This window comes from Paenirhizobium cremeum (genome assembly GCF_022884085.1).
In the GTDB taxonomy this organism is placed as follows: domain Bacteria; phylum Pseudomonadota; class Alphaproteobacteria; order Rhizobiales; family Rhizobiaceae; genus Allorhizobium; species Allorhizobium cremeum.
This window is the reverse complement of sequence record NZ_JAGGCS010000007.1, coordinates 1-57,671: the sequence shown is the minus strand read 5'-3', so window position 1 is coordinate 57,671 and position 57,671 is coordinate 1. Positions and strand designations below refer to the sequence as shown.

44 protein-coding genes (1 of these 44 running past the window's edge) are annotated in these 57,671 nt (G+C 64.6%); 34 read left to right on the top strand and 10 right to left on the bottom strand.

Annotated features, from left to right (window positions below):
* Both J5N58_RS14080 and J5N58_RS14075 read right to left on the bottom strand, forming a co-directional pair.
* Window positions 1-642: the 5' portion of an ABC transporter substrate-binding protein gene (locus tag J5N58_RS14080; protein ID WP_244711294.1), read on the bottom strand. The gene continues 618 nt to the left of window position 1, outside the view; only the first 642 of its 1,260 coding nucleotides appear in the window; the start codon lies at window positions 640-642; the stop codon falls past the left edge of the window.
* Window positions 643-966: 324 nt separating this feature from the next.
* Entirely contained in the window at window positions 967-2,415 is a 1,449-nt protein-coding gene (locus tag J5N58_RS14075) for an aldehyde dehydrogenase family protein (RefSeq protein ID WP_113438741.1), read from the bottom strand.
* 219 nt (window positions 2,416-2,634) lie between these two features.
* Between J5N58_RS14075 and cydD the strand changes: the two genes are divergently transcribed.
* From cydD to cydX, 6 genes are all read left to right on the top strand, one after another.
* Window positions 2,635-4,305 carry a thiol reductant ABC exporter subunit CydD gene (gene cydD / locus J5N58_RS14070; RefSeq protein ID WP_244711292.1) on the top strand — a complete coding sequence of 557 codons (1,671 nt, stop codon included), beginning with the start codon at window positions 2,635-2,637 and terminating at the stop codon, window positions 4,303-4,305.
* Window positions 4,302-5,981, top strand: a complete 1,680-nt coding sequence (cydC, locus tag J5N58_RS14065) for a thiol reductant ABC exporter subunit CydC (protein ID WP_244711290.1) — start codon at window positions 4,302-4,304, stop codon at window positions 5,979-5,981. Before cydD ends, cydC begins: the two co-directional genes overlap by 4 nt.
* Window positions 5,982-6,065: 84 nt before the next feature.
* Window positions 6,066-6,443, top strand: a complete 378-nt coding sequence (locus J5N58_RS14060; RefSeq protein WP_112829603.1) for a hypothetical protein — start codon at window positions 6,066-6,068, stop codon at window positions 6,441-6,443.
* A 77-nt stretch (window positions 6,444-6,520) separates the two neighbouring features.
* On the top strand, window positions 6,521-8,110 hold the full coding sequence (locus J5N58_RS14055) for a cytochrome ubiquinol oxidase subunit I (RefSeq protein ID WP_244711287.1): 1,590 nt from the start codon (window positions 6,521-6,523) through the stop codon (window positions 8,108-8,110).
* Between the two features lie 4 nt (window positions 8,111-8,114).
* Window positions 8,115-9,269, top strand: a complete 1,155-nt coding sequence (cydB, locus tag J5N58_RS14050; protein WP_244711285.1) for a cytochrome d ubiquinol oxidase subunit II — start codon at window positions 8,115-8,117, stop codon at window positions 9,267-9,269.
* A gap of 15 nt (window positions 9,270-9,284) precedes the next feature.
* The gene (gene cydX / locus J5N58_RS14045; RefSeq protein WP_112829606.1) at window positions 9,285-9,404 is read left to right on the top strand and encodes a cytochrome bd-I oxidase subunit CydX; all 120 of its coding nucleotides are present in this window, start codon (window positions 9,285-9,287) and stop codon (window positions 9,402-9,404) included.
* A 24-nt stretch (window positions 9,405-9,428) separates the two neighbouring features.
* Here the strand turns inward: cydX and J5N58_RS14040 are convergent, their stop codons facing one another.
* Window positions 9,429-10,529 (bottom strand): Fic family protein, encoded by a 1,101-nt coding sequence (locus J5N58_RS14040; protein WP_244711283.1) that lies wholly within the window; start codon window positions 10,527-10,529, stop codon window positions 9,429-9,431.
* A 177-nt stretch (window positions 10,530-10,706) separates the two neighbouring features.
* Window positions 10,707-11,741 (bottom strand): LacI family DNA-binding transcriptional regulator, encoded by a 1,035-nt coding sequence (locus J5N58_RS14035; protein WP_112829608.1) that lies wholly within the window; start codon window positions 11,739-11,741, stop codon window positions 10,707-10,709.
* Window positions 11,742-11,878: 137 nt separating this feature from the next.
* Between J5N58_RS14035 and J5N58_RS14030 the strand changes: the two genes are divergently transcribed.
* From J5N58_RS14030 to J5N58_RS14005, 6 genes are all read left to right on the top strand, one after another.
* Window positions 11,879-12,913 (top strand): Gfo/Idh/MocA family protein, encoded by a 1,035-nt coding sequence (locus J5N58_RS14030; protein ID WP_244711281.1) that lies wholly within the window; start codon window positions 11,879-11,881, stop codon window positions 12,911-12,913.
* 10 nt (window positions 12,914-12,923) lie between these two features.
* Window positions 12,924-13,826: a sugar phosphate isomerase/epimerase family protein gene (locus tag J5N58_RS14025; protein ID WP_113339920.1), complete on the top strand. Its 903-nt coding sequence runs from the start codon at window positions 12,924-12,926 to the stop codon at window positions 13,824-13,826.
* Window positions 13,827-13,895: 69 nt separating this feature from the next.
* Window positions 13,896-15,128 carry an ABC transporter substrate-binding protein gene (locus J5N58_RS14020; protein ID WP_113442550.1) on the top strand — a complete coding sequence of 411 codons (1,233 nt, stop codon included), beginning with the start codon at window positions 13,896-13,898 and terminating at the stop codon, window positions 15,126-15,128.
* A gap of 177 nt (window positions 15,129-15,305) precedes the next feature.
* Window positions 15,306-16,208: a carbohydrate ABC transporter permease gene (locus J5N58_RS14015; protein WP_113426390.1), complete on the top strand. Its 903-nt coding sequence runs from the start codon at window positions 15,306-15,308 to the stop codon at window positions 16,206-16,208.
* Window positions 16,205-17,032: a carbohydrate ABC transporter permease gene (locus J5N58_RS14010; protein WP_112829613.1), complete on the top strand. Its 828-nt coding sequence runs from the start codon at window positions 16,205-16,207 to the stop codon at window positions 17,030-17,032. The genes J5N58_RS14015 and J5N58_RS14010 overlap by 4 nt, the downstream gene beginning before the upstream one ends.
* Window positions 17,029-18,096, top strand: coding sequence for an ABC transporter ATP-binding protein (locus J5N58_RS14005; protein WP_112829614.1), 1,068 nt, complete (start codon window positions 17,029-17,031; stop codon window positions 18,094-18,096). Before J5N58_RS14010 ends, J5N58_RS14005 begins: the two co-directional genes overlap by 4 nt.
* Window positions 18,097-18,139: 43 nt before the next feature.
* Here the strand turns inward: J5N58_RS14005 and J5N58_RS14000 are convergent, their stop codons facing one another.
* Genes J5N58_RS14000 through J5N58_RS13990 form a run of 3 tightly spaced genes read right to left on the bottom strand, consistent with a single transcriptional unit; the run spans window position 18,140 to window position 21,878 of the window.
* Window positions 18,140-19,621 (bottom strand): aldehyde dehydrogenase family protein, encoded by a 1,482-nt coding sequence (locus J5N58_RS14000; protein ID WP_244711278.1) that lies wholly within the window; start codon window positions 19,619-19,621, stop codon window positions 18,140-18,142.
* Window positions 19,622-19,634: 13 nt separating this feature from the next.
* Window positions 19,635-20,939, bottom strand: coding sequence for a glycosyltransferase (locus J5N58_RS13995; protein ID WP_244711276.1), 1,305 nt, complete (start codon window positions 20,937-20,939; stop codon window positions 19,635-19,637).
* Between the two features lie 6 nt (window positions 20,940-20,945).
* Window positions 20,946-21,878 (bottom strand): GntR family transcriptional regulator, encoded by a 933-nt coding sequence (locus J5N58_RS13990; RefSeq protein ID WP_244711274.1) that lies wholly within the window; start codon window positions 21,876-21,878, stop codon window positions 20,946-20,948.
* Between the two features lie 214 nt (window positions 21,879-22,092).
* Between J5N58_RS13990 and J5N58_RS13985 the strand changes: the two genes are divergently transcribed.
* The 9 genes from J5N58_RS13985 (at window position 22,093) to J5N58_RS13945 (ending at window position 30,823) form a co-directional block, all read left to right on the top strand.
* Window positions 22,093-23,151: a polyamine ABC transporter substrate-binding protein gene (locus J5N58_RS13985; protein ID WP_244711272.1), complete on the top strand. Its 1,059-nt coding sequence runs from the start codon at window positions 22,093-22,095 to the stop codon at window positions 23,149-23,151.
* 103 nt (window positions 23,152-23,254) lie between these two features.
* On the top strand, window positions 23,255-24,127 hold the full coding sequence (locus tag J5N58_RS13980) for an ABC transporter permease (RefSeq protein ID WP_112829636.1): 873 nt from the start codon (window positions 23,255-23,257) through the stop codon (window positions 24,125-24,127).
* Window positions 24,124-24,915 (top strand): ABC transporter permease, encoded by a 792-nt coding sequence (locus J5N58_RS13975; RefSeq protein ID WP_113438721.1) that lies wholly within the window; start codon window positions 24,124-24,126, stop codon window positions 24,913-24,915. The genes J5N58_RS13980 and J5N58_RS13975 overlap by 4 nt, the downstream gene beginning before the upstream one ends.
* On the top strand, window positions 24,885-25,955 hold the full coding sequence (locus tag J5N58_RS13970; protein ID WP_425314468.1) for an ABC transporter ATP-binding protein: 1,071 nt from the start codon (window positions 24,885-24,887) through the stop codon (window positions 25,953-25,955). The genes J5N58_RS13975 and J5N58_RS13970 overlap by 31 nt, the downstream gene beginning before the upstream one ends.
* 19 nt (window positions 25,956-25,974) lie before the next feature.
* Window positions 25,975-27,267, top strand: a complete 1,293-nt coding sequence (locus J5N58_RS13965; protein ID WP_112829620.1) for a nucleotide disphospho-sugar-binding domain-containing protein — start codon at window positions 25,975-25,977, stop codon at window positions 27,265-27,267.
* A complete protein-coding gene (locus tag J5N58_RS13960) occupies window positions 27,260-27,622 on the top strand; it encodes a cupin domain-containing protein (protein WP_112829621.1) in 363 nt (120 codons plus the stop codon). The genes J5N58_RS13965 and J5N58_RS13960 overlap by 8 nt, the downstream gene beginning before the upstream one ends.
* A 29-nt stretch (window positions 27,623-27,651) precedes the next feature.
* Window positions 27,652-27,999, top strand: coding sequence for a cupin domain-containing protein (locus J5N58_RS13955; RefSeq protein ID WP_112829622.1), 348 nt, complete (start codon window positions 27,652-27,654; stop codon window positions 27,997-27,999).
* Window positions 28,000-28,096: 97 nt separating this feature from the next.
* The gene (locus J5N58_RS13950; RefSeq protein WP_244711270.1) at window positions 28,097-29,611 is read left to right on the top strand and encodes an aldehyde dehydrogenase family protein; all 1,515 of its coding nucleotides are present in this window, start codon (window positions 28,097-28,099) and stop codon (window positions 29,609-29,611) included.
* A 24-nt stretch (window positions 29,612-29,635) separates the two neighbouring features.
* Window positions 29,636-30,823, top strand: coding sequence for a saccharopine dehydrogenase family protein (locus J5N58_RS13945; RefSeq protein ID WP_244711268.1), 1,188 nt, complete (start codon window positions 29,636-29,638; stop codon window positions 30,821-30,823).
* Between the two features lie 38 nt (window positions 30,824-30,861).
* On the opposite strand, the gene J5N58_RS13940 is transcribed toward J5N58_RS13945, so the two are convergent.
* Window positions 30,862-31,566, bottom strand: a complete 705-nt coding sequence (locus J5N58_RS13940) for a L,D-transpeptidase (RefSeq protein WP_113442572.1) — start codon at window positions 31,564-31,566, stop codon at window positions 30,862-30,864.
* A 264-nt stretch (window positions 31,567-31,830) separates the two neighbouring features.
* Between J5N58_RS13940 and bcsN the strand changes: the two genes are divergently transcribed.
* From bcsN to J5N58_RS13915, 5 genes are read left to right on the top strand one after another with little or no spacing between them, the layout of a single operon-like run.
* Window positions 31,831-32,826, top strand: a complete 996-nt coding sequence (gene bcsN, locus J5N58_RS13935) for a cellulose biosynthesis protein BcsN (RefSeq protein WP_244711266.1) — start codon at window positions 31,831-31,833, stop codon at window positions 32,824-32,826.
* 40 nt (window positions 32,827-32,866) lie between these two features.
* Window positions 32,867-35,026: a UDP-forming cellulose synthase catalytic subunit gene (gene bcsA / locus J5N58_RS13930; protein ID WP_113438718.1), complete on the top strand. Its 2,160-nt coding sequence runs from the start codon at window positions 32,867-32,869 to the stop codon at window positions 35,024-35,026.
* Window positions 35,023-37,395 carry a cellulose biosynthesis cyclic di-GMP-binding regulatory protein BcsB gene (locus J5N58_RS13925; protein ID WP_244711263.1) on the top strand — a complete coding sequence of 791 codons (2,373 nt, stop codon included), beginning with the start codon at window positions 35,023-35,025 and terminating at the stop codon, window positions 37,393-37,395. Before bcsA ends, J5N58_RS13925 begins: the two co-directional genes overlap by 4 nt.
* A complete protein-coding gene (locus J5N58_RS13920; RefSeq protein WP_244711261.1) occupies window positions 37,392-38,432 on the top strand; it encodes a family 8 glycosyl hydrolase in 1,041 nt (346 codons plus the stop codon). The genes J5N58_RS13925 and J5N58_RS13920 overlap by 4 nt, the downstream gene beginning before the upstream one ends.
* On the top strand, window positions 38,423-40,720 hold the full coding sequence (locus J5N58_RS13915; RefSeq protein WP_342345999.1) for a tetratricopeptide repeat protein: 2,298 nt from the start codon (window positions 38,423-38,425) through the stop codon (window positions 40,718-40,720). The genes J5N58_RS13920 and J5N58_RS13915 overlap by 10 nt, the downstream gene beginning before the upstream one ends.
* An 826-nt stretch (window positions 40,721-41,546) precedes the next feature.
* On the opposite strand, the gene J5N58_RS13910 is transcribed toward J5N58_RS13915, so the two are convergent.
* On the bottom strand, window positions 41,547-41,834 hold the full coding sequence (locus J5N58_RS13910) for a WGR domain-containing protein (protein WP_244711259.1): 288 nt from the start codon (window positions 41,832-41,834) through the stop codon (window positions 41,547-41,549).
* A 454-nt stretch (window positions 41,835-42,288) separates the two neighbouring features.
* On the opposite strand from J5N58_RS13910, the gene repA reads away from it, so the two are divergent.
* The 6 genes from repA to J5N58_RS13880 all read left to right on the top strand — a co-directional run bounded on the left by repA (window position 42,289) and on the right by J5N58_RS13880 (window position 55,526).
* Window positions 42,289-43,539 carry a plasmid partitioning protein RepA gene (gene repA / locus J5N58_RS13905; protein WP_113339777.1) on the top strand — a complete coding sequence of 417 codons (1,251 nt, stop codon included), beginning with the start codon at window positions 42,289-42,291 and terminating at the stop codon, window positions 43,537-43,539.
* A 2-nt stretch (window positions 43,540-43,541) separates the two neighbouring features.
* Entirely contained in the window at window positions 43,542-44,666 is a 1,125-nt protein-coding gene (repB, locus tag J5N58_RS13900; protein WP_113339778.1) for a plasmid partitioning protein RepB, read from the top strand.
* A gap of 261 nt (window positions 44,667-44,927) precedes the next feature.
* Window positions 44,928-46,142 (top strand): plasmid replication protein RepC, encoded by a 1,215-nt coding sequence (repC, locus tag J5N58_RS13895; RefSeq protein ID WP_244711257.1) that lies wholly within the window; start codon window positions 44,928-44,930, stop codon window positions 46,140-46,142.
* A gap of 241 nt (window positions 46,143-46,383) precedes the next feature.
* Window positions 46,384-53,166, top strand: coding sequence for a GLUG motif-containing protein (locus tag J5N58_RS13890; RefSeq protein WP_244711255.1), 6,783 nt, complete (start codon window positions 46,384-46,386; stop codon window positions 53,164-53,166).
* Window positions 53,166-54,950 carry a ShlB/FhaC/HecB family hemolysin secretion/activation protein gene (locus tag J5N58_RS13885; protein ID WP_244711252.1) on the top strand — a complete coding sequence of 595 codons (1,785 nt, stop codon included), beginning with the start codon at window positions 53,166-53,168 and terminating at the stop codon, window positions 54,948-54,950. Before J5N58_RS13890 ends, J5N58_RS13885 begins: the two co-directional genes overlap by 1 nt.
* Before the next feature lie 42 nt (window positions 54,951-54,992).
* On the top strand, window positions 54,993-55,526 hold the full coding sequence (locus J5N58_RS13880) for an invasion associated locus B family protein (RefSeq protein WP_112829634.1): 534 nt from the start codon (window positions 54,993-54,995) through the stop codon (window positions 55,524-55,526).
* Here the strand turns inward: J5N58_RS13880 and J5N58_RS13875 are convergent.
* Window positions 55,473-55,802 (bottom strand): hypothetical protein, encoded by a 330-nt coding sequence (locus tag J5N58_RS13875; RefSeq protein ID WP_244711250.1) that lies wholly within the window; start codon window positions 55,800-55,802, stop codon window positions 55,473-55,475. The two genes, J5N58_RS13880 and J5N58_RS13875, sit on opposite strands and share 54 nt — an antisense overlap.
* Here J5N58_RS13875 and J5N58_RS13870 point away from each other — a divergent pair.
* Both J5N58_RS13870 and scpB read left to right on the top strand, forming a co-directional pair.
* Window positions 55,789-56,742: a DUF1403 family protein gene (locus J5N58_RS13870; protein WP_113444429.1), complete on the top strand. Its 954-nt coding sequence runs from the start codon at window positions 55,789-55,791 to the stop codon at window positions 56,740-56,742. The two genes, J5N58_RS13875 and J5N58_RS13870, sit on opposite strands and share 14 nt — an antisense overlap.
* Window positions 56,743-56,771: 29 nt before the next feature.
* Window positions 56,772-57,482: an SMC-Scp complex subunit ScpB gene (gene scpB, locus J5N58_RS13865; RefSeq protein ID WP_244711248.1), complete on the top strand. Its 711-nt coding sequence runs from the start codon at window positions 56,772-56,774 to the stop codon at window positions 57,480-57,482.
* Window positions 57,483-57,671: the final 189 nt, after the last annotated feature.

Sequence of the window (57,671 nt, the reverse complement as noted above, 5' to 3'; positions counted from 1 at the left end):
CTCGTTGGTCTCGGGGTCCATCAGTTCGCTGTCATTGGCCATGACGAGGCCCCAGCGGGCGAACTGGCCCGGCGCGGCGATGCCGCTGATGCCTTCCGAACCGAGCTTTTCGGTGATCGTCTTCGACGCGGCCATGATGTCGTCGAAGGTCTTCAGCGCAGGCTCGCCCTCGATGCCGGCGCGCTTGAAGATATCGCTGTTGTAGTAAAGGACCGGGGTCGAGGAGTTGAAGGGCACGATATAGTTCTTGCCCTTGTAGACGCCGACTTCGCGCGCGTAGTCGTAAAGGTCGTCCTTCAGCGGATCGGCATCGAAATAGGGGGTGAGGTCGGTCAGCACGCCGCGGTCGGCGAAAAGGCCGTAGCGGGTCACCTCGAGAATGACCGCATCGGGCGCGCGCTTGGCCGGAATGGCGGCCTGCAGCTTGGCGACGATGTCGTTATAGTTGCCGATGAACTCGGCCTGAATGTCGATGTCCGGATTGGCCGCCTCGAAACCGGCGATGATCTTGTCCAGCGCTTCGCCATTGCCCTTGTTGAAGCTGTGCCAGAACTTCACCACCGTTGCGGCCTCAGCCGAGGCGACCGTGGCAAGAAGGGCGATCAGGCTGGCGCCGGCCAGTTTGTGCAATTTGTGTGACATGAATCTTTTCCTTTGCAAAAGAAATTGCATCCCGCTCGTCATCCTCTAGACCCGTTGCACGACAGTTTCGTGAAGCCGGAGCCAAGTTTTCGTGACGTGGAGAGGAAGGAAGGATGCCTTGGGGACGCGGCAATCGCATAAGGAAGGTGCTGCGGCGCGGTGTTCTTGATCCCCTCTGGGGGGAGGTGGCCGGCGGGCGGGAGGTGTTTTGCCGCAGGCGAAGAGCCCGGGTGTAAATTGCATTGAGCCACCGGCGCGGCCGCCGGTGGCGAAGGAACCGGCCTTCGGGCCGGTTCTTCGGGCCTATTTCTTCAGGCCGAACCTTCAGCCGGCGATCAGCTTGACTTCCATGAAGTCTTCCAGGCCCCACTTGCCGCCTTCGCGGCCGATGCCGGACTGCTTGTAGCCGCCGAAGGGCATGCCCGGCGCGCGGGAGGTGCCGTTGATCTGTACCATGCCGGCGCGCAGCCTGCGGGCGACGCGCTGCGCCCGTTCCGGCGATCCCGTCTGGATATAGGCGGCAAGGCCATAGACCGTGTCGTTGGCGATGCGGATCGCGTCTTCCTCGGTGTCGAAGGGGATCATCACCAGCACCGGCCCGAAAACCTCCTCGCGCGCGATCGCCATGTCGTTGTCGACGCCGGCGAAGATGGTCGGGCGGACGAAATAGCCGCGATTGAAGCCTTCCGGCCTGCCGAGCCCGCCAAGCACCGGCTTCGCTCCTTCGGCGATGCCCTTTTCGATCATGCCCTGGACCTTCTCGAACTGGGCTCCGGAGGACAGCGGGCCGATATGATCGCCGTCCCTGGCCGGGTCGTCGACGGCGACCTGTGCGCCGGCCCTGGCGGCAAGATCGACGGCTGCGTCATAGACGGAACGCTCGACCAGCATGCGGGTCGGCGCATTGCAGGACTGCCCGGTGTTCTCGAAGCAATGCCTGACGCCGCGTTCGATGGCGGCCGGCAGGTCGGCATCGGCGAAGACGATGTTCGGCGACTTGCCGCCGAGTTCGAGCGATACGCGCTTGACCGTGGCGGCAGAAGCGCGCGAGACGGCGGCACCTGCGCGGGTCGAGCCGGTGAACGACATCATGTCGACGTCCGGATGGCTGGAAAGCGCCTCGCCGACGACGGGACCCTCGCCGTTGACGAGGTTGAAGACGCCTGCGGGGAAGCCCGCCTCGTCCATGAACTCGGCAAACAGCATCGCCGACATCGGGGCGATTTCCGAAGGCTTGAGCACGACGGTGCAGCCGACGGCGACCGCGGGTATGACCTTCAGCGCGATCTGGTTCATCGGCCAGTTCCACGGCGTGATGAGGCCGCAAACGCCGATCGGCTCATGCACGATCCGCTGGTTGGGGCGGGTTTCGTCCGGCAGGTATTCCCATTCATAGGCCTTGAAGGCGCGGATGAACGCCTTCAGGTGGGAGACGCCGGAGACCGCCTGGGATTCGCGCGAAAGCCTGATCGGCGCACCCATTTCGGCGGTGATCGCCTCGGCCATCTCCTCCATCCGGCGCTCGTAGATCGCGACGAGCTTTTCCAGATGGGCAAGCCGTTCGTCGCGGCTCGTGCTGCTCCAGCCTTCGAAGGCGCGGCGGGCGGCGGCCACGGCCCGGTCGATGTCGCCGGCGGTGCCGCCGGAAATCACGGCATAGGCTTCCTCGTTCGCCGGGTTGACGACTTCGATCCGCGTTCCGCCAGCCGGAGCGACCCACGCGCCGTCGATATAGAAGTTGAGCTTTTCGATCAGTGTCTTGTTCTGCAGCATGGGGCATCCTGACTGGTGGGGTTGGAAAGGTCGGTGGACATCCTTACAATCCCGCAACGGCCCCGGCCAGCCCTTCCTGCGGGGTGAAGTCACCGGAGAGGCCCGTGCCCGCCCGGCCGGGACCCGGCCTCCGTCGGCGACATTTCGCCGCTTGCGAGCAGCGGGGCCTGTCCGTATATCACTTGACAACGATCATTAAGATCAACGGAAACCGCCACTTTGCCGAATGTCTCTCAGGAACCTGGCCGCCGCGGGCGCTCGGGTCGCGGACGCGCGATCCCCGGTCCGGGACGTGCGGCCGTTCTGCTCGCCGTTGCAGCGCCTCTATGCTGGCTACCGCAGGCCTGGTTCGCGGCCCAGGCCATCGGGCGTCTGGCCGATGGCGCGGGCGCGGGCGATATCCTGGAAAACGCCGTCTGCTTCGCCCTGTTCGGGTTGCTGCGCGCCGCGCTTGAGGCTTTGTCCGGCCGTCTTGCCTTCAAGTCTGCCCGGCGCGAACTCACCGCCAGCCGCGTGAGCGCGCTTGCAGCCCTTGCTGCGCGCTCGCCGGTCGATACCGGCCGCCCCTCGTCCGGACAGGCTGCAAGCGTGATCGCCGAGCAGGCGGAAATGTTGACGCCATGGCTTTCCCGTTACCAGCCCGCCCGGACGAAGGCGATGATCGTGCCTTTCGTCATCGCCGCCGCGGTTCTCCCGTTTTCATGGATCGCGGCGCTGGCGCTGCTTGTCACCGCACCGGTCATTCCACTGTTCATGGCGCTCGTCGGAATGCGTGCCCGCAAGGCCAGCGAACAGCAGCTTGCCCGCATGGGCGACATCAACGCCTTCCTCATTGACCGGCTGCGCGGCCTTGCCACCATCCGCACGCTCGGCGCCGTCCCGGAGACGGCCAAGCGGCTGCGCATCGAGGCGGAAGACCTGAAGCGACGCACCATGGCGGTCCTGAAGATCGCCTTCCTCACGTCTGCGACGCTGGAGCTTTTTTCCGCCCTCGGCGTGGCGCTGACGGCCGTCTATATCGGCTTTCATCTTCTGGGATTTATCGGGGTCGGAACCTGGGGGACGAAACTGACGCTGGCCGAAGGCCTGTTCGTGCTGATGATCGCGCCCGCCTTCTTCGAGCCGCTGCGTGAACTGTCCTCCGTCTGGCATGACCGCGCGGCGGGCGAGGCGGCGCAAAAAGCGCTTGGCGCGCTTTCCGGCAAGGGCATGCCCCTGCCGCCCTCCGAAGGATCGGCAAACGGCAGCGAGGCGGCGCTCCTGGCGGAAGGTCTGCGCTATACCCATCCGGGCCGCGAGGCCCCGACGCTTCAGGCTTTCTCGCTCTCCATCGCGCCCGGCGAGAAGATCGCGATCATGGCGCCGAGCGGCAGCGGCAAATCCACGCTTTTATCGCTGCTGGCGGGGCTTGCCGCTCCGCAGGCGGGAAAGCTCGCCGTTTTCGGGCGCTTGCCGGCGGCGGCGCGCGAGGCGGGCGATATCGCCTGGATCGGGCAGTCCGCCCATGTCTTTTCGGGTTCCATCGCCGCCAACGTGTCGCTCGGACGGCCTGACGTCGATGCCGATGCGGTCGCCGGGGCGCTTGCGGTCGGGCGTCTGTCCCATGTTGCCGAAAGCCATGGCCGTGCACCGCTCGGCGAGGGCGGAACGGGCCTTTCCGGCGGCGAGATCGTGCGGCTTGCCATCGCCCGCGCCGCCGCCAGCAAGAAGGCACGGCTGATCCTCGCCGATGAGCCGACCGCGCATCTCGATGCCGCCACGGCGGATCTGGTGACGGACAGCCTGCTCGACCTCGCAAAGGAAAGGACGCTCGTCGTCGTCACCCATGATGCGGTGCTTGCCGCGCGCATGGACCGGATCGTGACGCTTGCGGCGGAGGAGGGTGCATGAGGCCGCTTCTCGTCGTTCTTCGCCGGTTCCTCAAGGAAAAGCGGCTGGCGATGGCGCTGGGCTTCCTGCTCGCCGCGCTGACCGCGATTGCCGGGATCGCGCTGCTGTCGCTCTCCGGCTGGTTCATCACGGCAACGGCCTTTGCCGGTCTGACGTCCGCGACCGCGCTCGCCTTCGATGTCTTCGCGCCCTCGGCCGGCATCCGCTTTCTCGCGCTGTTCCGCACCGCGGCGCGGTATAGCGAGCGCATCGTCACCCATGACGCGACGCTTTCGGTGCTCGCCGGCATGCGCGAGACGCTGTTTCGGACCTTTGCCACGGCGCGCTCGGCACGCGCACTGGCGCTTCGCCCCGCACGCCTCCTCTTCCGCCTGACGCTGGATGTCGATGCCCTCGACGGGCTTTACCTGCGGCTTCTCGTACCGTCAGGCGTGGCGCTTGCCTCGGCGCTGTTTGCCGCCCTCTCGCTCGTCTTCGTCGATGGCCGCATCGCGCTTGCGGTTGGCCTGCTTCCTGTAGTGGCGGGCTTCGGCATCGCGGTCATCGCTGCGTTGAAGGCTGAAAAGCCGGCCCGTCATCGCGCCGCCGCGCTGGAAGCCGTGCGCGGCCGGGTCATCGACATGATCGCCGGCGCCACGGATCTGCTGATGGCCGGTCGCCTTGAGGCATCCAGGCAGAATGTCGAGACGGCGGAAAGCCGGCTGGCCGAGACCGACGACCGGCTGAACCGCATCGAGACGCTTGCCGGCTTCGGCCTTGCGGCGCTGGCGCCCGTTGTCGGCGGCTGTCTTCTCGTGGCGCTCGCCTGTCTGGTCGAGGCGGGCGTCATCGGCGTGCCGGTCGCCGCCTTCGCCCTGCTTCTGGCTCTTGCCGCCGTCGAGCCGTTCGCGGGCCTGCGACGCGGGGCGCTGGAAGCGGGACGCATTCTTGCCGCCGCACGCCGCATCGCGCCCCGCCTCGGAGAGACCCCGCAGGAGATCGCCGTCGCGCCGCCGCCGCCGGGTCTCGCTCTTCTGGCCGAAAACCTCGTCCTGCGGCATCCCGGCGCAGGGCGGCCGGCGCTCTCGGGCCTGTCGCTCGAAATACCGGCCGGCGAGATCGTGGCGCTGACCGGTCCGAGCGGGGCCGGAAAATCGACCCTGATGGCCCTGATCGCGGGTGAAATCACCGCCGAAGCCGGTCGTGTCGCGGCGCTGCCTGCCACTCTCCTCACGCAGCGCGTCGAACTCTTCGCCGATACGCTCGCCGGCAATCTCAGGCTGGCAAGGCCTGACGCCACGGAAGCGGAACTCTGGGCGGCGCTCGATGCGGCAGGGCTGGCGGAGATGGCCCGCAACCTGCCGCAGGGGCTTGAAACCTGGCTCGGCGAAGGAGGCTCGGGCCTTTCCGGCGGCGAAAGCCGGCGCCTGTCGCTTGCCCGGCTTCTCCTGGCGGATGTACCCCTTCTTCTGCTCGATGAGCCGACCGAGGCGCTGGATACCGAGACCGCCCGCGACATCGTGGCGCGCCTTGCCGCCGCAAGGGGAGGGCGCACCGTCCTGATCGCGACCCACAGCGCGCAGGACGTCGAAATTGCCGACCGAATCCTTGTTGTTGACAAAGGTCAATTATGTGGCAATTTCAAATGTAGGGAGACGGCTTTCGCCGAGGTTGCTTCGAGACTGCGCAAACGTTGAGCGACGTTATTTTGTCGCATTGCCTGCGCCGCAAGATAACAATAAGCAATTGTCAGACGTTGCTTTCAGCGGTTCAGAGACCTCATGCGTTCTTCCGGCTCCATATCGCAATTCCTGCGCATCCTGTGCGCGATTGCGCTCTTCTCGGTGGGCTTTGCTCACCGGGTTCCGGATGTGCAGGCAACGGAAATCGTCGCGGCGGCCATTGCGCTTCCGGACGGCACTGTTCCCGATCTCTGCCTCGCCGGCTCAAGGGGCGGTATCGGCAAGGACGGGTACTCTCTGAACCGGTCCTGCGAGGCCTGCCTCATTTCAGCGGCGATGGTCCTGCCGCTGCCGGCGGAGGAAGCGGGCGACCGGCCCATGCCGCATGAAACGGTCCTGCGACCGGATCGGGCGCGTTTCGACGCGCCGCCCGTGCTGATTTCGAAGGCCGCGCCGAGAGCGCCGCCGGTGGCCTGAAGTCCCAAAGCGCCCGACGCCGCTCCGCCTGCGGCCTTGGGCAAACACCCCGGTTTTTCTTTTCTGGAGATCGAGATATGGAACTCGATATCGTGGCGTTATCGCGCCTGCAATTTGCCCTTACGGCGCTCTACCACTTTCTCTTCGTCCCTCTCACCCTCGGGCTGTCGATCCTGCTGGCCATCATGGAAACGGTCTATGTCATGACCGGCAAAACGGTCTGGCGGCAGATGACCAAGTTCTGGGGCACGCTGTTCGGCATCAATTTCGTGCTCGGCGTTTCGACCGGCATCGTCATGGAATTCCAGTTCGGCATGAACTGGAGCTATTACAGCCACTATGTCGGCGACATCTTCGGTGCGCCGCTTGCCATCGAGGGCCTCATGGCCTTCTTCCTGGAGGCGACCTTCGTCGGACTGTTCTTCTTCGGCTGGGATCGCATGTCCAAGGTCGGCCATCTCGCGGCGACCTGGTGCGTGGCGCTCGGCTCCAACTTCTCGGCGCTGTGGATCCTGATCGCCAATGGCTGGATGCAGAACCCGGTCGGCTCGGCCTTCAATCCGCAAACCATGCGCATGGAGGTCAACGACTTCTTCCTTGTGCTGTTTAATCCGGTCGCCCAGGCGAAGTTCGTGCACACCGTCTCGGCGGGTTATGTCACGGCCTCCATCTTCGTTCTCGGCGTTTCGGCCTGGTACCTGCTGAAGGGCCGCGAGATCGAGCTTGCCAAACGCTCGATGACGGTGGCGGCCTCCTTCGGTCTCGCCGCCTCGCTTTCGGTCGTCGTCCTCGGCGACGAGAGCGGCTATGAAGCCTCAGAACACCAGAAGATGAAGCTCGCCGCCATCGAGGCGATGTGGGAAACGGAACCCGCGCCGGCCGCCTTCACCGCCTTCGGCTTTCCCGACCAGGAAACCCGCGAGACCCATTACAAGGTGGAGATACCCTGGGTCATGGGCCTGATCGGCACCCGTTCGCTGACCACCGAAATCCCGGGTATCGACAGCCTCGTCAGGAGCGCCGAAACCCGCATCCGCCGGGGCATCGTCGCCTATGACGCGCTGCAGACCATCCGCGCCGCCGGCACCACCACGGCCATCGACCCGGCCGTCAAGGCAAGGTTCGAGGATAACGGCCTCGATCTCGGCTATGCGCTTCTCCTGAAGCGTTACGTCGACGATCCGCGTCAGGCAACCGACGAGCAGATCGCCAGGGCGGCGACCGACACCATCCCCAACGTGCCGACCCTGTTCTGGGCCTTCCGCTTCATGGTCGCCCTCGGCTTCTATTTCATCGCGCTGACGGCCGTCTTCTTCGTCATCTGCAGCCGTCACACCCACACGAAGCGTCCGTGGTTGCTGAGGGTCGCGGTCTTTTCCATCCCGCTGCCGTGGATCGCCGCGGAACTGGGCTGGATCGTCGCGGAGGTGGGACGCCAGCCGTGGATCATCGAAGGCGTGCTGCCGACCGCTGCCGCCGTCTCCAATCTCGGAGCGACGACGCTGCTCTTCACCATCGCCGGTTTTACCGCGATCTACACCGTCCTCTTTATCGTCGAGATGGGGCTGATGCTGAAGGCGATCCGCAAGGGACCGGAGCCGGACGACGAACGCCCCGGACATCCGGAACCCGAACTCATCTCGAAGACCATCGTACCGGCGGAGTAAGACCATGATCCTGCACACGCTTATCGATTACGAAATCCTTCGCGTCATCTGGTGGCTGCTTCTCGGCGTCCTGCTCATCGGCTTTGCCGTGATGGACGGCTTCGACCTCGGAGTGGCCACGCTCCTGCCCTTCGTGGGTCGGGACGACACCGAACGGCGCGTCGTCATCAACACCATCGGCCCGGTCTGGGAAGGCAACCAGGTCTGGCTGATCCTCGGCGGCGGGGCGATCTTCGCCGCCTGGCCGCCGCTCTATGCGGTATCCTTCTCGGGCTTCTATCTGGCGATGTTCGCGATCCTCTTCGCGCTCATCCTGCGCCCGGTCGGCTTCAAGTACCGCTCGAAGCGCGAAAGCACCACATGGCGCACCGCCTGGGACTGGGCGCTCTTCGTCGGCGGCCTCGTGCCGGCGCTTGTCATGGGGGTCGCGGTCGGCAATGTCCTGCAGGGCGTGCCGTTCCACCTCACCGACGACCTGCGCATCTTCTATGACGGCACGACGCTGTTCGAACTCCTCAACCCCTATGGCCTGCTCGCCGGCATCCTGTCGGTTTCCATGCTCGTCATGCACGGCGCCGGCTGGCTGACGCTGAAGACCTCCGGCACCGTCAATGCCCGCGCCCGCCGGATCGGCATGGTCGCGGCCATCCTGACCGTCGTGCTTTTCGCCGTCGGTGGCGTCTGGCTGACGGTGATCGACGGCTACCGGTTCACGTCCGCAATCGATCCGGCAGGCCCCTCGAACCCGCTCTACAAGACGGTCGAGGCTGCGTCCGGCGTCTGGTTCCAGAATTATGCCGCCCATCCCTGGATGACGGTCGCGCCGGCGCTCGGCTTCCTCGGCGCGCTCGGTTCGCTTCTCGCCTTCGCGGCGAAGAAGGACGGGGCGCCGTGGCTGATGAGTTCGGTGTCGATCCTCGGCATCGTCTCGACGGTCGGGCTGTCGATGTTCCCCTTCATCCTGCCGTCGAGCGTCGATCCGCGGTCCAGCCTCACGGTCTGGGACGCCTCCTCCAGCCACATGACGCTGTTCATCATGCTGGTCTGCGCCGTCATCTTCGTTCCGATCATCATCGCCTACACCTCCTTCGTCTACCGGGTGCTGTGGGGCAAGGTCGACGCGAAGGACATCAACGATCCCGCCAACCACGCCTATTGAGGAAAGGAAACCGTCATGTGGTATTTTTCCTGGCTACTCGGCCTGCCGCTTGCCGCTGCCTTCGCCGTGCTCAACGCCATGTGGTACGAGCTGATCGACGCGCAAAAGAAGGAAGACGCCAAAAAATCGAAGTAGGCCTGTCGCCGGCAGCCCGCTTGCTCAAAGGTTGAGCGTATAGCGGGTGTGCCGGCGCTCGCCGGTCCGCGTCAAAATGCCTTTCTCCACGAGGTCGTGGAGATCGCGCGTCGCCGTTGCGCGCGAGGTTCGCGTGATCGCGATATAGTTTTCGGCGCTGAGCCCGCCCTTGAAACCCGCCGGCCCCTCGCGGAACATACGCTCGACGACTTTCTCCTGCCGTTCGTTCAACTGCTGCCGGAAGCGGTCGTAGAAACGGGCCTTGCCGATATGGAACGCGACGCGCTTCAGGGTCGTCTGCTGCGATTCCAGTATGGTCTCGGCGAAATAGACGAGCCATCCGGTGATATCGAGCGTGCGCTGGTGCCGTTCGAGCTGGTCGTAATAGGTCTTGCGGCTGCGCTCGATCGTATAGGCAAGCGCAATCAGGCTGGGCTGGCCGATGTTCTGCGAAAGCGATTTTTCGGCAAGCGCCCGGCCAAGCCGGCCGTTTCCGTCCTCGAAGGGGTGGATGCTCTCGAAATAGAGGTGGCCGATGCCCGCCCGGGTCAGCGCGGGCAGGGGGCTTTCGCCCCCCGGCGCCGATCTGTTGAACCAGTCGACATAAGCCTGCATTTCGGTCGGCACCCGTTCCGATGGCGGCGCTTCGAAATGGACGGTCGGCTTGTCGTGACGGCCGGAGACGATCTGCATCGCGTCCTCATGGGTGCGATATCCGCCGATCGTGCCGATATGGCGGTTGCCGGTCATCAGCATGCCGTGCCAGCGAAACAGGGTTTCGTGATCGAGGGGCGCGGCCCAGCCGTCATAGACGTCGACCATCATTTCCGCGATACCGCGCTCCTGCGGCCGGACCGGCCGGTCGTCGCTTGCAAGGCCGAACTGCCGGCGCAGGGAGGACTGGACGCTCAACCTGTCGAGCATCTCGCCCTCGATCTCGGAGGTCTTCACCGCCTCGTCGCTCAGAAGCTCGACGCGCAGCAGCGTGCGTTCCTCCTCGCCGACATGGCGGACAGCCCCGATCACCTCGCCCGACGTCAGCAGAAAGCGGCGCTCCAGCGGTTCCAGCACCGCCGCGTCATACGTGAAGGATGGCCAGAATTCCTGGGTCCAGTTCCATGCCATGAGTTATAGGGTCCGTTTCTATAACTCACAGTATCCTATTTCGGTGAGCAATAGCAAACGGGTCTATAACTCACGGCCCGCAATGACTGACGTCCGCCGGCATGGAAAACCAGTCCGGCCAGGGGACATGAGGCCATGCCCGTGTTTGCTGCCGCCTGCCCTGACCGGCCGTTCCGCTCAGTCCGCCGGAGCCTCCCCGTCGCTTTCCCCATCGACCAGGGTCATGGGCCAGAGCAGGCGGTGCGGCTGTTCCGGATACATGTCCCGATAGACCGGCATGGTGCCGAGCAGGGTCTCGGCAAGCGCGATGCCGAGGTCGCGCAGCGACAGGGTGAAACTCGTCAGCCGGGGCGAGAGGAAGTGGGAATGGGGGCTCTGCTGGCCGATCACGGCAATGTCGCGGCCCGGCAGGAGCCGGGCTTCCTGAAGCCCGCGGTAAAGGCCGGTGGCGATCGCCTCGTTGACCAGCAGGATCGCGCTCGGCCTGGGCGTGCAGGCGATCAGCTGCCGGGCGATCTGGTAGCCGCCGGCCTCGTTCGGCGTCGAGCGGAACACGTGCTCGTCGGCGAGGTCGAGCCCGTGGCGCCGCAGCGCCTGCCGGCATGCGTCGACGAAGACATAACCGAGATTGATGTCGTCATGCGGCCGGGTGATCGCGATGCGCCTGTGCCCGCGGGCAACGAACCGGTCGACGGACGCCTGCGCCATGCCCTCGAAATCGAGGTCGATCCAGGGCTGGCCGCCGTCGGTGAGGCTTCTGCCGAGCGTGATGAAGGGGATCTTGCGTCGGGCGAGAAGGTCTATGCGCGGATCGTGCCGCCGGGTGGCGGACAGGATCAGGCCGTCGGCGAAGCCTCGGGCGACGATGCGCTTCAGGTAGTCGTCCGGATCTTCCTCCGAGGAGCAGAGAAGGGCGACAAGGTCGAGCTTGTGACGGGCAAGCACGGTCTGCACGCCGTCGAAGACGCTCATGAAGAAGGTATCGCCTTGTCCGGTGATTTCGCTGCCGGTCTGCATCATGAAGCCGATGACGCCGGTCGCGCCCTTGCGCAGAGACCGGCCCGACTGGTTGGCGACGTAACCGAGCGAGGCCGCAGCCTCCAGCACCCGCTGCCGCGTCTGCGGGTTCACGTCGGGCTTGCCGTTCAAGGCGCGGGACACCGTCCCGATCGAGATGTCGAGATGTTTCGCAAGCTCGCGGATTCCCTTCATTTTCCGGAGGCCCCCTCTGATGTCCGGACGAAGACTTCCTCGCCCTCTTGACACGATTTTCGTTTCATAGATAGTATCGTAAACGTTTACGGACGCCAATCGAGGAGTTTGCGGCATCCGTTTCCGGGAGGACATCGGTGACATACAAGGCAGTTCTGTGCGGGTGCGGAGCCATGGCCAAAGGCTGGCTCAAGGCGCTGACGACGGTCCCCGCTCTCGTCGAAAGCGTGACGGTGGTCGGGCTCGTCGATCTCGACCGGGCGACGGCTGCGGCGCTTGCAGCGGAGTTCGGCCTGTCGGATGCGGTTGTTGGCACCGATCTGGAAGAGGTTCTCGCCACGACGCGCCCCGACATTCTCTTCGATATCGTCATTCCCGCTGCCCGCCGTTCCGTGGTGGCGGTCGGTCTGGCGCATGGCTGCCACGTGCTCAGCGAAAAGCCGATGGCGGCCTCTCTCGACGAGGCGCGCGACCTGCGACGGCTCGCCGATCGGGCCGGCCGCCTGCATGCCGTCGTTCAGAACCGCCGTTACATCGCCGGCGTGCGCCGCATCCGCCGCATGATCGAGGAGGGGACGCTCGGCCGCCTCACCGGGCTGCATTGCGATTTCTTTCTCGGGCCGCATTTCGGCGGCTTCCGGGAGGCGATGGACAACGTGCTGCTGCTCGACATGGCCATCCATACCTTCGATGCGGCACGCTTCATGTCGGGCAAGGACCCCCTGGCGGTCTATTGCCATGAGCACAATCCGCCCGGCTCCTGGTATCGGCATGGCGCGGCCGCCAATGCCATCTTCGAATTCTCCGACGATGTCGTCTTCACCTATCGCGGCTCCTGGTGCGCCGAGGGCGGGCCGACGAGCTGGGAGAGCGCATGGCGCATCACCGGCACCTCGGGCACGCTCCTCTGGGACGGCGCCGACAGGTTCGAGGCGAACGTCATCGCCGGAACGGACGGGTTTTTCCGTCCGACGACGCCCGTGACCGTGCCGCTGCCGGAAAGCGAGGCGGACACCCACGGCCATCAGAGCGTGATCGAAAGCTTCATCGCCGCGATCCGCGCCGGCAGCCGTCCTGAAACGGACGGCCGCGACAACATCAAGAGCCTTGCCATGGTTTTCGGCGCGATCGACAGCGCCCGCGACCGCAGGCGTGTCACGATTGCAGCATAGGGATATTTCCATGACGAACCCGGCAAAATCCATCCGTATCGGCACCATGGTCAGCGCCACCAAGGGCGACGCGGCAAGGCGCATCGCCCAGATCGCCGATCTGGGTTTCGAGAGTTTCGAGCCCTTCTTCTGGCAGACGACCAACGGCCAGGATCTCGCCGAGCTCGGCAAGCGCTGCCGCGAGGCGATCGGCGACCGGGATATCACCATGTCGACCCTCGGCATGTTCGGCAATCCGCTGGAGGAAACCGACATCGACCTCCAGACCTTGCAGGGCTGGAAGGACTGCATCGACAATGCGCATCACTTCGGCGCGACCTGTGTCGCCGGGTTTACCGGGCGCCTTCGCGGACGGCCCCTGCCGGAAAGCCTGCCGCGCTACAGGGAGATCTGGAGCGAGCTTGCAAGGCGCGCGGCCGACAGGGGCGTGAAGATCGCCTTCGAGAACTGCGCCATGGACGGCAACTGGCAGAGCGGCGACTGGAATATCGCCCATAATCCGGACGCCTGGGAGCTGATCTTCAACGAAACGCCCGACGAGCACATCGGGCTCGAATGGGAGCCGTGCCACCAGATGGTCTATCTCATCGAGCCGATCCCGCAGATCCGCAAATGGGCTTCGAAGATTTTCCATGTCCACGGCAAGGATGCGACCATCCGCTGGGACGTCATCCGGGAGCACGGCATCTTCGGCCGGGAGAAATTCGTCTTCATGCGCACGCCGGGCTTCGGCGATACCAACTGGACGGACGTCGTCTCGGAACTCAGGCTCGCCGGCTGGTCGGGCTCCATCGATATCGAGGGCTGGCACGATCCGGTCTATCGCGACGGGCTCGAAATGACCGGCCAGGTGCACGCCCTCAACTATCTGAAGAGCTGCCGGGGCGGCGATTTCGTCAACGATCCCGCATGAGGCGGGCATAGGGCATGCCGCCCGGTATGGAGGATGCCGGGCGTTGAAGGATAACCAAAGGAGGAGATCATGGGTATCCGCAAATATGCAATGCTTGGCGCTATCGCCATCGCGTCCGTCTCCCTGCCGGGCCTTTCGGCCAGGGCCGAGGACGTGACGATCAGCGTCTGGTCGCTCGACCGCGACATCCAGCCGGCGCCGAACCTCGTCAAGGATTTCAATGCGCTCAACACCGGCATCAAGGTGGAATACCGGCAGATCCAGTTCGATGACGTCGTCAGCGAGGCCATGCGCGCCTATTCGACGGGCCAGGCGCCTGACATCATCGCGATCGACAATCCGGAACACGCGCTTTTCGCCTCGCGCGGCGCCTTTCTCGATCTATCCGATATGATCGCCGCGTCCGAGGTGGTCAAGCCGGCGAACTACTTCCCCGGCCCTCTCGCCTCGACCATGTGGGAAGGCAGGAACTACGGCATTCCCAAGGCGACGAACACGATCGCGCTCTATTACAACAAGGATATGTTCAAGGCGAAGGGCCTCGATCCGGACAAGCCGCCGCAGACCTGGGACGAACTGCTCGAGGCCGCCCGCAAGCTCACCGATCCCTCCGCAAACGTCTACGGACTGACCTTCTCGGCGAAAGCCAACGAGGAGGGCACGTTCCAGTTCCTGCCCTGGGTGCAGATGGCGGGCGCGAGCTACGACAACATCAATGCCGAGGGTGCGGTCAAGGCGCTCGACACCTGGAAAACGATCATCGACGAAAAGCTTGCCTCGCCGGATACGCTGACGCGCAGCCAATGGGATTCGACCGGCACCTTCAATTCCGGCAATGCCGCCATGGCGATTTCCGGTCCCTGGGAGCTCGACCGCATGGTGGAGGAGGCGAAATTCGACTGGGGCGTGGCGTTGCTGCCGGTGCCGGAGGCAGGGGCCGAACGTTCCTCGGCGATGGGCGATTTCAACTGGGCGATCTTCGCCAACACCAAGCATCCGAAAGAAGCCTTCAAGGTGCTCGAATATTTCGTCTCGCAGGACAACCGCATGTTCAAGGATTTCGGCCAGCTTCCGGCCCGCTCCGATATCGCCATTCCCGAAACGGGAGAGGCAAAGAAGGACGCGGCCCTGAAAGTCTTCGTCGAGCAGCTGAAATACGCCAAGCCGCGCGGGCCTCATCCCGAATGGCCGAAGATCTCGAAGGCGATCCAGGATGCCATCCAGGCGTCGCTCACCGGGCAGATGTCCTCCAGGGAGGCGCTTGACGAGGCGGCGCGCAAGATCAAGGCCGTCCTCGGCTGACCTGCGAGGCCGCACGGCCGGTCCGCTGGGCCGATGGCCCGGCGGTCGGTTACTCTGACGCCGGCCCTCCCCGGAGGGGGAGGGCTCGATGGCCGCCACGCGGCCGCTGCAACCATTCCTCCCGGCGGGGCCGTTCCGCGCGAATGCGGGACGGTCTCCAGGGAGGCGGAGGAGCCCATGAAGCGACTTTTCTCCAGCATCATCGACGGCAGAGGGTTCGACGTCGCGCTCGTGGCGCTGCCGCTTGCCTTTCTGCTTTCCATTTCCGGCCTCGCTCTTGTCTACAACGTGGTGATGAGTTTCCAGGAGGTCGACATGTTCAGCCTCGGTACGCTCTGGCGGCCCTTCGTCGGCTTCAAGAACTACCGCGATCTCTTCGCCCAGCCCGAGACGCTGCCGATCCTTGCCAATACCGCGATCTTCGTCGTCGCTTCCATCGCCGGCCAGTTCGTCATCGGTTTCGGGCTTGCCTTGTTCTTCTGGACCAGCTTCCCCGGCGCCTCCTGGCTGCGGGGCCTGTTTCTCGTCTCCTGGGTCATGCCCGGCCTCGTCGCCGGCGCGATCTGGAACTGGATTCTGTCGGGAGATTTCGGTGTCCTCAATTTCATCCTGCGGGAAAGCGGGCTCATCTCGGGCAACATATTCTGGCGCTCCGATCCGGATTATTCGCTCTGGGCGGTCGTCATCGCCAATATCTGGCTCGGCACGTCCTTCAACATGATCCTGCTCTCGGTCGGCCTGTCGGCCATTCCCGGCGATCTCTACGAGGCGGCGGAACTCGACGGCGCGAATGCCTGGCAACGCTTCCGGACGATCACCCTGCCGATGATGCGTTCGTCGATCGGCGCCATCGTCGCGCTCGGTCTGATCTTCACGCTGCAGCAGTTCGACCTCTTCGCCGCGATCACCTCGGGCGGGCCGAACAATTCGTCCAACGTCACGCAATACTGGGCCTGGGACATGTCCTTCCGACAATACGACTTCGCCAAGGGCGCCACGATCTCGGTCATCATGATCGTCTTCGTCATGATCGCTTCCATCGTCTATGTCCGTTCGACGCGCCACGAGGTGAGGGGATGAGCGACACGACCCGCGACAGGCTGATGCTCGGCGTGGCGGTCGTGCTTGCCGCCATCTATCTCTTCCCGCTCTACTGGATGTGCATCACGGCGCTCAAATCCGGCTCGGCGATGTTTGCCAACCCGCCCGACTTCTGGCCGCGCGATCCGCAATGGCAGATCTACGGCCAGGTCTGGGAAAGCCGCAACATGGGCCGCTATATCTGGAATTCGCTGGTGATCGCCTGTGGTGCGGTGTCGGTCATCGCCATATTCGGCACGGGCTGCGCCTATGTGCTGGCCCGCTACCGCAATGTCTGGATCGATATCGGGCTCTTCCTCGTCCTCATGCTGCAGGTCCTGCCGGCCTCGCTGATGATTACGCCGATCTTCGTCGGTTTTTCGCAGCTCGGGCTTCTCGCCTATCCGCGGCTTGCCGTCATCCTGGCGATTGCCGCGAAGAGCATGCCCTTCTTCATCGTCCTGGTGCGGGCCACCTTCATGAGCGTGCCGCAGGAACTGGAGGAGGCGGCGCTGGTGGATGGAAACTCGCGCGTCGGCGCCTTCTTCAGCATCGTGCTGCCGCTCGCCCGAAACGGCATATTGGTCAGCGCCATCCTGATCTTCATGCAGGCCTTCGGCGAGTTCGTCTATTCGAAGTCGATCATCCAGGCCGTCGAGCTTCAGCCCGCAAGTGTCGGCCTCAATACCTTCATGGGGCCCAACACCAACGAATGGAACAAGATCATGGCCTACGCGACCATCTATGTGACGCCCATCCTTGCCATCTTCGTCCTGCTTCAACGCCGCATCGTTTCCGGCCTTACCTCGGGAGCCCTCAAATGACGAACCAGATCGAGTTGACTGCCGTCAACAAATATTACGGGGCCTATCACGCGCTGAAGGACATCGAGCTTTCCATCCGCAAGGGCAGCTTCACCGCGCTTGTCGGTCCGTCCGGCTGCGGCAAGTCCACGCTGCTGCGCTCGCTGGCGGGGCTGGAGAAAATCTCGACGGGCACGCTGAAGATCGCCGGCGAGGTTATGAACAGGACGCCGCCGCGCAAGCGCGACGTCGCCATGGTGTTCCAGTCCTACGCGCTCTATCCGCACATGACGGTCGAGGAGAACCTGACCTACAGCCTGCGCATTCGCGGCACGCCGAAGGCACAGGCGAAGAAGGCCGCGGAGGAGGTCGCCGCGACCACCGGGCTTTCCCATCTGCTCGGACGCTATCCGCGCGAGCTTTCCGGCGGCCAGCGCCAGCGCGTCGCGATGAGCCGCGCCATCATCCGAAACCCCAAGGCCTTCCTGTTCGACGAACCGCTCTCCAACCTCGACGCTGCGTTGCGGGTCCATATGCGCAAGGAAATCCGCGCCCTGCACGACCGGCTCGGCGCAACCTCGGTCTATGTGACCCACGACCAGATCGAGGCGATGACCATGGCCGACCATGTCGTGGTGATGCGGGCCGGGGTCATCGAACAGCAGGGCCGGCCGCTCGAACTCTACGACAGGCCGGTCAACAGGTTCGTCGCCGGCTTCATCGGCTCGCCCGCCATGAATTTCATTCCCGCGACCGGCGGCGAGGACGGCCGCTCGGTCGTGCTCGATCTCGGCGAGCGGCAAAGCGTCGGCCTCGACTACCCCGTTCCGCCCGGACGCACGCTGATCGCGGGCCTGCGGCCGGAACACATCGCCATTGCGCCGCAGGGCGCAGGCATGCTGAAGGCGCCCGTCGCGGTCGTGGAATCCACGGGGTCGGCCACCTATGTCACCACGGCGACGACACCGGAACTGGCAATCGTCGTCAACGGCCGGGCGGAGCTGTCGGCCGGCGAGGTGCTCGGCCTCGATTTCGCTCCCGGCCACCTGCACCTCTTCGATGCCGTGACGGAGCAGCGGCTCTGAGCTTTCAGGGCGAGGGGGAAGGGACGGGTTGGCCCGATGCCGTTCAGGCGGGCTTGATGTACCAGCCCCAGGGCTCCTCGCTGTTGAACGCGGTGATCTGTTTGGTCTCGAGATAGTTGGAAAGGCCCCAACGGCCGAGTTCGCGGCCGATGCCCGACTGCTTGTAGCCGCCCCACGGCGCTTCGGTGAAGGTGGGCTGCGAGCAGTTGATCCATACGATCCCGGCGCGGAAGGCCCTGGCGACCCGTTCGCAGCGGGCCTTGTCCTTCGACATGACGGCTGCGGCGAGGCCGAAGCGGCTGTCGTTCGCCATGCGGATCGCATCCGCTTCGTCCCTGAACGGTCTGACGCAGACGACGGGGCCGAAGATCTCCTCGGTCCAGACGAAGCTATCCTCCGCCATGTCGGTGAGGACGGTCGGCTCGAGGAAATAGCCCTTGTCGAGACCGGCGGGCCGCTTGCCGCCGCCGGCGACGACAGCACCTTCCGTCTTGCCGCGTTCGATGGCGGCCAGAACCTTGTCATACTGGCCCTTCGAGACGAGCGGGCCGAGCAGCGTTCCATCCTCAAGCCCGTTGCCGATGCGGATTTTCGCGGATTCGGCGACAAGCCGCTGCATGAGAGCCGGGTAGAGGCTGTCTTCCACCAGAACCCGCGAGGTTGCCGAGCAGACCTGCCCCTGGTTCCAGAAGATGCCGAACATGATCCATTCGACGGCCTTCTCGATGTCGCTGTCGGCGAAGACGACGAAAGGCGACTTGCCGCCCAGTTCCAGGCTGACATTCTTGATGTCGCGTGCCGCCGCCGCCATGATCTTCGCGCCCGTCGGCACGGAGCCGGTGAAGGCGAGCTTGTCGACGCCGGGATGTTCAGAAAGCGGCTGGCCGGCCTCCGCGCCTAGCCCCGTCACAATGTTCAGCACGCCGGCGGGAAGACCCGCTTCCTCGACGATTGCGCCCAGTTCCAGCGCGGTGAGCGGCGTCAGTTCGGAAGGCTTCAGCACCATGGTGCAGCCGGCGGCAAGGGCGGGAGCCACCTTCCACGAGGCCATCAGCAGCGGATAGTTCCACGGGATGATCGCGCCGGCGACGCCGATCGGCTCCCGCACGACCTTTGAGGAAAAGCGGGGCTCGGCGAGCGCGATCGCCTCTTCCGGATTGTCGTCCAGCTCTTCGGCAAGGCCGGCATAAAAGGCGAAGCAGCCTGCCGTATCCTCCATGTCCCAGATGGCTTCCGGCAGGGGCTTGCCGTTGTCGATGACTTCGAGCCTGGCAAGGTCGTGCTTGCGGGCGAGGATGATGTCGGAGATGCGGCGAAGGACCTTCGCCCGTTCCCTGCCGGAAAGTCTCGGCCACGGTCCCTGGTCGAAGGCAAGGCGTGCTGCTTTCACGGCAGCGTCGATGTCTTCCTTCGTGCCCGCGGGCGCCCGATGCACCAGCTCTTCGGTTGCCGGATCGATGACCGGGAAGGTGCCGCCCTTCGCCGGGGCCTGCCACTTGCCGTCGATGAAGAGCCTGTCACGCATTCGATGTCTCCCGCTAGGTTCGGATGGAAGCCCGCGCGGCGCTCTTGGCGCCCGTCGCGACCTTGACGATTTCTTCCGCTGCCCGCGTCACGCCTGCCGCCTTGCGCATGCCTGCCGCATTGGCCTTCAGCCGTGCATGCATGTCCCTGTCGCCGAGCAGCCCCTGGATCGCTCCGGCGAGCTCTGCCTCGCTCCAGCCGTAGCGGTCGAGTTTTCGGCCGACGCCGGTTTCGGCGGCGCGCGTCGCATTGTCATGGCCATCCCAGCAATAGGGCATCACAAGCGACGGCACGCCGTAATAGAGCGCCTCGCAGAAGGAATTGTTGCCGCCGTGATGGATGAACAGGCTTGCCTGCTCGACCACGGAGGGCTGCGGGAACCAGCTGTCGATGAAGACGTTGTCGGGCACCTCGCGGTATTCCTCCCGCCAGTTGCCGGCATTGACGAGGAAACGGAAGGGCAGGGTGGCAAAGACGGAAATCATGCGCTTCGTCATGTCCACGTCCATGGCGCCGAGCGAGCCGAAGCTCGCCAGCACCAGCGGGGCCTCGTTGTGGCTTGCAAAACGCGGCGGGGTATAGGGCGCCTCATGGCGTACGCAGCCATCGAGGAAGACGAACCGCGCGGGATCGAGAGGCTCGCGACGGCGATGCCGGATGATCTCCGGCGCAAGCAGCAGGTTCAGCCAGGGCGAGGGATCGAGGAAGATCGGCGCCGCCGGGGCCTTCAGGCCGCAATCGGCGAGGAAGGCGGAAAAACGCCTGTGCGCGGGGGAGACCGCTCTTTCGTAACGCGCGGAAAAGATCGTCCATGCGGCACGGTCGTCCTCCCCGCAGCCGGAAAGATGGGGCGGCACATCCCTGTCCGGGATTTCGGTCTCCGCGCAGGAGACGACGCGGACCCAGGGCACGCCGGCGTTCGCGATTGCCGGAAACATGACGACGTTGTCGAGCACGATCGCATCCGGTTTCAGCCGCCCGAGAAGCTGGCGCAGCGGTTCCTCGACGCGCATGGCGGTATCGACGATCGCGTCCCAGGTCGGGCCGACATAGCTTTCGGCCTGCTCGAGCGGCGTCTGCCGGAAGGCATCCTTATGGCGCTCGATAAAGTCGTTCCAGTCCGTCGGTGCGCCGGCTTCGGCCTCGGCAAGCTGATATTCCGGGAAGCCGTATTCGGCGAAAACGCCGCTGAAACCGGGATGACAGAGAAAGACCGGGCGATGGCCCATGCGCCGCAGTTCCTGGGCAATGCCGACGCAGTTCAGCGCCGCGCCGTAGCTCGCTTCGGGAAAGAGGGCGATGGTCTTTGCTGGCGCCATGGAGGACTAACGCGCGACGAGCTTGAAGGCGGGAGGGACGCCGCGACCGGCAAGCCGGGGGCGCTGGGTCTGGGAAAGCTGTATATGCACACGCATGAGATCGGCGGCAAGCTCCATCTGGCCGCGCTCGATCTGTTCGAGGATCTGGATGTGTTCGAGGTTGGACTGCATGAGGCGAAAGGCGTTGATATGCACGGCCGGAGGCATCGCGCGCCGGCGCCGGTGATGGTTGGTGAGCGCCTCCGCCATGAAGGGATTGCCGCAGGAGCGGGCGATCAGCAGGTGGAAATCGAAATCCGTGCGGTCGAAGAGTTTCCGGTCGAATGTCGTCTCGTTCATGCCGCGCAGGATCAGCATGGACTGGCGCAGCGCCGTCATGGCCGGGATATCCCGTTTGAAATCGGGCAGCGTCAGCGCCAGCGGTTCGGTCGCCAGGCGGAACTCGTAGCTCTTGGCGGTCGCGTCGCCGCTGATGGCGAACTGCTTCAGCACCCATTGCTGGCCGGAGCCGCGTTCCGCGAGACTTTCCTCCGCCAGTTTCATCAGCGCATTTTGTACCGTCTGCCGCGAGACGTCGTAGCGGCGCTGCAGGGCGGCGACCGTCTGGCTTTCGCTGATGCGCCCGGCCGAGAGATCGCGCAGGATCGCGGCGTAGATTTCGTTTTCGCCTTCGCCTTCCGACGTGTCCTCAAGACGCGCCGTGGCGACGGGATCGACCGCCAGAAGATAGCCGCCATCGGTGTCGGCCGTTACCAGTTCGCGCTCGGCAAGTATCTGCAAAGCCTTGCGTATCGGGGTTCTGGACACATTGCAAAGGGAGGCTAGGGCCTGTTCGGCAAGCCGCTCGCCGGGATGCATGCCGCGCTCGCTGGCGACATCCAGTATTTTTTGCGCCAGTTCGACATGGCGAAAATTGGTGCGTTTCGGTTCCTGGCTCATCGGCGGCAACGGCTCTCCATAGCCGTGCATGCTGCCCTTTGCGCCGCAGTTTAGCAAGTGCGTCCGCGCCGCTTTTCATTTCCGCACACAAAAATGCACGATCCCTATTGACGTATTTTTTTTATAAATAATACTGCCATGCGACTGGGAATGAGACCGGAGAACCGGCGCGCCCATCAAAGAGGCTGGAACAATCGAAACAAGGGAGTCTTCCGTGAAAGCGAAGAACGGACTGACTGCGACCTCTGCGGCCGCGGTGCTTCTTGCTGCAAGCCTTGCGGCTGGCGCGGCATCCGCCGCCGATCTCGTCATTTCGAACTGGGATGGCTACATGGCCCCGGATATCGCCGATGCCTTCAAGGCCGCGACCGGGCTGGAGATCGAGGTGGTCAACCACGCCACCAATGAAGAGATCATGGGCAAGCTGATGGCGAGCGGCGGCAAGGGCTACGATATCGTCTTCGTCTCCTCGCCGTTCGCGGAAATCCTGAACGGGCAGGGGCTTGCGGAGCCGATCGACAAGGCGGCCGTGCCGAACCTTGCCAATCTCTATCCGGAAGCGACCACGCTCGCCTATGACCCCGGCAACGCGTTCTCGGTTCCTTACACCTGGGGCACGACCGGTCTCTGCTACCGTTCCGACCTCGTGCAGGGCACGCCGGACAGCTGGCTGAACCTGCTCCAGCCGATCGACGCGTTGAAGGGCAAGACCACCATGCTCGCGACCGACCGCTGGCTGATGGCGGCGGGCGAACTCGCCAAGGGCTATTCCGTCAACGAAAAGGACCCGGCCAAGCTGGAGGAGGTGAAGAACCTCCTGATCGAGGCGAAGAAGACGCTGCTCGCCTATGACGACACGACCTTCTATTCGAAACTCGTTTCCGGCGAGGCCTCGCTGGTGCATGCCTGGGACGGCTGGTGCAACTACGGCATCGGCGAAAACAAGGACATCAAGTTCGTCGTGCCGAAGGAAGGCTCCGACCTCTGGATCGACACCATCGTCGTGATGAAGAGTTCCGAGCACAAGGATGCCGCGATGAAGTTCATCAACTTCATCCTCGACGCCAAGAACCACGCCTGGGCCGCCCAGAACATTCTCTATAAGGTGCCGAACAAGGCTGCCATGGAAAGCCTCGACAAGGCGCTTGCCGAGCAATATCCGAACATGGCCATGGCGCCCGCCGATCTCGTCAAATACGAGCTTCTTCGCGATCTCGGTTCCGCGCAGAAGGACTATTCCCGCATCGTGAGCGAGATCAAGGCCGCGAACTGACCGGTTGATCCTTCCATGGCGGCGGATGGTTTCCGGCCGCCATGGGCCGTCATTCATTCATGAACCATCGATGAGCGAAAGCCGGGCCTGGCTTCGCCGGAGTATGCCTTTGTCTTTCAACGCCGCCAGACCGAACCTGCTCGCCGCGCCCGGCGTCGCCTGGCTCGTCGCCTTCATGGTGGTGCCATGCGTGCTCGTCCTGAGCTACGCCTTCTTCGAACGCGGCGTCTGGGGCGGCGTCGAATATACGTTCACGCTGGAGAATTTCGCCCGCGTCGCCGATCCGCTCTATGCGAAGATCTTTCTCAACTCCGCCCGCATCGCCCTGACGGCGACGGTGATCGCGATCCTCATCGCCTATCCGGCCGCCTATGCGATCAGCCGCGCGCCGCGCTTGACCCAGCCGATCCTGCTGTTCTTCGCGGTGCTGCCCTTCTGGAGCAATTACCTGATCCGCACCTATGCCTGGATCGTGCTGCTCAACCGCGAGGGCCTCATCAACAATCTGCTGCGCTCGCTCGGCTATACCGGCGAGCCGCTATCGATGCTCTACACGGAAGCCGCCGTCATCACCGGTCTCGTCTACAACTACCTGCCCTTCGTCATCCTCGCGATCTATTCGACGCTGTCGCGGCTGAACCCGGAGCTGATGGAGGCCTCGCGCGATCTCGGGGCCGGGCCGGTACGCACTTTCCTGCGCGTGACCCTGCCTTTGACCATGCCCGGTGTCGCGGCGGGCGGTGTCTTCGTCTTCGTGCTGTCGATCGGCAATTTCGTCACGCCGGCACTCCTCGGCGGCGGCCGTTTCCAGATGGTCGGCAATCTCGTCTACGACCAGTTCCTGACGGCCAATGACTGGCCTTTCGGCGCGGCTCTCGGTGCTGCCCTGATCGCCACGATGATCGTGCTGCTTTTGGTTCAGGCGCGCGCCACCGCTCATGCGTCCGGCGAGCGGAAAGCAGAGGTGGCGCAATGAACGCCACATTTTCCGGCAAGCTGCCGGGCCGCATCGTCCTGCTGCTGGTTTTCGGCTTCCTCTACCTGCCGATTGCCGTCCTGGTGCTGCTCTCCTTCAACGACAGCGGCCTGCCGACGTCCTGGTCCGGTTTTTCGACCCGCTGGTACGGCGCCCTTCTTTCCAACACCGATATCCTGCGCGCCGCCTGGAATACGTTGATCGTCGCCGTCTTCGCCACCGTGGTCTCGACGGTGCTCGGCACCCTTCTGGCGCTCGGCATGGAGACACGGCGGCGCAGGAGCAACGGGCTGGAGGCGCTCGCCTTCGCGCCGATGGTCATCCCCGATATCGTGCTGGCCGTGGCCCTTCTCACCTTCTTTTCCCGGCTCGGCCTGACGATGGGCCTGCACACCATCGTCATCAGCCATGTCATCTTCGACCTTGCCTTCGTCTGCTCGGTCGTGCGCGCCCGGCTCAAGCATTTCGATTCTTCCATCGTCGAGGCATCGCGCGATCTCGGCGCTTCCGGCTGGACGACCTTCTGGCGCGTGACCTTCCCGGTTCTGCTGCCCTCGATTGTCGCCGGCGCGCTGCTTGCCTTCACGCTTTCGGTCGACGAGTTCATCATCGCCTTCTTCACGGCGGGCGCCGGCCGCTCGTCCATCACCCTCCCCATGCAGATCTATTCGATGATCCGTTTCGGCATCACGCCGGAGGTCAACGCGCTCGCCACCATCGTCATGGCGGTCAGCGCGACGGTGCTCCTGATCTCGCAATGGCTGAACAGAGAACAGCAGGTCCCATGAGCAATTCACCGATCCTGCGCATCGAGAGCGTCGCCAAGACCTTCGGGCCGATCACCGCCGTCGACAGCATTTCGCTCGATATCCGCGAGAACGAATTCTTCGCGCTGCTCGGTCCCTCGGGCTGCGGCAAGACCACGCTCCTGCGCATGCTCGCCGGCTTCGAGACGCCAAGCGCCGGCCGCATCCTGCTCGACGGCAAGGACATCTCGCCGCTGCCGCCGGAGAAGCGGCCGCTCAACCTGATGTTCCAGTCCTATGCGCTCTTCCCCCATATGACGGTGCGGCAGAACCTTTCCTATGGGCTCGAGATGGAGCGCCTGGACAAGGCCGAGATCCGACGGCGTGTCGACGAGACGCTGGCGATGACGGACCTGACGCAGTTTGCCGAGCGCAAGCCGGAACAGCTTTCCGGCGGCCAGAAGCAGCGCGTGGCGCTCGCCCGCGCCCTGGTGAAGCGTCCCAAGGTGCTGCTTCTCGACGAGCCGCTGGGCGCGCTCGACAAGAAGCTGCGGGAAAAGATGCAGCTCGAACTGAAGCGCATGCAGCATGAGGCCGGTATCACCTTCATCATCGTGACCCACGATCAGGAAGAGGCGCTGGTCATGGCCGACCGCATGGCGATCCTGAGGGACGGACGCCTTCTGCAGGTCGGGGCGCCCGAAGAAGTCTACGAGCGGCCGGCCGACCGCTTCGTCGCAAACTTCATCGGCGTAATGAATTTCATCGACGGCACAGTCGGCACGGATGGCGTCTTCGAGGCGGATGGACTGCGGCTTGCGATAGCCGATGCCGGGCCGGGTGCGGCGACGCTTGCCGTCCGGCCCGAGAATATCGCGGTTGCGGCCTCCGGCAGCCTGCCGGTCGCCGGCGTAATCGCGGAGATCGCCTATCACGGCCTCGACCGCGTGCTGCACGTCAAGACCGCCGCCGCGGAGACACCGCTTCAGGTTCGCGTGCCGGCCAGCGGCGCGGGTGCCTGGCGGATCGGCGACACGCTGAGCCTCGGCATCGACCCGGCGAAATGCCGGCTCTTCCAATAAACGAGAACAGGGGAACACCATGTCCAAGACAATTGCATTCTTTCCGGAGGCGGCCTTCGGCCCGGCGCTGAACTCGGTCGGCATTGCCCAGGCCGTCGAGGCGCTCGGCCACAAGGCGGTCTTCCTTTCCGATCCCGGTTTCGTCTCGGTCTATGAAGGATATGGCTTCGAGGCCCATCCGGTGAACCTTTCGGAGCCGATGCCGCCCGAGCAGATGGCGAAGTTCTGGGAGGACTTCATCAACGGCCACATCCCGAATTTCCGCAAATCGCCCTACGACCAGATCGACAACTACGTGAAGGACTGCTGGACGGCGATCGTCGACAGCGCCAAATGGGCGCAGAAGGACCTGCCGGGCGTGCTGGCGAAGATCAAGCCGGACCTCATCTGCGTCGACAACGTCATCCTCTTCCCGGCGATCAAGCAGTTCGGCAAGCCCTGGGTGCGCATCATCTCCTGCTCGGAAAACGAGATCGAGGACCCGCAGATCCCGCCCCATCTTTCCGGCTGCGGCGAGAAGGACTTTGCCTGCCATGCGGCCTATCGCGATCGTTTCAACGCGGTCATCAAACCGATCCACGACGACTTCAACGGCTTTCTTGCGGAGAACGGAGAGGCGGCCTATCCGATCGGCCAGTTCTTCGAGGCCTCGCCCTTCATGAACCTCCTGCTCTACCCCGAGCCGGTGAAATTCGACCGCGAACATCCGCTCGATCCGAACCGGTTCCAGTATCTCGAGGGCTGCGTGCGCAAGGAAAAATCCTATGAGGTGCCGAACTTTGCCGAAAACAACGACAAGCCGCTCCTCTATATTTCCTTCGGTTCGCTCGGCGCCGGCGATACGGAGCTCCTGAAACGCCTGATCGCGACCATCGGCAAGCTGCCCTACCGGGCGCTCGTCAATGTCGGCGATTACAAGGACCAGTATCAGAACCTGCCGGGCAATGTCGTCGTCGACAGCTGGTTTCCGCAGCCCTCCGTCATTCCGCAGGTCGATGCGGTCATCCATCACGGCGGCAACAACTCCTTCACCGAATGCCTTTATTTCGGCAAGCCGGCGATCATCATGCCCTATGTCTGGGACGGCCACGACAATGCCACGCGCGTCGACGAGACCGGCCACGGTTTCAAGATGCCGCGTTACGACTGGACGGATGCGGATCTCGCGGAAAAGCTCGATGCCTGCATCAACAGCCCTGCGATGAAGGCGAAGCTTGCGGCGACCAGCGCCCACATGCAGGCACGGAACGGCCCGCAGAAGGCGGCCGGCATCCTCGACGAACTCGTGAAGACCGGTGCCTATAATGGTTGATACCACCCAATCCTCGGCGCCGCATATCCATAACGCGACGACCTTTTCCGATCTCGTGGACTGGGGCGACCAGCCGGACAGCCTGGAGGGCCGGTCTCATTCCTCCGGCCGGCTGGTGTTCAAGGGGCCGAACAACCAGCCGGAATCCGGCATCTGGGTCTGCACGCCGGGCCGCTGGCGGCTTTCCATTCCGCGTGACGAGTTCTGCCATTTCGTCGCGGGCCGCGCGGTCTACCGCTCGGATGCCGGCGAGGTGATCGAGGTGGAGCCGGGCACCGTCGTCATGTTCCCCGGCGGCTGGACGGGCGAATGCACCGTGATCGAGACCATGCGCAACATCTACATGCTGGTCTGACCGACCGATAAAACGAAAGGAAACATCCCATGACCGCGACACCCCTGATGCGCAAGCCGCTCGAGGAAACCGACCTCAAGGACTGGGGCGTAATCCCCACCATGATCGAGGGCGAAAGCCGCACCTCCGGCAAGGTCATCTACAAGGGACCGAACGGAGAATCCGAAAGCGGCCTTTGGGTCTGCACGCCCGGAAAGTGGTTCTGCCACGTCACCAGCGACGAGTTCTGCCACTTTCTCGAGGGGCGCTGCACCTATGTGCATGAGAGCGGCGAGGTGATCGAGATCACGCCGGATACCGCGGCCTTCTTCCCGAAGGACTGGAAGGGCGAATGCACCGTCCATGAGACGGTGAAGAAGGTCTACATGATCCGCTGACAGGTTCAGCGCTCGTCCCTTCATCTGCCTGCAGGCATCTTCTCTCCGAAGAGGAGAAAGGGCGAGCAAACTTTCCGACCCGCAAAGTGCCAGGGAAATGACCGTTATGTTCAATCCAGCCCAACCCGTTTTCTACCGGCATCCCGCCTATATTCCGGGCGGGGGCGAGCGCCATGCGGTGATCGATCCCGCGACGCTTGCGACCGTCGGCAGCTTTGCCGATACGACGGCCGCCGAGATGGAGGCGGTGCTGGACGCCGCAACTGCGGCGCAGCGCGGCTGGACGCGGCTCGACGCGAAGACGCGCGCCACCGTCCTGCACCGTATCGCCAACCGCATCGAGGCGACCGACATGCGGCGCTGCGCGGAACTGATGTCGCGCGAGATGGGCAAGCCCTATCCCGAGGCGATCGGCGAGGTGGCGAACTGCGCCGGCGCCTTCCGTTATTTCGCCGAGATGGCGCGCGACGAAGCGGGCAAGGTTGCGGGCACCACCCAAGCCGGATCGTTCCAGCATGCGCGCTACGAGGCGCTCGGGGTCAGCGTGCATATCATGCCGTTCAATTTCCCGATCCTGCTGATGTGCTGGACGGTTGCGGCCTCGCTTGCCTCGGGTAACGCCTGCATCGTCAAGCCTGCGCCCGCAACGACGCTTTCCACGCTCGAATTCATGACCGTGTTCGAGGCTCTGCCGGAAGGGCTGATCGCCTGCCTTCCGGGAGGCGTCGAGCTTGCAAGCGCGCTGCTCGCCTCGCCGAAAACCCATGCCGTCGCCTTCACCGGTTCGGTTGCCGCCGGCAAGGCGGTGGCCATGGCCGCCGCGGCGCAGATGAAGCCGGCCGTAATCGAGGCGGGCGGTTCCGACCCGATGATTATCACCGCGAACGCACCGCTCGATGTCGCTGCCCCCGGCGCCGTCACCGCCGCCTTCCACATGTCCGGACAGGTCTGCACGTCGGCCGAACGGTTCTTCGTCGTGGATGCCGTGCATGACGAATTCGTCGGGAAATTCGTCGTCGAGACGAAGCGGCTGCGGATCGGCAACGGGCTCACCCGCGCCGAGATCGGCCCGCTGGTCAGCGAGGCGGCGCGGGCCAAGGTCATCCGGCTGGTGGAAGATGCGAAGGCCAAAGGGGCCAAGGTTGCGATCGGCGGGAAGATTCCCGAGAGCGAACCGACCGGCTGGTTCTATGAGCCGACCATTCTCACCGGGTGCACGCCCGATATGGCGATCATGCGGGAGGAGTGCTTCGGTCCCGTTGCCGCCGTCATGCGGGTCAGGGATTTCGACGAGGCGATCGAACGCGCCAACGACAGCGAGTTCGGCCTCGGGGCTTCCGTCTTCACCACCTCGCTGGAGGAGGCCATGGAGGCCGCCGACCGACTGGAGGCGGGCATGGTCTGGGTCAACAATCCGTTGATCGACAACGACGCCCTGCCTTTCGGCGGCTGGAAGAAATCCGGCCTCGGGCGGGAGCTGTCGAAGCTCGGCCTCGATGCATTCAGGCGCTCCAAGATGGTCATCATCGACCACAAGCCGGCGGTACAGGGCTGGTGGTATCCCTATCCGGACGACTGGTTCTACGAAGAGGGCGGGCGCAAGCACGTCTGAAACATGCATGCAAAGGAAAGATCAATGATTATCACCCTTCTCGGCGGCGCAGGCTTCATGGGCGCGGGCATCGTGCGCGACCTCCTCTCGGACCGCGCCATCATCGACATCGGGACCATCCGCCTCTGCGACGCCTCGCGGGAGAAGATGGAAGCGCTGGCGAACGATCTCGGCGACCCGCGCATCGCGCTGGTCGATCTCGACGTGACCGATGCCGAAGCGTTGAAGGCGGCGATTGCCTGCGCCGATCTCTGCATCAACTGCGTGCCGACCCTGCTCGGCTTCCAGATGACGATTTTCGAGGCGGCTCTCGCGCTCAAGGTGCCATACATGGACCTTGGCGGCCTTGGCACCTATACCGTCAAGCAGCTTGCCGAACATGAGCGTTTCAAGGCGGCCGGCGTGCCCGCCGTCATCGGCTGCGGCGCCGATCCCGGCATGTCGAACGTCATCTGCCGGGCGGTTGCAGACGAACTGGACGAGATCGACCGGATCAATCTCTACTGGGCCGCCGAACTGGTCGGCGCTGAAAACCCGGTGCTGGTGCCGCCTTACAGCGTCTCGACGGTGCTGGCCGAATACGCCCATCCGAGCACTCAGTTCTACGACGGAAAGCATGTGGAATGCCCGCCGATGAGCGGCAGCGAATTCCTCGATCTGCCGGAGCCGTGGGGGCGTTGCGAGTTCATGCATTCGCCCCACTCCGAACAGCTTACCGTTCCGCTCGCCGACGGCATCCGGGAAAAAGGCATCCGGGAATTTTCCTGGAAGCTGCATCTGCCGCATCGGGAGCACGAGGCCTGGGTCGGGCTGGTCAAGGCGGGCTTCGGCGATTTCGACGAACCGGTCGAGATCGGCGGCGTCAAGGTGAAGCCGCTCGACGTTCTCAACAAGGTGATCGAACGCAATATCCGGAAGAACGCCGGCAAGATCCCGGCGCAGGACAGCCACGAAATCCATTTCGCCATCGGCCGGGGCCGCAAGGATGGCGTCGAACGCACCGTTCGCGTCGAAGTCACGGTTTCGCCCGATGACATGTATGGTCCCTATGTCGACGCCTGCACGTCGATGAATGCTTCCATCGCCGCGCAGCTCATTCTCGCCGGTCCGAAGAAGCCGGGCGTGCATGCGCCGGAAAGCTATTTCGATGTAGCGACCTATTTCCCCGAACTGGAGAAACGGAAGTTCCGCATCGCGAAGTCCGTCACGTAAGCGAAGCCCCGCCCGGCTCGCTTCCGGCGGTTCGGAGGCTATTGCCTGACGACGATGCGCGCCTTGTAGGGAACCCGCTCGTAGAGATCGAGGACGTCCTGGTTGATGAGGCGCACGCAGCCGGACGACACCGCCTTGCCGATGGAACGCCAGTCCTTCGTGCCGTGAAGACGGTAGAGCGTGTCCTTCCCGTTCTGGAAAATATAAAGAGCGCGGGCGCCAAGCGCGTTGTCCGGACCGGGTTCCTGGCCGCCGTTCTCGATCGAGTATTTGGCGAGTTCCGGCTGGCGGGCGATCATTTCCGCCGGCGGCTTCCAGCGCGGCCATTTCTGCCGCCAGTGGATGACGCCCTCGCCGGACCAGGCAAATCCCGCCCGTCCGAGCCCCACACCGTAGCGCATCGCGGTTCCGCCCGGTTCCGTGACGTAGAGGAAGCGGGACGGCACGTCCACGACCACGGTGCCTGGCGGTTCGCCGGTGGTGTTCTCCACACGCTGCCGATAGAACTGCGGATCGATCTGCCGGAAGGGCACTTCGGGAAGCTGATGGCCGCCATCCTCGAGCGCGGCGTAACGGCCTGCCATTTCCTCTTCGCTCGGCGGCCCAACGGGGCGGCGAACCGGTGTGGGCGAAACCGCGACATTGGGCGCCGGGGTCGTGGCGCAGCCGGCAAGCGCAGCCGTTGTCGCGAGCGACCCGAGCAGAAAGCCTCGGCGCCGCAAGAGGATATGGCCAGAAATCATCCGTTCTCTCGTTTGTTGAATTGCCGCTGCACCCCTGCCCTGTCGGAGGAAAGCACGCGGCGGGAATCGAAGTCGGCGATGCTTACCACCGATCGCAGCCCAGGATGCAAGGGGAAAATTGCCAAACGGCAGGAACACCACTCCGCCCGCCCGTTTTAACCCATTATTAACCATAAGAGGTTTCTACTGGACCAGGATTGGGCGCAGGTGTTGCATGTTTCGCAAAGCGCTTCCCTTCTTCTTGTATGTGCCAGGGATTTCGTCTTGCTCGCAGACTTCTGCTCACTGTCGAGGCTCGTCTCGACCCTGTCGGTGGTCGCGGCGCTTGCCGGCTGCTCCAGCAGCGGGAGCGTGCGCCAGACGAACGGGCCCGAACTCATGCAGAAGGAAGAAGCCCTGGTCATGCCGCCGCCCGGCGGGCCGGCCATCGTCGGGGTGGTCGGACGCGCGCGCGGCAATGGCGAACAGCAGACGGTCCACCTCGCGACCTCTTCCTCCGTCCCCGGACAGAATTATTTCCGGATCGAGTTCCATGGCGGGTCGGGCGCTGCGGACGCCCCTGCCCTCGCCTATCGCACGCTGAGCGAGGCAAGCCTGCGCCGCGAGATGGCCGCGGCGATCCCTTCGGCGAGGCTCGTACGCTCCTCCGAGTTCCTGCAGAATGCTTATGGCCCCTTCGGTTACGCGGCGGGCCGGGGCGCCAGCGGCGATGCCTGCCTCTATGGCTGGCAGCAGATCCGCTCGCGCAGCACCTCCGGCGGCATCGGCCGGGATTTCGGAATGATCCAGATCCGGGTGCGGCTCTGCGACAGCCATGCAACCGAACGTCAACTTTTGAATGTCATGTATGGCTATACGGTCACGGGCAGTTTCGCCGGCGAGATATGGAACCCCTATGGCCGTCCCGGCGAGGTCGACAACCGCATCGGGCAGACGGGAAAGCCCATCTATCCTGCGGCCGATGCGCCGCCGCAGGCTATGACCTTTGGCTATTCCCCGCCTGCCCGGACGTTTCGGCCGGCCGTACCGGAACGCACGGCGGATGCCGGCGGGGAAAGCGCTCCCGCAGCGGTTACCCGCATCGAAGGTCCGCGCGTGCCGCTTCCGGAACCGGGAGCGGCTGCGGCGCGGGCGGTTCCGTCTCCGGCCCCGGCGGCGGAGGCCGGCAAGGTTGCGGGCGCAGCGGCGGTCATCGTTCCTTCGCCCGATTGCATAGGCGCGACAGTCATGAAGGCTGCGTGCACCAATAAAGGCTATTGAAACCGGCCCATGGGTCGGCCTTTTTGCCGAAGGGATGTCAATGCTCGTAGCCCGGAAGATGATTTTATGGGCCGTCATTTCAGTGTGCATGATCGGGGTGATTACCCTTCCGGTCAGCCTTCAGGCACAACTGATCTGCAGCCTGGCCGTGGTCACGCTGATGGCCGTCATCAAGGTTCTGAAAGCCGGCGGCAAATGGCGCCTGATCGCGCTCGCCTTCGGCACGTCGATCGTGCTGCGCTATGTCTACTGGCGGACGACCGAGACGCTGCCGCCGGTCAACCAGCTCGAAAACTTCATCCCCGGCCTCCTGCTCTATCTTGCGGAAATGTACAGCGTCATGATGCTGGCGCTCAGCCTTTTCATCGTCGCCATGCCCCTGCCCTCCCGTTCGGCACATGCGCTCGACAGAACGCGGCTGCCGACGGTCGACGTCTTCGTGCCGTCCTATAACGAGGACACGGTGCTGCTCGCCAATACGCTGGCTGCGGCCAAGTCGATGGATTATCCGGACGACAAGCTCACGATATGGCTGCTCGATGACGGCGGCACGCAGCAGAAGCAGAACTCCGCCAACATGCGCGAGGCGGAAGCCGCCGTGGCGCGCAGCCGGCAGCTTCGGGCGCTTTGCGCCGAACTCGGCGTCAATTACCTGACCCGCGAACGCAACGAGCATGCCAAGGCCGGCAATCTCAACAACGGCCTGAAGCATTCGCAGGGCGAACTTGTCGCCGTGTTCGACGCCGACCACGCGCCGGCCCATGATTTCCTCATGGAAACTGTCGGTTATTTCGAGGACGACCCAAAGCTGTTTCTCGTCCAGACGCCGCATTTCTTCATCAATCCGGACCCGCTGGAAAGAAACCTGCAGACCTTTGAATCGATGCCGAGCGAGAACGAGATGTTCTACGGCATCATCCAGCGCGGTCTCGACAAGTGGAACGCCGCCTTTTTCTGCGGCTCGGCGGCCGTGCTCAGCCGCAAGGCGCTGGAAACCACCGACGGCTTCAGCGGCATCAGCATCACCGAGGATTGCGAGACGGCGCTTGCGCTGCACAGCCAGGGCTGGAACAGCATCTATGTCGATAAGCCGCTGATCGCCGGCCTCCAGCCGGCGACATTCGCAAGCTTCATCGGACAGCGCAGCCGCTGGGCCCAGGGCATGATGCAGATCCTACGTTACCGATTCCCGCTGTTCAAGCGCGGCCTGACGCTGCCCCAGCGGCTCTGCTACATGTCGTCCACGCTGTTCTGGCTCTTCCCCTTTCCGCGGACGATCTTCCTGTTTGCGCCGCTGTTCTATCTGCTCTTCGATCTCGAGATCTTCACCGCCTCCGGCGGCGAATTCCTCGCCTACACGCTCGCCTACATGATCGTGAACCTGATGATGCAGAACTATCTCTACGGCTCGTTCCGCTGGCCGTGGATTTCGGAACTCTACGAATATATCCAGACGGTCCACCTGCTGCCGGCCGTTATTTCGGTCATGCTCAATCCGAGCAAGCCGACCTTCAAGGTCACGGCCAAGGACGAGTCTGTTTCGGTCAGCCGCCTGTCGGAAATCGGTCGGCCCTTCTTCGTGATCTTCGCCGCGCTCTTCGTCGCTCTCATCGTTGCGGCCTACCGGATCTATACCGAGCCCTACAATGCCGACGTGACGCTGGTGGTCGGCGGCTGGAACCTCTTCAACCTCATCATGGCCGGCTGTGCGCTGGGCGTGGTGTCTGAACGCAAGGACCGGGCGTCGTCCAGGCGTTTCAGGGTCGGACGCCGCTGCGAGTTCGGCGTCGGAGACGAATGGTTCCTGGCCTCGATCGAAGACGTTTCCGCCGGCGGCGTGCGCGTTCAGGTCCTGAGCCGGGATATTCCGGGCATGCGCGAGGGCGGCCCGGCCATGGTCCGCTTCAAGCCGCATCGCGGCGAGGAGCAGGCCCTCCTTCCCGTGACCGTCCGCCATGCCACGGTGAGCGGCGATGCGGTGATGGTCGGTTGCCAGTACGCACCGGCCAGCGCAGGCGACCACCGCTGGATCGCCGACCTCATTTTCGCCAATTCCGCCCAATGGAAGGAGTTCCAGCAGGGACGACGGCGCAATCCGGGGCTTCTCCAGGGCACCATCTGGTTCCTCGGCCTTTCGATGTACCAGACCAGCCGCGGCCTGGTCTATTTCCTGCGCGGCATGCGGAGGGCTCAGGCATGACCGTCAAGCTTTCCCGCCTCGCAAGCGCCTGCGTGATCCTGTCGCTGCTGTCGACGATTGCCGACGCACAGGAAACGGCGCCCTTCGATATGACGCCGGAGCGTCCGCCGGAGAGCACGCTTCCGCCCGTTCCGCAACTCGTCTTTCCGCCGCCGCCCGTCGACGAGGCTGGCCCGGCGTCGCCCCCCTCCCCTCTTCCGCAGCCGCCGGACGAAGTTCCCGCGGAAACCGTCCGGCGCAAATATGTCCTGCCGGGACCGGAATTTACCCTCGCCGGCGAATACGACCGGAGAACGTGGTCGGTCTACCTGACGGAAGCGGAGGCGAGCGGCCCGGCAAAACTGCGGTTTGCCTATCAGAATGCGGTCGTGGTTGCGCCGGAAGCTTCGGAACTGACGGTTGCCATCAACGGTCATCGCCTTGCCGCCGAGAATATTTCCTCGCCGGACGCCGTCCGCAGCGTGGTCTTCGACATCCCGCGCGCCATCCTGCATGCGGGCGCCAACCAGATCGACATCCGCGCATCGCAGCGTCACCGCACCGATTGCGACGTCCGTTCGACCTATGATCTGTGGGCGACGCTGGACCCGAAGCAGACCTATCTCGAATTCGGGGGACCGCCGGCGGAGGCGGCCTCGATCGGCGAGACCGTGCGCGCCATCGGCTTCGACGAGGCCGGCGGCACGACGTTCCAGATCCTGATGCCGGCGCTCGGACAGCCGGGGGTGACTTCCCCGGTCATGCGTCTCGTGCAGGGGCTCGCGCTGATGTCCGGCATGCCCAACCAGAGTTTCGCCTTTTCTGCCTCGGAAATGCCCAAGGCAGGCCCCGGAAGGATGGGGATCGTCATCGGCACCGCCGCCGAACTGCAGCCGGTCTTTCCGAACCTTCCGGCGGCGGCCGGCGTCTCGGCCATTGCGACGGTGGTTCCCGATGCGCAAGGGGCAGATCAGCTCGTCCTCTCCGGTCCCTCGTGGGAGGCGATCCGTGGCGCCATAGACACGCTCGTTCAGGCGACCGGGCAGCCTGCCGATGTCCGCCGGGACGTTATCTCGACGCAGCGCTGGGCCGTTCCCGATGCGCCGCTCTTTTTCGGCGGTGAGAAGGTCGCGCTATCGCAACTCGGTATCGAGACTGTGGATTTTCCCGGGCGAAGGCTGCGGGTCCGCTTCAACATCGCCGTGCCGGCCGATTTCTACGCCAACGCCTATGGCGAGGCGGTGCTGCTGCTGGATGCCGCCTTTGCCAGCAACGTTAAGCCCGGTAGCCATATAGACGTCTATATCAACGGCAATATCGCTTCCACCGTTCCGATCACCTCGTCGCATGGGGGCATTCTCCGGCATCTTCCGATCAAGGTGCCGCTCAGGCACATCAGGCCGGGGGTGAACGCGATTGCCATCGAGACGGTGCTCCTCGCTCGCGAAGACGAGGAATGCATGCCCGGCGCCACCGCCTCAAAGGAACCCCGCTTCGCCCTGTTCGATACGTCGGAATGGCAGATGCCGCGGTTTGCGCGCATCGGCAGCAACCCGAACCTTTCCGCGCTGTCGGGCGTCGGGTTTCCCTATAGTCAGTCTTCCGATCCGATCGTGCTGTCGGTCGACCGGTTCGATGCGGATGCGATGAGTGCCGCCGCGACGGTGCTCGGACGTCTGGCCCTGGTCTCCGGCCGGATGGTCCCGGTGGACGTCGCCGCGAATGCGAGCGCAGTCGGCGAGCGCAATGCCATCTTTCTCGGCACGATGTCGCAAATGGCGCCTAAGGTACTGACGCAGCTCGGCATTTCCGCAACGAGCGCAATGGCGTGGCGCACCGACGGCCGGGTGGAAACGCAGGCATCGGATACCGCGACCACCTTCGACCAGTGGCGCTCGCGCGTCAGCGGCGGCGCCTGGCGCGGCCAGATCAGCGCGCTGCAGGAATGGGTGAGCCGGAATTTCGACCTCTCCTTCGCCTCGCTGCAGTTCCTGCCGCAGTCGGAACAGGAATTCGCGCCAACCGCGCGCCAGAGCTTTCTGGTCGCGCAATCCGAAAGCCCGCAGGGGCTCGCAGCCTGGACGGTGATTGCCGCCCCCACCTCCACCGACCTTCGGGACGGGGCCACCGCGATCGCGCGCGAAGCGAACTGGGGCCGCATCGCCGGTCGCCTGACCCTGCTCGACCGCACCGGCGCGGTGTCTTCCCTTCCCGCCAACCGCTTCGGCTTCGTCCAGACGGTTCCGCCGTCGCTTGGCAATTACCGGCTGATCGCCGCGAACTGGCTCTCGACCAATATCCTGTCCTATGCGGTTGCCTTCATCGCCCTGTCGCTGCTGCTCGGCATCGTAACGGCGTCGTTGCTTTCCAGCACGGGACGCAGGCGATGAGACGCCGTGTCCTTGCCTCCGCTGCCCTCGCCCTCGCCCTCGCATTGCCGGCGAATGCCGCCGAACCGCGCGTCCGCACCGACGAGTGGGCGCTCTACAAGGCCCGCTTCCTCGATGCGAGCGGCCGGATCGTCGATAACGCCAACGGCAATGTCAGCCACAGCGAGGGACAGGGCTACGGCCTGCTGCTGGCCTATCTCGCCGCCAGCCCCACGGACTTCGAGCAGATCTGGTACTTCACCGAGACCGAATTGCTTCTGCGGGACGACGGGCTTGCCATGTGGAAATGGGACCCCGCCTCCACCCCGCATGTGAGGGACCCGAACAACGCCACCGATGGCGACATACTGATCGCCTATGCGCTGGCCATGGCCGGCGCCAGCTGGAAACAGCCCGACTACATCGCCGCCGCCGCGCGTATCGCCAAGGGCATTCTCGACGAGACCGTCGTCGTTTCGGGCGGGCGGACACTGCTGCTGCCCGGCGTATCCGGATTCTCAGCCGGCGAGCGGGAGGACGGGCCGGTGGTCAATCCCTCCTACTGGGTGTTCGAGGCCCTGCCGGTGCTCAATCTGCTCGCCCCATCGGAGAAGTGGAGCCGTCTGTCGCAGGACGGGGTCGCCCTTCTCTCCTCGCTGCAGTTCGGCCCTGCCAGGCTGCCGGCCGATTGGGTGAGCCTGAAGCGGCAGCCGCAACCCGCCGCCGGCTTCGATCCGGAGTTTTCCTATAACTCCATCCGGATACCGCTCTATCTGCTGCGCGCCGGCATCGATGACGCCGTGCTGCTGCGGCGGCTGCAGGCGGGCATGACGGCGGGTACGGGCGTGCCGGCCATCGTCGATCTGCCGAGCGGCAGGCCTAAGACCGTGCTGGATGACGATGGTTATCAGATCGTTAACCATATTGTGGCGTGTGTAATGGATGGAACGAAACTGCCGCCGGCGGCCCTCCGTTTCGAACCGGAATATTATTATCCGTCCACCTTGCAACTGCTGGGGTTGGCATTCGTCAGGGAGAACCACGCGGAGTGTCTCTGAAACTGTCATTGTCGATACTCTCGGCAGCCGCGGTGGCAGGTAGCCTTGTCACCGTGGTGACGGACGGTAGTACTCCGCAACCGCTGCTCTCGGCGAACGGCGTAGCCGGCGAGCGGCAGGCGCGGCTGCCGGGCATGGCCGCCCAGATCGACCCGGAGGCTATCGCCGAACAGATCCGTGCGACCAAGCAGCCGCGCAACCGGGATGCCGCACCCGTCGAGCCCTTCACCGTCGAGGGAGGAGGCGAGCCGCTGCTTTCCGCCCAGGCGCCCGCGGCGGATGCGCCGGCAGCAAACGCTCCCGCAGAGACCAGCACGCCCCCCGCCCCCGCTCCTGCCCCGGCTTCGCCTGCCACCGCAGCTCCGGCCTCGGACCCCGCGCCTGCCCCCGACCTCAGCGCGCTGCGTTATTTCGCCAGCCGGGGGGACACCGCGCGCCTGCAGGCGGAAATTGCCCGCTTGAGGGCGCTCTATCCGAACTGGACGCCCCCTTCCGATCCCCTGTCCATTCCCGTCGGCGGCGACAGGCAGCTCGAAGCCATGTGGCAGCTCTATTCGCAGGGCCGCTATGCGGAGGTCCGCCGGGCGATTGCCGAGCGGCAAACGGCGGAGAAGGGCTGGCAGCCTCCCGCCGACCTGATCGAACGGCTCGCCGTCGCCGAGGCGCGCACCCGGCTGGTGAATGCCTCCGACCTGAAACAGTATGCGACGGTCATCGCCATCGGCGCTGCCAATCCCAGCCTGCTCAACTGCAGCGACGTCGACGTGCTCTGGCGGGTGGCCGAGGCCTTCGTCCTGACTGAGCGGGCGCAGCGCGGCGTCGACGCCTATGGCTATATCCTCAAAAACTGCACCGATCCGCAGCAGCGGATCGCGACCGTCCAGAAGGCGGCGGCTCTGTTGCCCTATGGCGAGGTGCAGACGCTGATGGCCTTCGAAAAGACCGGCGCCGGCGGCGCGCGCGAGTTCGATCCGCTGCGCGACGATCTCGCCCGCCGCTTCGTGGCCGATGCCAACGACAAGCCCGAGCTGACGATCGCGGCGGATTATCTCGACAGGCTGCGCGGCCTGGCGGAACGCGAGGGACTTGCCGCCGACAGCCTTCTTCTCGGCTGGTACTATCTGCGCCGCAACGACATGGCCGAGGCGGAGAAATGGTTCCGCGCGTCCCGCCAGAAGCAGGATACGGCGTCGGCCTCGCAGGGGCTGGCATTGGTGCTGATCGCCCGCGACGCGCCCGCCGAGGCGGAGGACGCCATGTATCGCTGGCGCGACGCATCGGAGGAGGCGACGGCGACCTATCTCGCCACCACGGCTAACCTTCTGGCCGGGGACCCGCCCCCCTCCGTTTCCGCCGAGGTGCTGCAGCGCGTGGCGACGACGGTGCTGGAGAAACATTACGTGCCGACGGCGCAACAGCTCGGCTGGTATGCCCGTGCCTTCAATCAGTGGCAGACGGCCGCCCGCTGGTTCGAGACGGCCCTGCAATGGAAGCCGGACGACGAGCCGTCCGCCTATGGTCTTGCGATTACCCGGCAGCAGCTGAACGACCGCGCCGGCGTGCGGGAGATCCAGGCCGCCTGGGCCGGCCGATCCGAGCGCATCGCTCATCTTGGAATGCTCACGGGCCGCACCGCGGCAAAGGCGACCGATCCCGCGACGGCGGCTCCGGCCGGAGAGGCCCCGAGGCGAGAGGCCATGGCCGGGGAGATCGCAACGTCCCCCGCCGGTCCGGCGGACGGCGCTTCCGTGCGGCAACCGGCAAAGGCCGGCCGGCGGGCGGGATGCTCCGTGACCGGCAGCGCTGCCGGATTGGCGCCCGCCCAGGCGGTGGCGCGCGGCTGGTGCCTGATGGACATGAACCGGCCGCTGGAGGCCGCCGAGGCTTTCGAGATCGCGCTGGCGAGCAATTCGACCACCGTCCGCGAAGACGCCGCCTACGGCCAGAGCCTCGCCTATCTGCGGCTCGGTCTCACCGGGAGCGCGGCGGTGGCGGCGAGCAAAGCGCCGCAGAGGCCGGAGCGATCGGTGGAACTGCAGATCGCCATTCTCTCGAACAGGGCGATTTCCGCCTTCGATTCCGGACGCTATCGCGAGGCCCTTGTCTATCTGGACCAGCGCAGCATGCTGAAGCCCGAACCGACGGACCTGATGATCCTGCGGGCCTACAGCCTGATGAACCTCGGCCGGCCTGGCGATGCCCGCCGTATCTTCGAGGCGCTGGCCGAGACCGGCAACCGCGACGCCATGCGCGGCCTTGCCGACATGGCCGGCTCCTCGCAGCATTGAGGGCTTCGAGGCGCGGTGTCGTCCGGTCCTTTTCCGTTTATCGCGGCCATGAAAAACCCCGCCGGAGCGGGGCTTCTTTTTCTGACGTCGACGCCGTCATGGCCGTCGACTAGGGCGTGATCCCCGACAGGGCGAGAATGGCAAAGATCATCAGTGCCAGTCCCGTCACGCCAATCAGTCCGTAATCCGGCGCAGCCTTCATGCTGTCCTCCTGTTTGAATGGCAGGACCAGCTTTATATTTCTAAAATCCAATGTAAATGGTCCGGCGGAAATAGAAAAGATACCGGTTATCAATCGGTTAAAGCACCCCTGCTGGGAGGCGTCGTTTACCCGGAATTCATGGATTGACCCGGTTTGGGACATGTCCGGCGGCGGGCATCGTCTAAGCCCGCACGCCGCCGGAGAGATGGCACGGCCTCCCCTTCCCTCCCGCATGGGCCGGGGCGACCGGCGGACTGGGCCACGTATCGGCGATCCCTTTGCCGGCGGGAAACGGATCATCGCCTGCGACGGTGTTGTTGACAGCTGTCAACGGCTGCTGTTCGGCCCTGGGGAGTTCGCTTGGGATACTCCGCTCCGGGGCGCTGAGGAAGCCGCCGGGGCCTGCGGCGGGAAATAGCGCGGTCGCCAGCGACAAGGGAGAATGGCGGACGCCTTTGCGGCTCCAGGCCCTGCCTTCACATCCGCGCTGGGCACTGTTGACAGCTGTCAACAGCGCGCCCTTCTCCCGGCGGTCCTGTCCGGCGGGCCTCTCCACGGCGCCCGGAACGAACCGGCCGCCGTGGTGTGAGACGCAACAGCGCCGGGCATGGCGCGGGGAGGGCCTTATGCCGGGGAGGGAATTTCCACATAGCCGCGCCGTCGCTTGGCCCGGGCGAGCGTCGAGGCGCGCATCAGGGCGGCTTCCGTGTCGGGTTGCGGCTCGATCCTGCGGCGCCCCTGCCTGCCGATCCTGCCCCATTCGCGCACCAGCAGGATCTCGCCGAACAGATCGCGCTCTACCGCCAGCCGGTAGAAGCGCTTCATGTTGCGGGCCGGATCGCGCCGTTCGAGATGGAAGAGCGAGGTGTTCGTCATGCCGCCATTGTCGGACGGGGCGATTTTCGCGTCCAATGATTTTTCCGAATCGATCCGGCGTCATAGATTCATGTTGTTGATGCCCTATCGTTGCCGGCCTGCGGGCAGGCCGGCCCGCTGTTGACAGCTGTCAACGGTGCGAAAACGGGGATGGCCGCAAAAAAGAGTGCTGTGAAAACAGGACCGGCAATGCCGTTTCATCCCCGTCGGCCGGAACGGGATTATCATCCAGGGCGTCGGGAGAGCCTCCCGGCGGCAAGTTTTCGTTAACCAAAAAGGGCTTGACGCGACTCGGAGCGTCATCCAACCCTTTTACGGGAAAGGACGCAGATGAAGAGAATTTCCGTAAATCTGCAAGAGACCTGTAGGTTTCAGCTCCTGCGTATATGCGCGAAACAGAGAATCGCGCAGAATGGAACAAGAATACACGTGAGCGGCAGTCGTGTCCCAGGGGCGGCTCCGTTGACGAAGAAAAGGATGGAGACAGTTGATGGCCACGCCGTCAGACCCCGCAGTTGAAGAAAAGGCGTCCAGCCTGCGTCCGGCCGATGAAACGATCGCCGAGGACGCGCATGCGCTTTCGCTTCAGCTCCAGGCGATGCGCGACCGGCTGTTCGCGCCGACGTCGCAGAAGACGCTGCGCAGCTTTTCCTCCGGGGAAGCCGCGCGTCTGGTCGGCGTTTCGGACGGCTACCTGCGGCAATTGTCGCTGGCGGGAGAGGGACCTCAGCCCGAGGTGGGCGCCGGCGGCCGCCGCTCCTATTCGCTCGCCGATATCGACGCGCTGCGCCACTATCTCGCCGAGCAGGCCCTTTCCAAGGGCAACACGGCCAAGGCCCGTTCCTATGTCAAATGGCGCGATCCCGCCCGCGGCGAACACCTGCAGGTGATTTCGGTCACCAACTTCAAGGGCGGTTCCGGCAAGACCACCTCGTCGGTGCATCTTGCCCAGCATCTCGCCATGGCGGGATACCGCGTGCTTGCCATCGATCTCGATCCGCAGGCTTCGCTCTCGGCGCTCTTCGGCTACCAGCCGGAACTGGACCTTGCCGGCAACGATACGATCTACGGCGCGATCCGCTATGACGACGAGCGGCGCTCGCTGAAGGGCATCGTCCGCAAGACCTATTTCCACAATCTGGACCTGGTGCCCGGCAATCTCGAACTGCAGGAATTCGAGCATGCCACGCCGCGGGTGCTCGCCGCCCGCCGTCCGGGCGATGCGACGTCGCTTTTCTTCACCCGCGTCCAGGCGGCCCTCGAGGAGGTGGCGGAGGATTACGACGTCGTGGTGATCGACTGCCCGCCGCAGCTCGGTTATCTCACGCTGTCGGCGCTGTGCGCCTCGACCTCTGTTATCGTCACCGTGCACCCGCAGATGCTCGATGTCGCCTCAATGAGCCAGTTCCTGTTCATGACCTCCGACCTGCTCGGCGTCGTGCGCGAAGCCGGCGGCCAGCTGAACTTCGACTTCCTGCGTTATCTCGTCACCCGCTTCGAGCCGCACGATGCGCCGCAGGCGCAGATCGTCGGCTTCCTGCGCTCGCTTTTCGGCAATCGCGTGCTGACCGCGACGATGCTGAAATCCACCGCCATTTCCGATGCGGGCCTCACCAAGCAGACGCTCTACGAGGTCGGCCGCGAGAATTTCTCGCGCGGCACCTATGACAGGGCGATGGAATCGCTCGACGCGGTGAACAGCGAGATCGAGCAGCTCGTTCAGGCGGCATGGAGGCGATGAGCATGGCGGGACGGGATCGCAAGAATTCTTTGAAGGCCCTGTTCGGCGGTGAACTGCCGGCCACAGCCGCGCCTGAGGCCGGTGGAGCGCCGGCCGTGCGGGCGCCCGAGACGAAATCCGTTCAGCCGCCGCCCGAGGCGGAGCCTGCCGGACCTTCGGCGGCGCCGGCAGCGCCCGGCCGGGCCTCGTCCGGCGCGGTTCGCACGATGGGACTGACGCTGACCTCGATCAGCCGGGAAATGGAAGAGGCGCGGGCGCTTCGCGAGGCGCTGGAAAACGGCGAGCGGATCCTCGCCCTCGACCCCGACAAGATCGAGGCATCCTTCATCAGCGACCGGCTGAGCGACGAGGACCGGGACGATCCGGATTTCCTGCTGCTGGTGGAAAGCATGCGCGAGACCGGCCAGCAGGTGCCGATCCTAGTTCGTCCCCATGGCGAGACGCCGGACCGCTACCAGGTGGCCTACGGGCACCGGCGCCTGAAGGCGGCGCGCAGGCTCGGACAGCCCGTCAGGGCGATCGTCCGGACGCTGAGCGACGACGAACTGGTTCTGGCCCAGGGCAAGGAAAATGCCGAGCGGCGCAATCTGAGCTTCATCGAGCGGGCGGTCTTTGCCCGTTCGCTGGAAGAGCGGGGCTTCGACCGCAAGCTGATCTGCGATGCGCTGGCAGTGCAGAAGAGCGAGCTTTCGCGGTTGCTGCAAGTGGCCGATGCGGTTCCCGTGCGGTTCATCCGCGCCATCGGCCCCGCGCCGAAGGCGGGGCGCGAACGCTGGATGGCGCTTGGCGAGATCTTCCTCACCGGCAATGGCGCCGAGATCGAAAAGGCGGACGACGAGATCGCCTCGGAACGCTTCCGCGCGGCAGACAGCGACGCCCGTTTCCAGATGCTGTTCGACCGGGCGCTGCCCGTGCATCTGCGTCCCAAGGCAAAGGAGGCGCCGCTGGAGCTGAAGACGCCCGACGGCCGGCTCTTCGCACGCATCGAACGGCGGGGCAGGGCGGTGAAGATCGATTTCGCGGCGGATGTCGCCCCGGCCTTCATCGACCGGCTGAGCGCGCGGCTGAACGAAGACTACGCAGCATTCATCGAGGAGCACTCCGCCGAGGGAAATGGCGGGACGTGAACCCGGATAACAGCGATTCGGCCGGCGGATAGCCCGGCCGACGACGATTGCAAGACCAGGAAAGGAAGCGCAGAGACAAGAAAAAAGGCCCCCAAAACGTCACCATTCCGGAAGCCCTCTTCTATGTAGCAATTCGAGAGAATCACTTCCGAAGGTCAAAGTCAAGAGTCGCGGACGAACCGTCCTGCGAAATGTGGAACTGCGTCCGTCTGAATGGCGACGTCGACGGGTCCGGCTTGTCTCCAGACAAGGGACCTGACGATGATGGAACGGATAGTGACGACGCCTTTCGGCGGCGGCAGGGTAAATGCGCGCATTTTTGCCAACCAGGCGAAGACGGCGAAGCGCCAGGAAAAGCTCAGGGCGGGCGAGGGCGGCAATGACAGCGGCCGCGCCGACAAATGGCAATTGCTGCGCGCGGTAACCGAAGCGCGCCGCACGCTTGGCCTTGGCGACCGCACGATCTGCGTGTTGGAAGCCCTGGTCTCCTTCAACAACGATCGGGAACTCGACGGCAGTGCGCCGATCATCGTCTTTCCGTCCAATCGCGAACTTTCGGTTCGTGCCCGCGGCATGGCGCCGGCGACGATCCGCAGGCATCTGGCGGTTCTGGTGGAGGCCGGCCTTGTCATTCGCCGCGACAGCGCCAACGGCAAGCGCTACTGCCTGCGGGACGAACGCGGGCTGGTGGAGGAGGCCTTCGGCTTCGACCTCGCGCCGCTGGCGCTGCGCGCCGGTGAAATCCATGCGGCGGCGGAAGCTGCCCGTCAGGAAGAGCGGGCCGCAAGGACATTGCGCAGCGAAGTGACGCTGCACCAGCGGGATATTTCGAGGATCGTCGCCTGTGCGCTGGAAGAGGCAAGGGCAGGCGACTGGCTCTCCATGGCGGAGCGCCTTGCGGCAATCTCGGGGCGTCTTGGACGCAATGCCGGGCTCGATGCGCTGGAGGCGCGCCGCACGGAACTCCTGCGGCTCAGGGCTGAAGTGGAAAACGCTTATCTTTCAAGCCTCTCGGAAGAAGAAATGAGCGCCAATGATCTTCAAACTGAGCGCCATATTCAGAATTCAAACACCGACCAATCATTTGAAATAAGCGGCAATGAACATAATACGGCGGGAGCCCGGTCGACGATGGAGGCCGCACCCGAGCGGAAAATGGCGGTCAGCCTCGACCGGTTGCGGCGATTGTGCCCGCAGATCGCCGATTATGCCCGAGACGGCATCCGCAACTGGTCGGATCTCTTGAAAACCGCGGATCTGGTGCGCTCCATGCTCGGCGTTTCGCCGGATGCCTGGCGCAAGGCGAAGGCGGCCATGGGCGAGCAGGCGGCGGCGGTGGTGATCGCCGTCATGCTGGAACGGGCGGATACCATCCGCTCGCCGGGCGGTTATCTGCGGGATCTGACGACAAAGGCCGAAAAGTCGGCGTTCAGCGTCTATCCGATGCTGCAGGCGCTGGAAAGGACGCGGGAGTGACGGCCAGCGGGAGTGTCCGCTTGCCGGCCTCTTCGTTGCTGCCGCAGCGATCGGTGTGTTCGTCCTGCACAAGTATAAGGAAAAGATCACCTGCGGCTGTTGGGCCCAAATGTAGTTCTTGACAGGAAGCAAGTCCGTTCCTAACCGTCGTTGCAACGGTAATTATTGCTGCTTCGTCGTGTTATGGCGGAACTATATTTTTCTTTTTCATTCAAAGCTTTCAGGCGGAGGTTGCTTCGGGATGGGGACAAGGACACGGTCTTTCCGACGCCATCTTGCGGCTCTTCTTGCGACAGTGGCCATGCCGGGCTATGCGCTGTCGCAGCAGGTCCTGCCCTCGGGCGGTGACTTCACCCAGGGTTCCGGTTCGATCGAGAGCCTTCCCTCGGGCCTCCTGATTAACCAGACGAGTCTGACCGGCATCATCGAATGGGGCGGGTTCTCGATTGGATCGGGAGCTTCCGTCCATTTCGACAACGGCGCGGGCGCGACGCTGAACCGGGTCAACGGCAATATCGCCTCGCAGATCGACGGTTCCCTGACCGCGACGGGCTCGCTCTACCTTATCAATCCCGCCGGCATCGTGGTCGGGCGGCAGGGGACGATTTTGACGGGCGGCAGCTTTTACGGCTCCACCCATGATGTCTCCGACGCGGATTTCCTCGCCGGCGGTGCCATGACCTTTGCCGGCCAGTCGAAGGCAAGCGTCGTCAATCTCGGCACCATCAGTTCGGCTTCCGGCGACGTGGCGCTGATCGCTCGGGCCGTTGAAAATTCCGGCACGATCACCGCCGAGAACGGCACGGTCGGGCTTCTCGCTGGCTACGAGATCCTGGCGAAGGACGAGGCTGACGAAAACGGCCTCTTTGCCGTGGTGGTTGGCGGTTCGGACACCGAGGCGACGAACTCAGGCACGATTGCGGCCGCCAATGCGGAATTGCGCGCCAATGGCGGCAATGTCTATGCGCTCGCCGGCAATACCGGCGGCGTCGTCAAGGCGACCGGCGTCACCAGCAAGGACGGCCGCATCTTCCTGACGGCGGGGGAGGGGGGCAAGGTCGAGGTCACCGGCAAGCTCAGCGCGACCCGCCAGCAAACGGCGTCCGCCAGCCTGCCGACGCGGGTGCCGGTTCCGCAGGCGCGGCCGGACAGCGGCGGCGATATCCGTATTTCCGGCGGCGATGTCATCATCAACGGCACGGTCGAGGCAACCGGCACCGCCGGTTCGGGCGGCACCGTCGTCGTGACCGGCGACAGGATCGCGCTTGGCTCGGTAGCGACGGTGGATGCCTCCGGCGCAACCGGCGGCACCGTGCTGATCGGCGGCGATTACCAGGGCGGTTACAATGCCGCGACGAAATTCCTCGACGAAGACGTGGCGACGGCCGACAAGGTGGCGGTTGCCGCCGGTGCCGCGATCCTTGTGGACGGCACCGCCGGCGCGGGCGGGCGAGCCGTGGTGTGGTCGGACGACACCACGGTCTTCGACGGCACGATCTCGGCGACCGGCGCCGGCACCGCCGCTGGCGGTCTCGTGGAAACCTCGGGGCACAACCTGCTGCTTGGGGACAATGTCTCTATTTCCACGCTCTCCGAACAGGGGGCAACTGGCACCTGGCTCATCGATCCCTACAACATCACCATTTCGTCGTCCGCATCCAACAATGCCTCGGTGAACGTGTCGTCCAACCCGTGGAACGTGCAGCCCACCACCAGCGGCGCGAACATCAACAACACGACCCTGAGCTCCTACCTTTCGAGCAGCAACGTCGCGATCACCACAAACGGCGCAGGCTCGGAAGCCGGCAACATCACTGTGGACGCTGCGGTATCATGGTCAGCCGCCACGACATTGTCGCTGCTAGCCGATGCGAGCACGGGCGGAGTCTTCATCAATGCCGCCATCACGGGATCGAATGCCGGCAGCGCACTCGTCCTCAGCGCCGGCGCCGGCGGCATCAGCCAGACGGCGGCCATCACGGCCGGCACTGTCACAGCGACCGCCGCCAACGGCGGCTCGGTGGCTCTCACCAATACCGGGAATGCCGTCTCCACGCTCGGTGCATCAAGCGCTGCGGGGTCTTTTGCCTTCACCAACAGCCAGGCACTGACCGTTTCCGGGCCGATAACCTCCAATGGCGCCCTCAGTCTGACCACGACGTTGGGCGACCTGACGATCAATGCGGCGCTCGCCGACAGCCATGTGAATGCAAACGTCAGCCTGTCTGCCGCCGGTACGCTGAAGATCGCCAAGGATCTGACCCTGAGCGGCACGAATGCGGTGCTGAGCCTCGGCTATGGCACGGCTTATTCGCTGCTCAACGGCGCCCGCGTGTCTTTGCCCGGCAGCGGCGCATCGCTCTCCGTCAACGGCACGGCCTATACGCTGATCCATGATGTGGCCGGCCTGCAGGCCATGGTCGACGGCACGAATTACGCGCTGGGCAACGATATCGACGCCTCGGCCACGGCAAGCTGGAACAGCGGTGCGGGTTTCAACCCGATTTCATCCTTTACCACGACGCTGACCGGCCTTGGGCACACGGTGGACGGCTTGACGATCAACCGTCCCGGGCAATCGACCGTCGGACTGATCGGCGTCTTGTGGGGAACCGTCAGGGATCTGACCCTGTCGAACATGTCGGTCATCGGCGCCGGAAGAGTTGGCACGGTCGCCGGCAATGTCTCCTTGGGATCGGTCGTCAACGTGCACGCGACCGGCAGCGTGACGGGCACGGCTGGCCAGATCGGCGGACTGGTCGGCTGGTTCGACCAGGGGACGATCTCCGGCTCCTCCTCGACTGCGACAGTCAGCGGCGGAGATGAGGTCGGCGGCCTGATCGGCCGTCTACGCGCCGGCTCGGTTTCCGATTCCTATGCGACGGGTTCGGTCACCGCAACCGGCGACTACGCCGGCGGATTTGCGGGCAGTGTCTACCAGGGCGGCACTCTCACCAATGTCTATGCCAGCGGCAGGGTGACGGGCCCGTCCAATACTGGTGGTTTGATCGGCGGGGAAATGGTGGCGGGCACGCTCACATTGACCAACGCCTATTGGGACATAAATTCCACCGGGCAGGCCACCAGCTTCGCCGGCACAGGCATCTCCAACGCCTCGGCCTATACGCAGGCGACCTATGCCGGCTTCGATTTCACCAATACCTGGGTGATGATCGCCGGCGAGACGCGCCCGATGTTGCGCAACGAATATTCGACAGTCATTACGACCGCGGCGGCGCTGCAGCTGATGTCGCTCGATCTCACCGCCAGCTACACGCTGGGAGCCGATATCGATCTGACCGGCGCGTTCACCGCCGTCGGCGGGTATTACAGCGGCCTGTGGGGTTCGTCGGGCTTCGTTTCCATCGGCAGCGACGCCTCGAACTTCACCGGCAGCTTCGACGGCCAGGGACATACGATCACAGGCCTGACGATCAACCGCGCCGGCACCAATTATGTCGGCCTGTTCGGCTATACGAACGGCGCAACCATCAGCAACGTGACACTTTCCGGCGGCAGCATCACCGGCAATGACGACGTCGGCGCGCTCATCGGCTACATGGTCGGCGGCTCGGTATCGAGTGCATCGGCGAGTGCGACCATCTCGGGTGTGAGCACCGGGGAGGCCAATACCGGCGGCCTCATCGGGGCGGTCGACGGCGGTGTCGTGAGCGGTTCCTCGGCAAGCGGCAGCGTCACCGGCGCCGGCTATCAGGTCGGCGGCCTTGTCGGCTACCTCTTCAACGGCGGCACGATCACGCAATCCTACGCCACGGGCAATGTCACCGGCACCGGGGGCAGCGACGGCTATATCGGCGGTCTTGTCGGCGGCAACGGCTATACCGGCGATGGTGGAACGATTTCCCAGTCTTATGCCACCGGCACGGTTACCGGCAGCGCGGGACCGATCGGCGGCTTCGTCGGGCATAACGAGGGGACGATCACCGATTCCTACGCAACCGGCCGTGTGATCGGCCTGGGATCGGCGGCAAACATCGGCGGTTTCGTCGGCGTGAATTTCGTCCACGGCACCATCACCAATGCCTATTCGACCGGCTACGTGACCGGCAGCGCCCAGGTCGGCGGCTTCGCCGGCTATAACAACAATAGCGCCTCGGCAATCACCAACGCCTACTGGGACACCCAGACCAGCGGACAGTCGATCGGCATCTATGGCGGTTCCGGCAGCGCTACCGCCCGCACCACCGCCCAGCTCCAGGGCAGCCTGCCTGCCGGCTTCTCCTCGTCCGTCTGGGGAACCGGAACGAACCTCTATCCCTATTTCAAATGGCAATATTCAACGACACCGGTCGCCATTTCGGGCACCGCCTATAGCGATGCCGGCACGACGGCGCTGGCGGGCGCGAATGTGACCGCCATTTCCGGCGGCAGCGGCATGGGCAGCGCCGTCACCGGCGCCAACGGCTATTATTACATCGTGCTCGCCCCCGGTTCCTCGCTCGCTTCGACCGGGGTGCTGACCTATCTCGACAACGGAGCGACAAAGGGGATCGCCTTCTCCGATATCGGCGGCACCAACGGCGCGCAGAACGTTTCGATCTACGGCACGGCGGCGCATCTGATTACCGGCGAGACGTCGCTTTCGGCAACGCAAACCAATTATTTCGTCACGTTCGGCAGCTATGCCGACACCGACCTCGGTTTTCTCTCCCCGTCCTCCTTCGCGTCGCTCACCACGTCGGGCGGCTATGGCGTCTACCTCAACGCCTCCGGCAACTACACGCTCGACACCAATCTCGGTTCGGCAGGCCTGCTGTCGCTCGACAGCGGCGGCACCTTCGGCGTCAGCGGCACGGTCGGGCTGACGGCCTGGGGTGACCTCGACATCGCGGACGCCATTTCCTGGTCGGATACGTCCAGCCTGACGCTGACCACGGTCACAAGCGGCGACATCACGCTGGGCGGCGCCGTTACCGCCGCCAACGGCACGCTCGTCATCTCCGCAGCCGGCACGGCCACCGCGTCGAGCGCCATCGATGTGGGCCTCTTCTCGCTGACGTCAGGCACATGGAGCCAGATCGCCGGTACGCTTGCCTCGTTCAACGCCACCGACTTCCGCCTCGGCGGCGGCACCACCTTCCTGCGCGCCACGGGCGGCGATGGCTCGGCGGCGACACCCTACCAGATCGTCGACGTCTACGGCCTGCAGGGCATGGCCTCCGCAAGCCTGCTTTCGGACGACTTCGTGCTGGCGGCGGATATCGACGCAAGCGGGACCTCCGGCTGGAATTCGGGCGCGGGTTTTGCGTCGATCGGTGACTTCGCGACCGGTTTTACCGGCAGCCTCGATGGCGCCGGCCACACGATAAGCGGCCTCTTCGTCAATCAGTCGGCTGGCCTTGGCGGGCTGTTCGGCAGAATCGACGGCACCGTCTCCGATCTTACCCTGTCGGGCTCCGTCACGGGCTCCGTAGCCGGCCTGCTGGGGAGCTACAACTTCGGCACGGTGAGCAATGTCTCGGTATCGGGCACGGCCTCGGCCGGCAACAGTCATTATGTCGGCGGCCTGATCGGCATGAACGCCGGCGCCATAACCAACAGCCATGCGGCCGTGACGGTCACGGCCGGCGACTATGCCTATGCGGGCGGCCTTGTGGCGTACAACGCCGCCGCCACATCCGGCGGGGTCGTCATCAGCACCGGCACCATCACCGGTAGCTGGGCCAGCGGCACCGTCGACGTCGGCGCGAACAGCGCCGCAGGCGGCCTTGCCGGCGCGAATGCCACCGGCATTTCGGCAAGCTATGCCACGGGCGCGGTGACCGGCGGCACCGATAGCCATGTGGGCGGCCTCGTAGGCATCAACACGGTGGACGGTGCGGCGGGCACCACCGGCTCCGTCGCCACCTCGTTCGCCACCGGCACGGTGACCGCAGGCAGCGGCACCACCGCGACGGCGGGCGGCCTCGTCGGCAGTAATGCCGGCGGCATCGCCAACGCTTACGCAACCGGCAATGTCAGCGGCGGCAATGTTGCCGGCGGTCTGGTCGGGGTGAATAGCGGGACGGTGGCAAACACCTACGCGACCGGCACGGTCGCGTCTTCGGCCGCACCTTACGGCGGACTGATCGGCAACAATTCCGGCACTGTCACGGCAAGCTTCTGGAACACGACGACCTCCGGCACGAGCCTCGGCGTCGGGATAGGCTCGGCAAGTGGCGTGACCGGCTTGACCACGGCCCAACTCACCTCGCTTTCCACCTTCGCCGCCGCCGGCTGGGATATCGACGATGCCGGCGGAACCGGCTCCGTCTGGCGCATCTATGACGGCTATACGGCGCCGCTGCTACGCGGCTTCATGACGAGCCTGACGATAACGGGCGGCGGCGGCACCAAGGTCTATGACGGCACGACGACCACCACGAATGTCGGCACGCTGACCTATAGCCTGCCGGGCTACGATACGGCGCAGGTCTTCGGAACGGCCGCCTATACGGCCGCCGGCGTTGATGTCGGCAGCTATTCGGGCGGGGCGCTTGCCCTTCATGGGCTCTATTCCGGCCAGTTCGGCTATGACATTTCCTTGCTTGCCGGCGCGCTGACGGTCACCCCGCGTTCCCTGACGGTGACGGCGGACAATCAGTCCATGGCCGCGGGCGGGGCCGTGCCGACCCTGAGCTATACGGTTGGCGGCATGGGCCTTGCGGGTGGCGATACGCTTTCGGGTGCACTGGCGACGCTCGCGACCTCCGGCTCGCCGGCCGGGACTTACGCGATCAGCCAGGGCACGCTCACGGCCTCGTCCAATTATGTGCTCACCTATGTGGGCGGCGTGCTGACGGTGGTCGCTGCGGCCGAGCCGGAGCCGGAACCCGACGCGGTGTTGCCGCAGGCGGCCTTCGAAGCGCCGTTCAGCTTGGGCCTGAGGGGTATTCCCGCCGAGCAGACCGTCGATACGTCGGGTCCCTGCGGGGCCGGCGCGGTATTGGGCGCGGCCTGCGCTCCGGTTCCCCATCCCGCCAACCGGTCGGTGGGTCCCTTCATCATTATCGGATCGCTGTAATGCCTATCGATCGACACGATACCTCCGGCCGACTGCGGCCGGTCTCCTGCGGCGGGCTCGGCTGCATTGCGGCGGTCGTTTCGCTTGCCGTCGCCGGCCCTGCGGCTGCGCAGTCCGCGGTCGAGCGCAACCTTCCCCCCGACGTGACGGGACCGGCCCCGGCCATTCGGCTGCCCGAGGAGGCAGGTGTCGCAGCGGATGACCGGCCGCTTGGGACGACGCTTGCCGGTATCCGGCTGATCGGACCGCGGGAGGAGCCGGCTATCGGCAGGGGCCGCGGCGTGGCCGTCGGCGATATCGGGGCGGGCCGGGATCTCAGCCCCGAACTCGACCGGGCGCTGCAACCCTTCCTCGGCAGGCCGCTTTCCATGTCGCTGATCGCCGACAGCCAGGCGGCCGTCGCCGGCGTCTATCGCAAGGCCGGCTATCCCTTCGTTTCGGTGACCATACCGCCGCATGAAATCACCGGCGGCGTTCTCAATCTGAGGGTGATGGAATTCGGCTTCGGCACGGTTTCCGCTCGGGGTGTGGAAGGCGAGCGCGCCCGCCGGCTTGTCGCGCAGGTCCGGGCAGGCGAGGGGAGCCGCATTTCGTCCGCCGGCGTCAACGAGGATCTGGCCTGGCTCAACCGCTCTCCCTTCCGCCGGGTGCAGGGCCTTTTTTCTCCAGGCACCGAACTCGGCCGTTCCGATCTCGTGCTGGACGTCACGAAGGCCAAGCCCTGGCAGGTCTATGCCGGCTATGCCAATACCGGCGCGGAAGGCACGGATCGCAACCGCTTCTTCCTCGGCGCGGGTTTTGCCATTCCCGGCATCGACGGTGCCTTCGGCTCCTATCAGCTGACGGGATCTCCCGATCTCCTCGAGGATCTTCAGGGCGTCTTTCCCGATCACGACGGCAGCCGGGCCAGATATCTCAGCCATTCCGGCCGTTTCGTCGTGCCGCTTGCCGGCCGGCAGGCGATCGAATTCAGCCCGGCCTTTATCGCGACGCGACAGGAAAGCGATCTCTTCACTTTCGACGACACCATCGTCGAGCTTCCGCTCTACTATCGCAGCGCGCTGTCCAACATATTGCCCGGCGCCTATGGCGGCGAGGTTTATGCCGGTGTGGAATACAAGCATCTTTCGCGCGATGCCTTCTTCTCGGACATCGGGATCGGCGGCGCGGAAGCCGCGCTTTTCCAGTTCGGCCTCGGCTGGAGCCAGACATTCGACGATACCCACGGCGCGACGGATCTCGATATCCACGTCAAGGCCAATCCGGGCGGGATCGTTTCCGACAACAGCGACAGCGCCTGGAACAGCTTTTCGAACGGCGCGATCACCGATGTCAGCTATGCCTATCTCGCCGGTCGCCTCGGCCGGCGCACCGAACTCGGCGGCGGTTTCGAACTCGGCAACGACATCCAGTTCCAGCTGGCCGGCCAGGCGCTTCCCGATACCGAGCGGCTCTCCCTCGGCGGGCTGGACGGCGTGCGCGGCTACGACCTGGACGACGGGGTGGCCGATACGGGTGTCATCCTGCGCAACGAACTGCGCGCGCCGGTGCTGTCGCCGATGGGGAACGACTGGCTTTCGCCCTTCGCCTTCGTCGATCTCGGCTTTGGCCGCAACAAGGTTTCGGACGATGGCATTTCACTCGCCAGCGCCGGCGCCGGCCTCGACTACGGCATTGCCGACAATTTCAGTCTCAACATGACGGCCGCCTTCGCCCTCGCGGACCAGGGAGAGCGGGAGGCGGGCGACTTCGATTTCAAGATCAGGATCACCGCGCGCTACTGACGCGGTCTCCTTTCCGGTTCCAGAGCAAAGAGCACGATCGACATGAAGACACTCGCCAAGGCCGCCGCCCTTTTCCTGCCACTTGCCGCCGTCGTTCCGGCGAAGGCGCAGGACGCCGCCGCGACGCTTCCCGGCGGCGCGAACGCTCTGCAGGAGACCTATCAGGACTGGCGCGTCGCCTGTAACGTCGTCCAGGGCGGCAAGATCTGTTCGATGTCCCAGTTGCAGACCCAGCAGAACGGCCAGAGGGTAATGGCGATCGAGCTGCAGCTTGCCAAGGGCAGCAGCGTCAACGGTGTCGTCGCTCTGCCGTTCGGCCTCAAGCTCGAGGCGGGCGCCGGCCTGCAGATCGACGACAAGCCGGCTCTTCCGCAACTGCGCTTCTCCACCTGCCTGCCTGTCGGATGCCTCGTGCCGGTGACGTTCTCCTCCGAAAACCTGGCGGCGCTGAAGAGCGGCACGGCGATCAAGGTTTCCGCCACCCCGATCGACAACTCGCAGCCTCTTGCCCTTTCCGTCTCGCTAAAAGGCTTCGCCGCCGCCCTCGACCGCCTGGCAGAGCTCCAGAAGGGCTGAGTGTCCGGTTCCGGCCTGCGGAAACTCCGCGGCATCGCATTCGAATAACGTCTTTCCGTCTTTCGGCGGCAGCATCGCCGCATCGCTGACGGCTGTCTCCGCCACGGCAGCGGCCGTTTTGCCGCGCTTGCGCGCGTGTTTTCCATAAAAGAGAACAAGGAGCGATAATGCAACATTATCCGTCGTTATAAAATCGAGACGAGCTGTGCGGTTTGTGTCGAAAATCCTGGAATAATCGCTCGCCTCTGCTATCCTCTCTCCCATGGATTCGACCACGCACCCGACCGATATTCTGACCCCGGTTCTCTCCCGCCTACCAAGTTGGGCGAGGCAGCCCCGCCCAAATCCCGACAACGCAGACGCCGCCTTCGCCACCGGCGTTGCCTTGAAATCACTCGATGATCTGGTGCGGTCAAGCCCAGCCTGGGCCGGCTGCTGGCGCGCCCGTCAGGCCCTCAAATGCGCCGCGGCAGCGGTGCGATTGATGGGCCGGAACGAAGACGAAAACGCGCTGCGCGACGCCGTTCTGCTCACCGCAGTTGGCGACGATCCAGGACCGGCCGGCCGGGTGTTTCTCGCCTATAAAGGGCTTGCAACCCGAAAACCCGGCTTTTCCTCGAAGGCCCTGGCCGAACTCGCCGATTTGTTGGGCTTGGCATGGGACGGGCGGCTGGCCACCGCCGTCGATCTTGCCGATGCGGCGCTGCAGTCGGGCCGGCCGGCGCCCTTCGCCGCTGCGGACCTGGTGACGGAGATTGTCGCCGTCCGCCCGGACGCCGAGCCGCTGGCATGGGCGCTCGCCGATATCCTGATCGCCGCGAAACTCAAATGGGAACGGCCCGTGCCGCTGCTGATGGCCGAGCGTTACGGTCCGGCCTTCCGCACGCTCGGGGGCAGGGGGCGTATTCGTCCGGGCGATGACGTATTCGGGCGGGCGGTATGTCTGGCGCTCGTTGAGGCCATCGATGCGGCGCTACGGAGTGCCGGCGATATTGGACGCCGCGCCGAAAGCCTCCTCCTGGTCGCGCCGAAGGTGCGCACCAAGGGGGCGGAGGCGGTCATCCGCAAACTGCTCGATGACGATGCTATCGCGGCATCTGCTCCCGGAACCAACCTGTCGCGTTGGGCCAGCAGCCGCATGTTCGAACGGCTTCAGGGTTTTGGTGCCGTGCGTGAACTGTCGGGTCGAACGAGCTTCCGGATTTACGGGGTGTAACCATGGGGGGACCGCATTTGGAAAGAGCGATGAGGAAGACCAAACCCCGAAGCGAGGTCCTCATCGATCGTGAACTTCAGGATCTGCCCCCGGAACTACGCTGGCGCGAATGGATGCTGCGCGTCGAAGCCGTCATCTTCGCCTCGGTCGAGCCAGTCGATCGCGAGACGTTGGCCCGGGTGGTGGGGCGGGACTGCAGTATCGACCTTTTGGTGGAGGACCTGCGCGAAGATCTCGTCGGCAGACCATACGATATCGTTTCCGTCGCAGGCGGCTGGCAGCATCGGACACGCGCCAGTTATGGGCCGATCATCCGTGCCTCGTTCGCACCGACGCGCTCGATTTCCGCGAACCTTTCGGAGCACGAGGCTGCCGTCTTGATGGCGATCGCTTACTTTCAGCCCGTGACCCGGGCGGAACTGATGAAGGTCTTCGGCAAGGAGATTTCCCGCGACACGATTGCCGATCTCCGTTCTGCGGGTTTTCTCGCCTCCGGTCCGCGCAGTCCCTCGCCCGGAGCTCCTTACACCTATGTCACGACAAAGCAATTCCTCTCTGCTTTCGGCTTCGAGACGCTCCGCGATCTGCCAGACATCGAGGCACTTGAGGATGCCGGGCTGCTCAGCCGGAAAGCGGACTCCGCGGTGGATACAGATGAGGATCAAAGCCAAAGCGAAGAGGAGGGGGCGCCGGAGGAGGATCATGACTGGGACGACGACACGTTCAGGACAACGTCCTAGATTATCCGTCCGGGACGCGCTCGAGACTCTGGATGGGACCCTCGATCCTTTATCTTTTGCGGAATCATTGAAAGGATACGCAATCAGTAGAGCCGTCCATCGTGACGCCGGCACTTGAATGGCCGGCGCCATAATCGGGGTGTGTATCCAGCATTTAGGGCCGCAGATCTGGAGCTGATCAGACGATGC

Coding starts and splice junctions, on each gene's coding strand:
- J5N58_RS14000 (WP_244711278.1), bottom strand. CDS start 19,621: ATGCGTGACAGGCTCTTCATCGACGGCAAGTGGCAGGCCCCGGCGAAG.
- J5N58_RS13970 (WP_425314468.1), top strand. CDS start 24,885: ATGGCTGAACAGAGAACAGCAGGTCCCATGAGCAATTCACCGATCCTG.
- J5N58_RS14010 (WP_112829613.1), top strand. CDS start 16,205: ATGAGCGACACGACCCGCGACAGGCTGATGCTCGGCGTGGCGGTCGTG.
- scpB (WP_244711248.1), top strand. CDS start 56,772: ATGAGGAAGACCAAACCCCGAAGCGAGGTCCTCATCGATCGTGAACTT.
- J5N58_RS13940 (WP_113442572.1), bottom strand. CDS start 31,566: ATGATTTCTGGCCATATCCTCTTGCGGCGCCGAGGCTTTCTGCTCGGG.
- J5N58_RS14025 (WP_113339920.1), top strand. CDS start 12,924: ATGACGAACCCGGCAAAATCCATCCGTATCGGCACCATGGTCAGCGCC.
- repA (WP_113339777.1), top strand. CDS start 42,289: ATGGCCACGCCGTCAGACCCCGCAGTTGAAGAAAAGGCGTCCAGCCTG.
- J5N58_RS13885 (WP_244711252.1), top strand. CDS start 53,166: ATGCCTATCGATCGACACGATACCTCCGGCCGACTGCGGCCGGTCTCC.
- J5N58_RS14005 (WP_112829614.1), top strand. CDS start 17,029: ATGACGAACCAGATCGAGTTGACTGCCGTCAACAAATATTACGGGGCC.
- J5N58_RS13990 (WP_244711274.1), bottom strand. CDS start 21,878: ATGAGCCAGGAACCGAAACGCACCAATTTTCGCCATGTCGAACTGGCG.
- J5N58_RS14060 (WP_112829603.1), top strand. CDS start 6,066: ATGCGTTCTTCCGGCTCCATATCGCAATTCCTGCGCATCCTGTGCGCG.
- J5N58_RS13945 (WP_244711268.1), top strand. CDS start 29,636: ATGATTATCACCCTTCTCGGCGGCGCAGGCTTCATGGGCGCGGGCATC.
- cydB (WP_244711285.1), top strand. CDS start 8,115: ATGATCCTGCACACGCTTATCGATTACGAAATCCTTCGCGTCATCTGG.
- J5N58_RS13960 (WP_112829621.1), top strand. CDS start 27,260: ATGGTTGATACCACCCAATCCTCGGCGCCGCATATCCATAACGCGACG.
- J5N58_RS13920 (WP_244711261.1), top strand. CDS start 37,392: ATGAGACGCCGTGTCCTTGCCTCCGCTGCCCTCGCCCTCGCCCTCGCA.
- J5N58_RS13890 (WP_244711255.1), top strand. CDS start 46,384: ATGGGGACAAGGACACGGTCTTTCCGACGCCATCTTGCGGCTCTTCTT.
- J5N58_RS13975 (WP_113438721.1), top strand. CDS start 24,124: ATGAACGCCACATTTTCCGGCAAGCTGCCGGGCCGCATCGTCCTGCTG.
- J5N58_RS14040 (WP_244711283.1), bottom strand. CDS start 10,529: ATGGCATGGAACTGGACCCAGGAATTCTGGCCATCCTTCACGTATGAC.
- J5N58_RS14015 (WP_113426390.1), top strand. CDS start 15,306: ATGAAGCGACTTTTCTCCAGCATCATCGACGGCAGAGGGTTCGACGTC.
- J5N58_RS13950 (WP_244711270.1), top strand. CDS start 28,097: ATGACCGTTATGTTCAATCCAGCCCAACCCGTTTTCTACCGGCATCCC.
- J5N58_RS13995 (WP_244711276.1), bottom strand. CDS start 20,939: ATGGCGCCAGCAAAGACCATCGCCCTCTTTCCCGAAGCGAGCTACGGC.
- J5N58_RS14075 (WP_113438741.1), bottom strand. CDS start 2,415: ATGCTGCAGAACAAGACACTGATCGAAAAGCTCAACTTCTATATCGAC.
- repC (WP_244711257.1), top strand. CDS start 44,928: ATGATGGAACGGATAGTGACGACGCCTTTCGGCGGCGGCAGGGTAAAT.
- cydX (WP_112829606.1), top strand. CDS start 9,285: ATGTGGTATTTTTCCTGGCTACTCGGCCTGCCGCTTGCCGCTGCCTTC.
- J5N58_RS14020 (WP_113442550.1), top strand. CDS start 13,896: ATGGGTATCCGCAAATATGCAATGCTTGGCGCTATCGCCATCGCGTCC.
- J5N58_RS14055 (WP_244711287.1), top strand. CDS start 6,521: ATGGAACTCGATATCGTGGCGTTATCGCGCCTGCAATTTGCCCTTACG.
- repB (WP_113339778.1), top strand. CDS start 43,542: ATGGCGGGACGGGATCGCAAGAATTCTTTGAAGGCCCTGTTCGGCGGT.
- J5N58_RS13955 (WP_112829622.1), top strand. CDS start 27,652: ATGACCGCGACACCCCTGATGCGCAAGCCGCTCGAGGAAACCGACCTC.
- cydC (WP_244711290.1), top strand. CDS start 4,302: ATGAGGCCGCTTCTCGTCGTTCTTCGCCGGTTCCTCAAGGAAAAGCGG.
- J5N58_RS14035 (WP_112829608.1), bottom strand. CDS start 11,741: ATGAAGGGAATCCGCGAGCTTGCGAAACATCTCGACATCTCGATCGGG.
- J5N58_RS13925 (WP_244711263.1), top strand. CDS start 35,023: ATGACCGTCAAGCTTTCCCGCCTCGCAAGCGCCTGCGTGATCCTGTCG.
- J5N58_RS13980 (WP_112829636.1), top strand. CDS start 23,255: ATGCCTTTGTCTTTCAACGCCGCCAGACCGAACCTGCTCGCCGCGCCC.
- J5N58_RS13880 (WP_112829634.1), top strand. CDS start 54,993: ATGAAGACACTCGCCAAGGCCGCCGCCCTTTTCCTGCCACTTGCCGCC.
- J5N58_RS13965 (WP_112829620.1), top strand. CDS start 25,975: ATGTCCAAGACAATTGCATTCTTTCCGGAGGCGGCCTTCGGCCCGGCG.
- bcsA (WP_113438718.1), top strand. CDS start 32,867: ATGCTCGTAGCCCGGAAGATGATTTTATGGGCCGTCATTTCAGTGTGC.
- J5N58_RS13870 (WP_113444429.1), top strand. CDS start 55,789: ATGGATTCGACCACGCACCCGACCGATATTCTGACCCCGGTTCTCTCC.